Source organism: Synechocystis sp. PCC 6714 (assembly GCF_000478825.2).
In the GTDB taxonomy this organism is placed as follows: Bacteria; Cyanobacteriota; Cyanobacteriia; order Cyanobacteriales; family Microcystaceae; genus Synechocystis.
Map to the genome: position 1 here is coordinate 1783764 of NZ_CP007542.1, position 57671 is coordinate 1841434.

Annotated in this window: 54 protein-coding genes, 4 tRNA genes and 1 pseudogene (2 of these 59 cut by a window edge); 30 read left to right on the forward strand and 29 right to left on the reverse strand. The window is 48.1% G+C overall.

Annotated features, from left to right (window positions below):
• From nusG to rplS, 4 genes are all read right to left on the reverse strand, one after another.
• A protein-coding gene (gene nusG / locus D082_RS08075; RefSeq protein ID WP_028948152.1) for a transcription termination/antitermination protein NusG crosses the window boundary here: on the reverse strand, nucleotides 1-483 show its 5' portion. The gene continues 138 nt to the left of window position 1, outside the view; only the first 483 of its 621 coding nucleotides appear in the window; it begins with the start codon at nucleotides 481-483; its stop codon lies beyond the left edge, outside the window.
• Between the two features lie 280 nt (nucleotides 484-763).
• The gene (gene secE / locus D082_RS08080; RefSeq protein ID WP_028948151.1) at nucleotides 764-1009 is read right to left on the reverse strand and encodes a preprotein translocase subunit SecE; all 246 of its coding nucleotides are present in this window, start codon (nucleotides 1007-1009) and stop codon (nucleotides 764-766) included.
• 111 nt (nucleotides 1010-1120) lie between these two features.
• A tRNA-Trp gene (locus tag D082_RS08085) sits at nucleotides 1121-1193 on the reverse strand.
• Between the two features lie 105 nt (nucleotides 1194-1298).
• Nucleotides 1299-1667, reverse strand: a complete 369-nt coding sequence (gene rplS / locus D082_RS08090; RefSeq protein ID WP_010872052.1) for a 50S ribosomal protein L19 — start codon at nucleotides 1665-1667, stop codon at nucleotides 1299-1301.
• Between the two features lie 104 nt (nucleotides 1668-1771).
• On the opposite strand from rplS, the gene D082_RS08095 reads away from it, so the two are divergent.
• Both D082_RS08095 and D082_RS08100 read left to right on the forward strand, forming a co-directional pair.
• A complete protein-coding gene (locus tag D082_RS08095; protein ID WP_051738771.1) occupies nucleotides 1772-2191 on the forward strand; it encodes a hypothetical protein in 420 nt (139 codons plus the stop codon).
• Between the two features lie 58 nt (nucleotides 2192-2249).
• Complete coding sequence (locus tag D082_RS08100; RefSeq protein ID WP_038530520.1) at nucleotides 2250-3224, forward strand: alpha/beta fold hydrolase; 975 nt, start codon at nucleotides 2250-2252, stop codon at nucleotides 3222-3224.
• 144 nt (nucleotides 3225-3368) lie between these two features.
• On the opposite strand, the gene D082_RS08105 is transcribed toward D082_RS08100, so the two are convergent.
• The 3 genes from D082_RS08105 to D082_RS08115 all read right to left on the reverse strand — a co-directional run bounded on the left by D082_RS08105 (nucleotide 3369) and on the right by D082_RS08115 (nucleotide 5946).
• Complete coding sequence (locus D082_RS08105) at nucleotides 3369-4448, reverse strand: late competence development ComFB family protein (protein ID WP_028948147.1); 1080 nt, start codon at nucleotides 4446-4448, stop codon at nucleotides 3369-3371.
• 234 nt (nucleotides 4449-4682) lie between these two features.
• The gene (locus D082_RS08110; RefSeq protein WP_028948146.1) at nucleotides 4683-5384 is read right to left on the reverse strand and encodes a hypothetical protein; all 702 of its coding nucleotides are present in this window, start codon (nucleotides 5382-5384) and stop codon (nucleotides 4683-4685) included.
• Nucleotides 5385-5463: 79 nt separating this feature from the next.
• Complete coding sequence (locus D082_RS08115; RefSeq protein ID WP_028948145.1) at nucleotides 5464-5946, reverse strand: Tic20 family protein; 483 nt, start codon at nucleotides 5944-5946, stop codon at nucleotides 5464-5466.
• 237 nt (nucleotides 5947-6183) lie between these two features.
• On the opposite strand from D082_RS08115, the gene D082_RS08120 reads away from it, so the two are divergent.
• The 7 genes from D082_RS08120 (at nucleotide 6184) to ccsB (ending at nucleotide 11460) form a co-directional block, all read left to right on the forward strand.
• A complete protein-coding gene (locus D082_RS08120) occupies nucleotides 6184-6504 on the forward strand; it encodes a 2Fe-2S iron-sulfur cluster-binding protein (protein ID WP_028948144.1) in 321 nt (106 codons plus the stop codon).
• 143 nt (nucleotides 6505-6647) lie between these two features.
• Entirely contained in the window at nucleotides 6648-7190 is a 543-nt protein-coding gene (locus D082_RS08125; RefSeq protein ID WP_028948143.1) for a thioredoxin family protein, read from the forward strand.
• Nucleotides 7191-7693: 503 nt separating this feature from the next.
• Nucleotides 7694-8521 (forward strand): diguanylate cyclase, encoded by an 828-nt coding sequence (locus D082_RS08130; protein ID WP_028948142.1) that lies wholly within the window; start codon nucleotides 7694-7696, stop codon nucleotides 8519-8521.
• 36 nt (nucleotides 8522-8557) lie between these two features.
• Nucleotides 8558-9157, forward strand: a complete 600-nt coding sequence (locus D082_RS08135) for a hypothetical protein (protein WP_028948141.1) — start codon at nucleotides 8558-8560, stop codon at nucleotides 9155-9157.
• Nucleotides 9158-9236: 79 nt separating this feature from the next.
• Entirely contained in the window at nucleotides 9237-9578 is a 342-nt protein-coding gene (locus tag D082_RS08140; RefSeq protein ID WP_028948140.1) for a hypothetical protein, read from the forward strand.
• A gap of 82 nt (nucleotides 9579-9660) precedes the next feature.
• Nucleotides 9661-10239, forward strand: coding sequence for a DUF3172 domain-containing protein (locus D082_RS08145; RefSeq protein WP_028948139.1), 579 nt, complete (start codon nucleotides 9661-9663; stop codon nucleotides 10237-10239).
• Nucleotides 10240-10455: 216 nt separating this feature from the next.
• Complete coding sequence (ccsB, locus tag D082_RS08150) at nucleotides 10456-11460, forward strand: c-type cytochrome biogenesis protein CcsB (RefSeq protein ID WP_028948138.1); 1005 nt, start codon at nucleotides 10456-10458, stop codon at nucleotides 11458-11460.
• Nucleotides 11461-11869: 409 nt separating this feature from the next.
• Here the strand turns inward: ccsB and D082_RS08155 are convergent, their stop codons facing one another.
• Nucleotides 11870-12571, reverse strand: a complete 702-nt coding sequence (locus D082_RS08155; protein ID WP_028948137.1) for an SGNH/GDSL hydrolase family protein — start codon at nucleotides 12569-12571, stop codon at nucleotides 11870-11872.
• Between the two features lie 225 nt (nucleotides 12572-12796).
• Here D082_RS08155 and tsaB point away from each other — a divergent pair, with 225 nt between their 5' ends.
• The gene (gene tsaB / locus D082_RS08160) at nucleotides 12797-13456 is read left to right on the forward strand and encodes a tRNA (adenosine(37)-N6)-threonylcarbamoyltransferase complex dimerization subunit type 1 TsaB (RefSeq protein WP_051738774.1); all 660 of its coding nucleotides are present in this window, start codon (nucleotides 12797-12799) and stop codon (nucleotides 13454-13456) included.
• Between the two features lie 48 nt (nucleotides 13457-13504).
• On the opposite strand, the gene D082_RS08165 is transcribed toward tsaB, so the two are convergent.
• On the reverse strand, nucleotides 13505-14260 hold the full coding sequence (locus D082_RS08165) for a WecB/TagA/CpsF family glycosyltransferase (protein WP_028948135.1): 756 nt from the start codon (nucleotides 14258-14260) through the stop codon (nucleotides 13505-13507).
• Between the two features lie 111 nt (nucleotides 14261-14371).
• On the opposite strand from D082_RS08165, the gene D082_RS08170 reads away from it, so the two are divergent.
• A complete protein-coding gene (locus D082_RS08170; protein WP_238546658.1) occupies nucleotides 14372-16027 on the forward strand; it encodes a metallophosphoesterase family protein in 1656 nt (551 codons plus the stop codon).
• A 153-nt stretch (nucleotides 16028-16180) separates the two neighbouring features.
• Nucleotides 16181-17419: a PQQ-dependent sugar dehydrogenase gene (locus tag D082_RS08175; protein ID WP_028948133.1), complete on the forward strand. Its 1239-nt coding sequence runs from the start codon at nucleotides 16181-16183 to the stop codon at nucleotides 17417-17419.
• A 233-nt stretch (nucleotides 17420-17652) separates the two neighbouring features.
• On the opposite strand, the pseudogene D082_RS08180 reads toward D082_RS08175, so the two are convergent.
• Both D082_RS08180 and cobT read right to left on the reverse strand, forming a co-directional pair.
• Nucleotides 17653-19101 (reverse strand): annotated as a pseudogene (locus D082_RS08180) (cobyrinate a,c-diamide synthase).
• Nucleotides 19098-20207 carry a nicotinate mononucleotide-dependent phosphoribosyltransferase CobT gene (cobT, locus tag D082_RS08185; RefSeq protein WP_028948131.1) on the reverse strand — a complete coding sequence of 370 codons (1110 nt, stop codon included), beginning with the start codon at nucleotides 20205-20207 and terminating at the stop codon, nucleotides 19098-19100. Before cobT ends, D082_RS08180 begins: the two are co-directional and overlap by 4 nt.
• A gap of 123 nt (nucleotides 20208-20330) precedes the next feature.
• Here cobT and D082_RS08190 point away from each other — a divergent pair, with 123 nt between their 5' ends.
• The 9 genes from D082_RS08190 to sbcC all read left to right on the forward strand — a co-directional run bounded on the left by D082_RS08190 (nucleotide 20331) and on the right by sbcC (nucleotide 33659).
• Nucleotides 20331-22241 carry a long-chain fatty acid--CoA ligase gene (locus D082_RS08190; protein ID WP_028948130.1) on the forward strand — a complete coding sequence of 637 codons (1911 nt, stop codon included), beginning with the start codon at nucleotides 20331-20333 and terminating at the stop codon, nucleotides 22239-22241.
• A gap of 224 nt (nucleotides 22242-22465) precedes the next feature.
• Nucleotides 22466-23629 (forward strand): response regulator, encoded by a 1164-nt coding sequence (locus tag D082_RS08195; protein WP_028948129.1) that lies wholly within the window; start codon nucleotides 22466-22468, stop codon nucleotides 23627-23629.
• 199 nt (nucleotides 23630-23828) lie between these two features.
• The gene (locus tag D082_RS08200) at nucleotides 23829-24194 is read left to right on the forward strand and encodes a response regulator transcription factor (RefSeq protein ID WP_028948128.1); all 366 of its coding nucleotides are present in this window, start codon (nucleotides 23829-23831) and stop codon (nucleotides 24192-24194) included.
• A gap of 71 nt (nucleotides 24195-24265) precedes the next feature.
• Nucleotides 24266-24817 carry a chemotaxis protein CheW gene (locus tag D082_RS08205; RefSeq protein WP_028948127.1) on the forward strand — a complete coding sequence of 184 codons (552 nt, stop codon included), beginning with the start codon at nucleotides 24266-24268 and terminating at the stop codon, nucleotides 24815-24817.
• A gap of 73 nt (nucleotides 24818-24890) precedes the next feature.
• Nucleotides 24891-27503 carry a methyl-accepting chemotaxis protein gene (locus tag D082_RS08210; RefSeq protein WP_028948126.1) on the forward strand — a complete coding sequence of 871 codons (2613 nt, stop codon included), beginning with the start codon at nucleotides 24891-24893 and terminating at the stop codon, nucleotides 27501-27503.
• Between the two features lie 12 nt (nucleotides 27504-27515).
• Nucleotides 27516-28307: an ABC transporter permease gene (locus D082_RS08215; protein WP_028948125.1), complete on the forward strand. Its 792-nt coding sequence runs from the start codon at nucleotides 27516-27518 to the stop codon at nucleotides 28305-28307.
• A 116-nt stretch (nucleotides 28308-28423) separates the two neighbouring features.
• Entirely contained in the window at nucleotides 28424-28675 is a 252-nt protein-coding gene (locus tag D082_RS08220) for a TatA/E family twin arginine-targeting protein translocase (RefSeq protein WP_028948124.1), read from the forward strand.
• Between the two features lie 340 nt (nucleotides 28676-29015).
• A complete protein-coding gene (locus D082_RS08225; RefSeq protein WP_028948123.1) occupies nucleotides 29016-30413 on the forward strand; it encodes a sensor domain-containing diguanylate cyclase in 1398 nt (465 codons plus the stop codon).
• Nucleotides 30414-30638: 225 nt separating this feature from the next.
• On the forward strand, nucleotides 30639-33659 hold the full coding sequence (gene sbcC, locus D082_RS08230) for an exonuclease subunit SbcC (protein ID WP_028948122.1): 3021 nt from the start codon (nucleotides 30639-30641) through the stop codon (nucleotides 33657-33659).
• A gap of 80 nt (nucleotides 33660-33739) precedes the next feature.
• On the opposite strand, the gene D082_RS08235 is transcribed toward sbcC, so the two are convergent.
• On the reverse strand, nucleotides 33740-34546 hold the full coding sequence (locus tag D082_RS08235; RefSeq protein WP_202963070.1) for a pentapeptide repeat-containing protein: 807 nt from the start codon (nucleotides 34544-34546) through the stop codon (nucleotides 33740-33742).
• Nucleotides 34547-34597: 51 nt separating this feature from the next.
• Here D082_RS08235 and rpmF point away from each other — a divergent pair, with 51 nt between their 5' ends.
• Both rpmF and D082_RS08245 read left to right on the forward strand, forming a co-directional pair.
• Nucleotides 34598-34771 (forward strand): 50S ribosomal protein L32, encoded by a 174-nt coding sequence (rpmF, locus tag D082_RS08240; RefSeq protein WP_010871662.1) that lies wholly within the window; start codon nucleotides 34598-34600, stop codon nucleotides 34769-34771.
• Nucleotides 34772-34870: 99 nt separating this feature from the next.
• Complete coding sequence (locus tag D082_RS08245) at nucleotides 34871-36313, forward strand: phospholipid carrier-dependent glycosyltransferase (RefSeq protein WP_028948120.1); 1443 nt, start codon at nucleotides 34871-34873, stop codon at nucleotides 36311-36313.
• Nucleotides 36314-36388: 75 nt separating this feature from the next.
• Here the strand turns inward: D082_RS08245 and D082_RS08250 are convergent, their stop codons facing one another.
• Both D082_RS08250 and D082_RS08255 read right to left on the reverse strand, forming a co-directional pair.
• Nucleotides 36389-36847 (reverse strand): TM2 domain-containing protein, encoded by a 459-nt coding sequence (locus D082_RS08250; RefSeq protein ID WP_028948119.1) that lies wholly within the window; start codon nucleotides 36845-36847, stop codon nucleotides 36389-36391.
• A 26-nt stretch (nucleotides 36848-36873) separates the two neighbouring features.
• A complete protein-coding gene (locus D082_RS08255; protein ID WP_238546659.1) occupies nucleotides 36874-37695 on the reverse strand; it encodes a DUF3598 family protein in 822 nt (273 codons plus the stop codon).
• 175 nt (nucleotides 37696-37870) lie between these two features.
• Between D082_RS08255 and D082_RS08260 the strand changes: the two genes are divergently transcribed.
• The gene (locus tag D082_RS08260; RefSeq protein ID WP_028948117.1) at nucleotides 37871-38815 is read left to right on the forward strand and encodes an aldo/keto reductase; all 945 of its coding nucleotides are present in this window, start codon (nucleotides 37871-37873) and stop codon (nucleotides 38813-38815) included.
• 130 nt (nucleotides 38816-38945) lie between these two features.
• Here D082_RS08260 and D082_RS08265 read toward each other — a convergent pair whose 3' ends face one another.
• Together D082_RS08265 and asnS are read right to left on the reverse strand one after the other, a co-directional pair.
• Nucleotides 38946-40127 (reverse strand): LptF/LptG family permease, encoded by a 1182-nt coding sequence (locus tag D082_RS08265; protein ID WP_038530532.1) that lies wholly within the window; start codon nucleotides 40125-40127, stop codon nucleotides 38946-38948.
• 44 nt (nucleotides 40128-40171) lie between these two features.
• Complete coding sequence (asnS, locus tag D082_RS08270; RefSeq protein ID WP_028948115.1) at nucleotides 40172-41560, reverse strand: asparagine--tRNA ligase; 1389 nt, start codon at nucleotides 41558-41560, stop codon at nucleotides 40172-40174.
• Between the two features lie 202 nt (nucleotides 41561-41762).
• Between asnS and D082_RS08275 the strand changes: the two genes are divergently transcribed.
• A tRNA-Tyr gene (locus D082_RS08275) sits at nucleotides 41763-41844 on the forward strand.
• An 8-nt stretch (nucleotides 41845-41852) separates the two neighbouring features.
• Nucleotides 41853-41924 (forward strand) — tRNA-Thr (locus D082_RS08280).
• On the opposite strand, the gene D082_RS17360 is transcribed toward D082_RS08280, so the two are convergent.
• From D082_RS17360 to D082_RS08300, 4 genes are all read right to left on the reverse strand, one after another.
• Complete coding sequence (locus D082_RS17360; protein WP_028948114.1) at nucleotides 41916-42299, reverse strand: winged helix-turn-helix transcriptional regulator; 384 nt, start codon at nucleotides 42297-42299, stop codon at nucleotides 41916-41918. The genes D082_RS08280 and D082_RS17360 overlap by 9 nt on opposite strands.
• 144 nt (nucleotides 42300-42443) lie before the next feature.
• On the reverse strand, nucleotides 42444-44357 hold the full coding sequence (locus D082_RS08290; RefSeq protein WP_028948113.1) for a S9 family peptidase: 1914 nt from the start codon (nucleotides 44355-44357) through the stop codon (nucleotides 42444-42446).
• Between the two features lie 24 nt (nucleotides 44358-44381).
• A complete protein-coding gene (locus D082_RS08295; protein ID WP_028948112.1) occupies nucleotides 44382-45314 on the reverse strand; it encodes an NAD-dependent epimerase/dehydratase family protein in 933 nt (310 codons plus the stop codon).
• 213 nt (nucleotides 45315-45527) lie between these two features.
• Entirely contained in the window at nucleotides 45528-47072 is a 1545-nt protein-coding gene (locus D082_RS08300) for a glycosyltransferase family 39 protein (RefSeq protein ID WP_038530541.1), read from the reverse strand.
• A gap of 108 nt (nucleotides 47073-47180) precedes the next feature.
• Here D082_RS08300 and D082_RS08305 point away from each other — a divergent pair, with 108 nt between their 5' ends.
• Nucleotides 47181-48362, forward strand: coding sequence for an aminotransferase class V-fold PLP-dependent enzyme (locus tag D082_RS08305; protein WP_028948110.1), 1182 nt, complete (start codon nucleotides 47181-47183; stop codon nucleotides 48360-48362).
• 42 nt (nucleotides 48363-48404) lie between these two features.
• Here D082_RS08305 and D082_RS08310 read toward each other — a convergent pair whose 3' ends face one another.
• On the reverse strand, nucleotides 48405-49283 hold the full coding sequence (locus tag D082_RS08310) for a Tab2/Atab2 family RNA-binding protein (protein WP_028948109.1): 879 nt from the start codon (nucleotides 49281-49283) through the stop codon (nucleotides 48405-48407).
• Nucleotides 49284-49522: 239 nt separating this feature from the next.
• Between D082_RS08310 and D082_RS08315 the strand changes: the two genes are divergently transcribed.
• Nucleotides 49523-50347 (forward strand): hypothetical protein, encoded by an 825-nt coding sequence (locus D082_RS08315; protein ID WP_238546660.1) that lies wholly within the window; start codon nucleotides 49523-49525, stop codon nucleotides 50345-50347.
• Here the strand turns inward: D082_RS08315 and D082_RS08320 are convergent.
• From D082_RS08320 to D082_RS08330, 3 genes are read right to left on the reverse strand one after another with little or no spacing between them, the layout of a single operon-like run.
• Entirely contained in the window at nucleotides 50344-51090 is a 747-nt protein-coding gene (locus D082_RS08320) for an SDR family NAD(P)-dependent oxidoreductase (RefSeq protein WP_028948108.1), read from the reverse strand. The two genes, D082_RS08315 and D082_RS08320, sit on opposite strands and share 4 nt — an antisense overlap.
• Before the next feature lie 34 nt (nucleotides 51091-51124).
• On the reverse strand, nucleotides 51125-51409 hold the full coding sequence (locus D082_RS08325) for a DUF427 domain-containing protein (protein ID WP_028948107.1): 285 nt from the start codon (nucleotides 51407-51409) through the stop codon (nucleotides 51125-51127).
• A 50-nt stretch (nucleotides 51410-51459) separates the two neighbouring features.
• A complete protein-coding gene (locus D082_RS08330) occupies nucleotides 51460-52092 on the reverse strand; it encodes a response regulator transcription factor (RefSeq protein ID WP_028948106.1) in 633 nt (210 codons plus the stop codon).
• 126 nt (nucleotides 52093-52218) lie between these two features.
• On the opposite strand from D082_RS08330, the gene D082_RS08335 reads away from it, so the two are divergent.
• A complete protein-coding gene (locus D082_RS08335; RefSeq protein ID WP_038530546.1) occupies nucleotides 52219-54435 on the forward strand; it encodes an MASE1 domain-containing protein in 2217 nt (738 codons plus the stop codon).
• A 99-nt stretch (nucleotides 54436-54534) separates the two neighbouring features.
• On the opposite strand, the gene D082_RS08340 is transcribed toward D082_RS08335, so the two are convergent.
• The 3 genes from D082_RS08340 to D082_RS08350 all read right to left on the reverse strand — a co-directional run bounded on the left by D082_RS08340 (nucleotide 54535) and on the right by D082_RS08350 (nucleotide 55680).
• Nucleotides 54535-54747: a hypothetical protein gene (locus D082_RS08340; protein WP_028948104.1), complete on the reverse strand. Its 213-nt coding sequence runs from the start codon at nucleotides 54745-54747 to the stop codon at nucleotides 54535-54537.
• A 96-nt stretch (nucleotides 54748-54843) separates the two neighbouring features.
• Nucleotides 54844-55305: a universal stress protein gene (locus tag D082_RS08345; protein WP_028948103.1), complete on the reverse strand. Its 462-nt coding sequence runs from the start codon at nucleotides 55303-55305 to the stop codon at nucleotides 54844-54846.
• A 301-nt stretch (nucleotides 55306-55606) separates the two neighbouring features.
• Nucleotides 55607-55680: transfer RNA gene (locus D082_RS08350), tRNA-Arg, on the reverse strand.
• A 130-nt stretch (nucleotides 55681-55810) separates the two neighbouring features.
• Between D082_RS08350 and petG the strand changes: the two genes are divergently transcribed.
• Nucleotides 55811-55927 (forward strand): cytochrome b6-f complex subunit V, encoded by a 117-nt coding sequence (petG, locus tag D082_RS08355; RefSeq protein ID WP_010872858.1) that lies wholly within the window; start codon nucleotides 55811-55813, stop codon nucleotides 55925-55927.
• 207 nt (nucleotides 55928-56134) lie between these two features.
• On the opposite strand, the gene D082_RS08360 is transcribed toward petG, so the two are convergent.
• On the reverse strand, nucleotides 56135-56899 hold the full coding sequence (locus D082_RS08360; protein WP_028948102.1) for a metallophosphoesterase family protein: 765 nt from the start codon (nucleotides 56897-56899) through the stop codon (nucleotides 56135-56137).
• Nucleotides 56900-57129: 230 nt separating this feature from the next.
• Nucleotides 57130-57671 carry the end of a serine/threonine-protein kinase gene (locus D082_RS08365; RefSeq protein WP_028948101.1) on the reverse strand. It continues 1177 nt past the right edge of the window, so the window shows 542 of its 1719 coding nt (coding positions 1178-1719); its start codon lies off the right edge, out of view; its stop codon occupies nucleotides 57130-57132.

Sequence of the window (57671 nt, forward strand, 5' to 3'; positions counted from 1 at the left end):
CAGTACCATGATGTGATCACCGATTTCCATATCGATTTTCACCACTGGTTCCTGTTCGTCTACGTGGCGGAAGATTCGTTCCACCTCCCCATGGCTAAGGGGCATGGGCAGAACGTGGCCCCGCCCTCGGCCATAGTGGCGTTTTTGCTCAGAACCGACAAAGTTAATGACATGGGGCGTATTTTTCACCACCTGCCAGGCGTCATCATCCATAATCATGCGAATAAGCACATAGCCGGGGAAAATTTTCTCTTCCCCCTGTACCCGGGCCCCATCCTTACGGATTTTGACAATGGGAGTTTTGGGGATTTCCACCTGGAGAATGCGATCGGCCACATCAAGGGTGTGGATCCTTTGCTCTAGGTTCATTTTCACCCGCTTTTCACAGCCAGAGGCAACCTGCACGGCGAACCAGCTGCCTTCGCTGGGGGTGCCTTTTTTGTTTTGTTCCGCGACCGGAGATTGATCGTCAGTGAAGCTCATGACAACATGTACGAGGAATATTTACTGGGGGTATTGCCGGCAATCTAGGCTCAGGTTTGAGCAAGACTGGGCAAAGTGAATGTTGGGGATTTAGGACTTCTAAAACTTCAACAGGATCGAAAAAATAAAAAATATCGAGGGTGTAACTGAAAAAATAAAAGTTTTATTTTATTGAAATAACGTAACAGGAGGCTTTGATTAGAAGTTTCTAGTCGGCCATTGAAAGAAAACTAGAGTCATTGGGTGGTAATTTACCCACCGTTTTGCTCCATTGAATTCTTTAACCAAAAAGGAAAGGTTGTTTGGTAATCCAGCCAAAGATCTGATCAACAAAGTAGATAACCGTCGAAACCAGGATAACCATCAAAATTACGGCTACGGATTCGCTGATTAGCTGTTGACGGGAGGGCCAAACTACTTTTGCCAACTCATCTTTGGTGGCCGCAACAAAGTTGCTCCGGGCTTGGGCACCATCTACGGAGTTATCTTCGGTGCTGTCGGTTCTAACCGCTTCCTTTTTAACCACAGGTTTTTCTTGCCTCCCAAATCGTTGTAACTAATGAGAAAATCTAGAACTTTACCAAGCGCAAAATTAAACAGTTGCGGGGCAATCGTTAGCTAGGTAATTGGTGGTCAACGCGCCCTGGAGGACTTGAACCCCCGACATCAGGTTTTGGAGACCTGCGTTCTACCAACTGAACTAAGGACGCATAGTCTGGGCTAAGTTGAGCCCTAGAGTGTGCACTCACTCTCGCACCATCATACCCTAATTTGCTACCAATTCCCATCGATGGAGACCGTCATGATTCTGGGAATTAGAGAGCCCGGTCGAACCGTTGCTTGATGCGGGTGGCTTTACCAACCCGATCCCGGAGATAGTAGAGCTTGGCCCGGCGTACCTTACCACGACGCAATACTTTTATGCTAGCCACCCGGGGAGAATGGAGCAGAAAAACCCTCTCAACGCCAACGCCTTGGAAGATTTTACGGACAGTAATGGTTTCGCTAATGCCGCCGTTGCGCTTGGCAATTACGGTACCTTCATAGGGTTGGATCCGTTCTTTGCCACCCTCTACGATTTTGACCCCAACTTTAATGGTGTCACCGACATGGATGGTGGGCAGGTCTTCTTTGAGAAACTCTGCCTCGATGGAATTAATTATGGCTTGGGCGTTCATGGTCACAGTAAAAACTCACAATTTCTCATCATAACTGATTTATTATCTTTTGCAAAAGTTGGTTTTGCCTAGTCTTATCCGTTGTTCGGCCCAGACTTTGAGCCGTTAGAATGCAGTTGACTGTAATTGAAAAGCCCATGACCACCATTACTTCCCAGGCGATCGCCCGCTACCGTGACCAACTTGCCCAATTCCCAGAAGCGATGCTGGCCTTGGACACCATTGAGGATTGTGAAGGTAATTTGGAAGATGCGGCTTTGGCCTTGGGCATCCATGTGGGACAACAGCCTGATCGCAATGATTGGCTAGAGGGCTTGGCAAAAAGATGCCGGGTTGCCATTTGTGAGGGCAATTTTCCGGCGGCCCTAAAGGACAATAACATCAGTGTGGTGGTCAGTCATTTAGGCGATCGCAAAGTCTGCCATCCTCTGTTGGCTCCCCTGGTGGTGGCCTATGTTTTGGAGCAAGGTATTGATAATTTTTGTGCTCCGATCCGTTTCAAACTCCACTACGGAGAGGATAACAGTTGATTAAAACCATTAAAACTTGAATGGGGCTTGGGCCAGTAGCAGAAAATTCTAGGGCGAAATGACGAACAGAGAAAATGGGTGGAATATTCGCATTGGTTGCCAACGGGAATGGATCTGGCGGGGTTGGCAAATTCGCTACAGTTTCTGCCATCCTTCCCAACCCATTGGCTTACCTCCTCTATTACTGATCCACGGTTTTGGAGCGGCGATCGAACATTGGCGTCACAATGTCTCATTTTTTGCCCAACATACCAGCGTTTACGCCATTGATCTGCTAGGCTTTGGCGGTTCCCGCAAGGCAAATACCCTTTACAGCGCCTATGGCTGGGCAGAACAGGTGGAAGATTTTTGTCAGCAGATAATTGGTTGTCCCACAGTGCTGGTGGGTAATTCCATCGGTTCCCTAGTGGCATTAACGGTGGCGGGGCAAAGTCCGGCCCTAGTAGCTGGGTTAATTATGGCTAGTTTGCCCGATGTTTCCCTACGTCAGCAAGGGGCTCCCCGCTTTTTACGTCCTTGGATTGAAAAGCTGGAAAATGCTTTTTCTCCTCCTTGGTTACTGGACAGCCTGTTTAAGTTAGTCCGTCGCCCCGCCATTATTAAACGCTGGGCCAGCCTAGCCTATGGTTCACAGACAGAACAGCTCGACTTGGATAACTTTAATCGGGAGTTAGTGCAGATTATTTGCTTGCCTCCCCAGGATTTAGGGGCAGAAATTGCTTTCCGGCAATTATTTAGCTCCGTACGTCTGCCCCACTTTGCGCCCTCGGTCAAAGAGGTATTGCCTTCATTGAATTTGCCTATTTTATTGCTTTGGGGAGAAGGCGATCGCTTTGTTCCCTATCGCTACGGCCAAAAATTTGCCTCGTTTAACAAAAGAATTGAATTTCAACTTTGGGCTGGAGCCGGTCACTGTTTACATGATGAGTGCCCAAATAAGTTTAATCAAACTTGCTTAACTTGGCTGAAGCAGAATTTTAGTAAATCCTTAGAAATGGTCGAGCCAGTTGTGACAACCGAGAAAAGTCATTGAAAAATCAACACTTATAATCAATCAAAGTAAGATTGAGACGACTAAGGTCTTTACCAAAGACGCTTTTAGCTCTGATCGGTGTCTTACTCTCAACTAAATCAACTATACAAAGCTTTTGAATAGATTTTTAGAATTTTTGACAAACTAAAAAGTGTACCAATCACGAATGGAGTCAGCAAAGGTTTCGTCTCCATTATCTTCATCATTGTCGGCAAACTCCATAATAGAAGTCTGTTGGGCATCAAGGGTTTCTTGTCTTCGTCTTTGGATGTAGGTTGGGTCAGTTTCCATGTGGGTTGTATGCCGACCATCCCGTTGATTTTTTTCAATTTGCCTTAGTACTTTCCGCACTACCGAGGCCAAGTTTTTAGCTGTTATTTTTTCGTATGGAATGCCGTAAACATCAAGCAATTGCTCCAAGTCTAACAGGGCGGCATGGTAATCCCTTACGCCTCGACGGATTTTGCTGGAAAGTTCATCAAGGCTAACTTTATCCTGAGTTGCCCCAATGTTACGGGCAAATTCTTCCAATTCCATCAAAATGGAGTGGGCGACGCTAAAGGAATCTACTTCATCCACATTCAAGGGAGTGGATTTTTTCAGGGGATCCCGCATAATTGCTCCAATACCCCTCAACACAGCGGTGCGTATTTCCCCTTGCATTTGTTCAATTCGTTGCATTTGAAATGCTTTTCCCTCCTCACTGGCCACATACATGGGGGGGAGGCGATTGAGGGTGTAGCTAGCTACTTCGGCGATGCTAACAAATTTGGCTACGTTGACGGGAAGTTTTTGTAGTTCATTATAAATTTCGTCTTTGACCACTGCTTCGAGAATGTTAAGGCAGGTTTTGCGTTGACGTTTTTTTTCTTCTTCTTTTTCATCTAATAGGTTTTCCAAGAGGGATTGACTGATACTGTCAGAGTCAATGCCGTAAATTGGCGCAATAATCTCTAATAAACTTTTGGCGATAGGTACATAAGCTTGCTTTCGGTTTAAACTCTCGATCAAGTTGTACATATCGGACACCAATCGTTTGATATCTGGCTGAACCTTAACCAGACTCATCAGCAGGGTATAGGTTGAGCTACCTCCCACTACTTTAGGGTCATTCTCCCAAACTTTATTAGTCAGACCATAAATGATTTTCTTGAGTCTAATTCTTTCACGGTTACTCTCAATTTTGTTGATAACATCGGGTAAACATTCCGTGTTAAATTTCATGATAGTTAACGCACTTTTGGGAAAACTTTACCGCTAGCCTAGCTTATCGCGGAAGATGGAGGCCATGGCCTCTAAGGGATGATGTGTGCTGATATAGACTATTTCCAACAATTATGCTGACGCTCAACAACATGATAGCAGTATGACAACATTGACATTACCTACAGGTTATTTATCAACATAATTCCCGCATTGAAAGGACAGAACGACGATCACAAAAAAGGTTCGCTTTAACTAAACTGTATGAGGGTTGATGGCGGACTGCTCCAGCCATTGGCTGAGAAGCTGACCACATTCCTCTACCGATCGCCGTTGGGCTAAAGCTTGTTGCAACTGACCGTGGGCCTGGCGGTGTTGTTCCAGCAAATTCTTTGCCTGCAGAAAAGCCCAGCTTTCCTTTTGAGGCAGGTTAATCTCCGCTAGTCCTGCTCGGCGAAAGGCCCAGCGCAATTGTTGGCGATCGCCGTTTCCCCCCTCGGCTTCCCCGTAAATCATTTTTTCGGCGGCAATGCCGGCCATCCAGACCGTAGCCCAACGCTCTAAGGCCTGGGGACGATGCCGCCACTGCTGACACTCAATTTCGAGATTACTCGTATCGAATTGAATGCCTGCCATACCCCCTGTTCCCTGACGCAGAACTTCCCAAGGACTAAGGCTGTAATTAGCGATGGGAATTTGTAGGCAATGGGCGACGAGGAAATGTCCTGCTTCGTGGCACAAAATACGTTCCCGTTCTGCTTTGCTCTGGAACAAACCGACAAAAAAATCCGTACCCTTTCCTTGCCAACTAATTTGATCCGCTGTGATTATGCCCAAAATCACTAAAGTTGTTGCCGCTGGAATGGCCGGGGAAAGGTTGACCACTGGCCCCACCAAGGCGGACATCATCATCAAAAAAATGGCGATCGCCACTAGGTTTAAACGGCTATCGGACATGGCAAAAAGGTAGTGAAAATTTATCGACTTAGTTTTGCTTAAAAGCAAAAGCTGAGCAATTCGGTTCTTAAATCAATTATTAGAAACGCACCTGGGAATAGGCCGCATCGGAAATGGTGGGAATTTCTGCATAACGCCCTAAAACGGATTGAACAATGCCAAAAAATCCGCAGGCTAAGGCACCAAGAAAAGCGAAGTTGTAGAGGGTTTCTGTTACCAATCCTTGGCCAAACACAGGCTGGATTACGTAGGCTACAATTAAACCAAATAGAGATAGTAAAATGCCAATTAAGATGGCTTGCATAGCATTAAAACGGATGAAGTGGGAAATATTGCTATTCCTAACCACCGCCATGAAAAGAACAATAAAAATAATAAAAGGGGCAAAGGGAAATTGGTAATAGAACTGCAATAGGGGCATAATGGGTAGATAGATTATTTGCAAAATCGGAAACTGTTGCAATAAGAAACTACCGAACATGAATGCATCAATGAGGGGAATTACATAGATTAAAGCGCTGAAAAAACGATCTTTTCCGTCCGCCGTACTATTGGATGCCATAGAAAATTCCTTGCCAATGAAAAAAGTTGTGGAGATATGCCCTGATTCTAACCTGGTTCGCAATGGTAAAGATTCGGTCTTCCCCCCAGGCGATCGCCAGAGAAAATTATCTCGTTGTCCATTGCCATTGATCCACCTCTGATCCTTCCTTGGGTTGGTTAACAGCCCTTCCAAAACTTGCTAGAGTGTTGATCGCCTAAAAATCTGATTAATCCTTTCATTAATTACCGCCCCGCCATGGCTAATACCTACACCGCTGAAATCCAACACCAAGGTCAGACCTATACCATCACCGTGCCAGAGGATAAAACGGTGCTCGAGGGGGCGGACGATGCTGGGTTGCAACTACCCACTTCCTGTGGAGCTGGGGTTTGTACTACCTGTGCCGCACTGATCGTAGAGGGAACAGTGGATCAAGCAGATGGCATGGGGGTTTCGGCGGAACTACAAGCAGAAGGATATGCCCTCCTTTGTGTTGCCTATCCCCGCTCGGATTTAAAAATTGTCACCGAAAAAGAGGACGAAGTTTACCAGCGACAGTTTGGCGGACAAGGTTGATTTCGTTGATCAAGATGGGACAGGTTTGCCAAGATCTTCCCTTCCCCCGTTAACGAACCATTATTGGGCGCTAGTTTGCTACTTTGGACAGAATAGCACTTAAAAATCTGTTTCAATCTGTTCACCGTTAATCCCCCAAGCCCATGAGCCCAGCAAAAATTCGTAACGTATTGTTGGCCATAGCGGCCATTGTTCTGAGTACTGCCCTTTATCTCGGTTTTCAGACCCAAACCCAAGACACTTCCCTCAAGGCCCAAGCCCAACAGGCTATTCCCCTAGCGACAGCCTTAGACAATGGCCGTCCTACTTTGGTGGAATTCTATGCCAATTGGTGTACCAGTTGCCAAGCTATGGCCCCCGATTTGGCGCTGTTGAAGAAAAACTATGGCGGGTCGGTCAACTTTGCCATGCTCAATGTGGATAACAATAAATGGTTGCCGGAGGTGCTGCGCTACCGAGTGGATGGCATTCCCCATTTTGTTTATCTTGATGACACCGGCACGGCGATCGCCGAGAGCATCGGAGAACAACCCTTGGCGGTGTTGGAGCAAAATATCACAGCTCTTTTGGCCCATGAGCCCATTCCCCATGCCAATCTGACTGGTCAAACCTCAGTGGTGGAAAACCGTACCATTGAAGCTGACCCCACATCCCCCCGAAGCCATGGCAATCCCCGTCCTAGCTAGGTTATCCCTGGGCAGAAGGTATGCCAATCATTAAACTGCTACAAGTTCGGCTATCCAGCCCTTTGGCGATCGGCTAGTATTTACTTGTGTGTGAGGAGTAAGATTAATAAGGAAGCAGCCGGAGGGTCGAAACATGGCAAGACTCCTTGCGGACTTCCTTATTTTTTTGCCTAATTTTCGTGGTTAATATTGACAACTTTTCTGTTTTACAGCATTAATATCAAAAATCTTTCTTCTACTTTCTGCAAACATTGTGCCTATCCATCCATTCCCAAAGAGAAACTAAAATTGTTGGGTGGGTACTTGCTTGTTTAACAACTAAGTTTGGGTGTGCCGTCGGCTCATCGGTTCGGTTTTATAGTCTTCCGTCCCAATGGAGTGACAGGAAAATGGTCAAGGGTAAGCAGTCATTACCCACCAGGTGAGTTACATTGGGTAACCTAGGTAAGTAACTAAACCCCCTGAATAATTTCCAGACCCCACCTCCGCCCTCACCTCCCCCTATGACTACGACTGAATTAACGGCGGCCACCCTAGCCCAACTTCAGCAAGAAATTGACAGGTTACAACAGGAGAACGATGACCTCCACATCGCCCTGACTACCATTGCTGAACATGGAGATATGATCGAGTCGTTACTGAATGAGACCAATGTCAAGCTCAGAAGTGAAATCTTGGAACGACAACGGGCAGAAGCCAAATTGCAGAATATTCTCAGCTTGATTTCGCGGGAGAAGCAAGACCTAGAAATTATCGTGGAAACCATTATGCAACATGGGGACGTGGTGGACGCCCAATGGCGGCAAAAGCTTGGGGAAACCGCGGAACTACTCAACCTCGATAGCCTTACTCAGGTCTCCAACCGCCGGCACTTTGATCTTCATCTAGGCCAACAATGGGAACGGGTCCTGAATACCCAAGAGGCGATCGCCCTGGTTTTATGCGACATCGATCACTTCAAAGAATTTAACGACTTTTATGGTCACCTCAGTGGTGATGACTGTTTACGGCGCATTGCCAAAACCCTTAGTGCCACCTTGCGGAACCCATTTGACCTCTTTGCCCGTTATGGGGGCGAGGAATTTGGCGTAATTCTGCCCCAGGTTTCCGCTGAAGCTGCCCAACAAATCGCCAAACGTATGCAAGCATCCTTAGCCATGCTAGAAATTCCCCATCACCATTCCCCCACCAACGCATTCGTCACCATGTCCTTCGGCATCGGTCGCCTGTATCCCCAACCAGGGCAATCCCCCCTAGACCTAATTGCCCAAGCCGACGAAAATCTTTACAAGGCAAAACGTCAGGGCCGCAATCGCATTGTTGGCCACTAAATTCTCCATCACTCAGTCAGCCCTATAAACATAACCATGACTACTGACCCAACTAGTGTTAGACATTGGGGAATGTTCCTTGAGCCTATTCCCCCCAGCGATGAATTCCTCACCCTCAACTTTTCCCTAGACCGAGCAAATCGTTTGCAACGTTGGCGCAACTATGGTCTGTCGGCGGATTTTTTGGGGGACTACTTTGCGACCTTTTTCCCTGGCAATGGGACAGATGACGGCCTTAGTCAGAGGGACACCATCAAGGGGTCGGTCAGTTATATCGCTAACGAACTGCTGGAAAACGCGGTTAAATATAGCACCATCGACCATGACTACCCCATCACCATTACTCTGCATCTCTACGACAATAAATTGATTTTTGAGACCAGCAACATTGCTCCCCAGCAAACCATCGTCGAGTACGAAAACTTCATCAAAGCGTTGGAGGAGAGGGACCCCATGGAATTGTATCTAGAACGGTTGGAAAAATCCGCTCTGGAAGATTGCGAGGCGTCACAAATTGGTTTATTGACCATGATCAATGATTACCAAGCCCAGTTTGGTTGGCGCTTTGTCTCGATTCCCGATGGCCAAAATTTAATTCAAGTAACGGTAATGGCCCACTTAAGTGTAGAAATTTGAACGGCGGTAGCAAGAAAAAACATTAATTCATTTTCGGCTACTTCCCTAGATTTGTTGAGATTCACTGAACTTATAAAACATGGAAATAACCACCGAAGACTATCGAATTTATTTTGAAGAAGAAAATAACACCCTTTACTTTCGGGGCTTTTTAAGGCTGGAAGGCATGAAAGAATATCAGCCCTTGATGAACACCATGTTGGCAATTTTAGACAACTGTAATGAACTGACCATTAATTTGGAGGGACTAGAATTCCTCAACAGTTCTGGCATTAGTATGCTTTCAATGTTTGTCATGAAAGTACGAGGTAAAGAAGGCACCACTCTAGCTTTTAAAGGTTCCAAGAACATTCTCTGGCAGACTAAGTCTCTGAGAAATCTGCAACGATTAATGCCCAGCTTAACCTTGGAGTTCGTTTAGACTTGTTTGGATGTGACTGATGGTATTGCCTACAGTCTAATTGAGCTTAGAGTTAATCTTAAATCTTTTTTCCTGTTTCCCTATGGCCCGCAGACCCCCCCCCCGGTACACTCCTCCCCCCCGTCCTAGCTATGACCGTGATTATGGCCCCCCGTCAGGGAAACCCCCCGGCAAATTTAGCCTAGGAACGCTCAACTATGGCACGATCGCCTTATTGGCGGGAATTTTTGTTTTAGGCATCGGTGTGGGCATTGGTTTTAGTTCCACCGCCAGCTTCAGCCCGGAGAATGTTGCTTCTCGGGAAGTCATTGACCGCAGTGCTCCCAATGCCGAGGTGTGTGTACAGTTTGGTTCCAGTGCCATTGTCACCGATATGCGGGTGTTTGTGACCCTTAATCCTTTCAACGTATTTGTCACCCAACCGGTGATGCAGCCAGGCTGTGTGTTACGCCGTAATAACTGGAGCATTTTAGAGCGGGAAAAATTGGTGGATAGCCGTCAGGTAAACGACTGCAAAAACCGCATGAATACCTTTGGTTTTACCGGGCCTTTGGAGGGAACTCCCCGCATTGACTGTATCTATCAAAATGAAGCGGCGGGCAATTTATTTACTAATCAACCGGGGGCGGTGGGGCCAAGACCGGCCACCGATAAGTTTTAGGGTTAGAGGGCAGAGGTACAGTGACAATTTGAACCGTTCCCAAGGAATCCGGAAGCTTTTACGTGGTTTTTAGCTAGCCTCGCATAAGTGAAATAAAGAAAACTGATCTAGGGGCAGGATAAATCCATTGAGATATTCACCCCAACCTGAAAGGCTCAAGGGTCGATAGGATATAAAGAGCTTCTTCGTTTGCTTATCCGTTTAAAGTGGGTCACCATGAATTTAGTCAGCCTCGAAAATTTTTTAGACAATACTGCATTCCTGGTTCTTTTGCTGACCATGTTTTCTTACTGGGTTGCGGTGGTATTCCCTAAACCATGGTTAGTGCAGGGGGCCAGTGGGGCCATGGCGATCGCCAATTTGACCATAGCGGCTCTGTTGGGGGCCCGGTGGCTGGAAGCGGGTTATTTTCCCATTAGTAATCTATACGAATCTCTCTTTTTCCTAGCTTGGGGCATCACAGCGGTGCATTTCATTGCCGAGCGTATGAGCCAAAGCCGTTTTGTCGGAGCAGTCACTAGTCCCATCGCCTTGGGTATTGTGGCCTTTGCCGCTTTAACCTTGCCGGTGGATATGCAACAATCAGCCCCCCTTGTGCCAGCGCTGAAGTCCAACTGGTTGATGATGCACGTTAGCGTCATGATGGTCAGCTATGCCACCCTCATGGTGGGTTCTCTGTTGGCGATCGCCTTTTTGTTTGTTACCAGAGGACAAGCGGTGGAGTTACGGGGCAGTTCCGTGGGTACCGGGGGCTTCCGCCAAGGGATGGTTAAAAGCAATAATCTTAATGGAGCTAATGATCCCAATCCTTCTTTGGAGGGAATTAGTGTTGTTTCCGGTAATGTGGCGCTACTAGAAAAAACTGCTGCTTCTGCTGCCATTAGTCTTTCCCCCCAACGGCTCACCTTGGCAGACACCCTAGACAATATCAGTTATCGCATTATTGGTCTGGGCTTCCCCCTACTCACCATTGGCATTATTGCCGGGGCAGTATGGGCTAACGAAGCTTGGGGATCCTACTGGAGTTGGGATCCAAAGGAAACTTGGGCCCTAATTACCTGGTTGGTGTTTGCCGCCTATCTCCATGCCCGCATTACCAAGGGTTGGCAGGGCCGCAAACCTGCTATTCTCGCTGCTAGTGGTTTTATGGTGGTTTGGGTTTGTTACCTGGGAGTAAATCTGTTGGGGAAAGGTCTCCATTCCTACGGCTGGTTTTTCTAGTTTTTTCCCTTTGTTCCAACACGGCGATCGGCCAGGATCGACCGCTAATTGCTCTCCACCAATGAAAGTCAACCTTTTGACTAATGGCGGAACCCATTGAGCCAGGTGACCCAGAACTGATAGTCATTTCAAATAATTTCGAGGCTGCTTAAGTCTTTATTGACAAGCTTTTCGATAAATTTGAATGCCTCAGTCTTACTAGAAAAGACTATATCCTGGAAAATGGGGCTCTAAAGAACTAGAAATGGAAGTCCAGCATATATAGTCATTTCAAATAGTTTCGAGACTGCCTAAGTCTTTATTAACAAGCTTTTCGGTGAATTTGACTGCCTCAGTCTTACTAGAAACGACTATAGTCCAGATTTTCGTTGAGTTCCTGGAAAAAACTACCGGTTAGCCATTAGCAAATTTACGCTTGGGATACTTTAGCGGTTAATTCTTTGAGGGGTTGCCAATGGTGGATGTCGTCCAATAGCGCTTTGTAGCCCGCCACGTTGGGATGGAGCCCGTCGGCCATCAAATGGTTGTTAATCCATTCCGTACCCCGTTGTTGCCAAATTTCAAAAATGTCTAGGTAGGGAATTTGGCGATCACCACAGGCCCGTTGGGTAATGGTTTTAAAACGGCGTTGATCAGCGTGGTTGAAATAAAAGCAATCAAGGAAAGGCATCCTGGCTTCATTGACCGGCACCATACCGATAAATAATACCGGGCAGAGCTGACGGGCATTATCTAATAACTGCTCCACCTGTTTTTGGAAAAGAATTTCATCGGTGAAACAACGGCCATCGGGACGACCTAGCCGGGGGGAGTCATTAACACCAACGGAGAGAATTAGCAAATCAGGAACTTTGTTGCGGATTTCTCCCCGTAAACGGAATTCTTGCTCCAAGCGCTCACCCACTTGGGATACCCGATCGCCACGGATGCCGAGGTTATACAAAACCGGGCCATCTTCTTCCATCCAAAACCGCCGCAGTCTTTCTGCCCAACCACCACCAACGGGATCTCCGTAACCGTAAACAAGACTGTCCCCCATGGCCAAAACCTTGAGGGGATGGTCAAAACGGGCAGTTTGGGCAAAGCTCGACGCAGGGGAAATCGTTTGCATGGGATGATGTCCTAGGGTCGGGAAATTAAAATCCGGCGAAATGTGATGGATTGTAACGAGATCTTAACTGAGATTTTAGCGGTTGACGTAAGCATTTATACACATTCACCCTCCGGCGATCGCCAGATTGGGGCAAAACATTAGCTAGTGGTGGCCCATTTGCCCCCATCCTATCCCCGATAAACTAAAGGTTGCAGTAAGCAACGATACTTAAACCCATTGGTAATGACCGTACCTCCCTCCATTTCTTCTCCCGACGAAAGCTTGGGCCTAGCTCTCCACAGCGCCACTGGCCAGCTAGGTTTAGCTCTGCAACGGGGTGAAACCCTTCTCCATCAGCAGGCCTGGGAGTTGGATCGGCAATTACTCAATCAATTACATGGTTGTTTAGCGGATTTTTTTCCCTACCAGCAATGGTCACAGTTGAATTATCTTGCCGTTGCCCAAGGCCCCGGTAGTTTTACCAGTGTCCGCATTGGCATGGTTACAGCCCGTACCCTAGCCCAGCAATTACAAATTCCCCTATTCCCCATTTCCACCTTGGCTTGTTTTGCCCAATCCCTAATTAATATCTGCAACAACGGGGAATTATTAGCGGTCACCATGTCCGCAACCAGGGGTTACCTTTATGGTGCATTGTACCGGATTGCTGAGGGTACATTAATTACTCTGGACGGCGATCGCCTTTGGTTACCAGAAGATTGGCAACAATTTATGGAAGATAAACAGGTGGAACAGGTTCATCGTGTTCCAGATCGGCTTGGTATCAATGCCCCCCAACTCCTCACCCTAGCTCGGCAACGGTGGCTCCTTGGCGATCGGCCCCATTGGTCAGCGGCCCAACCTTTCTATGGCATGAGTCCCACCGATCCTGTCGTAAATTAATCGAATTTTTGTTGAAAATTTCTTATAAATAGCTGGGAATAAATTAGATTATAACGTTGATTTTTTAGTTAACCATTGCCAAGTAAATAAAATAAGAAAAGCAGGATTATTGACTAAATATCGTCGCCATAATCGCCCTGGTTCCATTAATAAACGATAAAGCCATTCCAAGCCCATGGCCATCAGCCAGCGGGGAGCTTGGGAGACCAAACCACTGTGAAAATTAAAAGCGGCCCCCACTCCTATCATCACTAGATCTAGTTTTTGATAATGGTTAGCCATCCAAATTTCCTGCTTAGGGCAACCCAAACCGACAAAGAGGATACGAGCGCCGGACTGCTTAATTTTCCTTAGGGCCATTCTTTCTTCCTCCGGTTCCAGGGGGCGAAAAGGTGGAGCATCAGTGCCGACAATATTAAGCTGGGGAAAACGTTTAATTAGGTTTACTTTGAGTTTAATTAAACAATCTTCTGTGCCGCCATAGAGATAAATGCCAAGATTTTCCCCCATGGCTTGTTGGCAAATTGTTAACATCAAATCTGGGCCGTAAACCCTGGTAGCTTCTCCACGGCCAAGCAATTTTAAAGCCCACACTAAGGGCATACCATCGGGGGTGACTAGTAGCGCTTGGTTAATAATTGTTTGATAGCTTTTATTCCCATAGGCACTCATTACCACATGGACATTAGCCGCTACCACATAACTGGCGATCGCCGCTTTGGCTAAATTAATAATGGTGAGGGTGGCCTGGCTGTAGTCGGTGCAGTCAATTCTGGTGCTGATAATGGTGCGGGAAATGGTCACAGCAAAAGTAAAAGTAGATCTTTAACCTGTCTAATTTTGCCATTGCTGGAGAGATAAAATTGAGCCTGGGCAATGATTTTTACTGCTTCATTCTTACTGCATTTCCTGGTTATGTTGAGTGATCCTTTTTTGCAACTTCCCACCCCCGATAGTGTCCAAGTGGTCTGGTTTACTGAGTTTGCTGGGGATAACCATTGGGTGCAGTGGGGCCACGATCTGGAACATCGCACAAAAGCCACCACTCAACAGTTAAGCCGCACAAGGGAAGATGAATGGTCCTACACATTCAAAACCTATGACCAGCTTTCCCCCCGACCGATTTGGCGGCACCAAGCGGTGATTACTGGTTTAACAACTGGGGAGACTCTGCCCTATCAAGTTTTTAGTGAAGAGCACCAGCAAATTCAGCACAGTGAGATTTTTTCCCTCCAACCTAGTCCTCCTGCGGAAAAACCATTGAAAATTTTGCTCACCTCCGATCATCAGCTCATGCCTATGGTGGCGGCCAATATTCAACAGGCGATCGCCGTTTATGGTGACTTTGACGCGGTATTCCACGCGGGAGACATGGTTAATGTGCCGGATCGGGCTTCGGAATGGTTTGACGATCGCCGGGGTAGATCATTTTTTCCAGTGCTCCAAGGTCGAGCTTCCGTACAGTTAGGGAACAGAATTTACCATGGCGGACAAATTTTGCAATCAACGCCGATGTTTCCCTGCCCGGGTAACCATGAAGTAATGGGACGCAATTCCCAAAGTAAAGCATTACATTTGCAGTTTAAAGACGCACGACCCCAGGCGATCGCCGAAGAAGAATATTTTGAACAGCAGGATTTTTCTGACCAGCAATACGATCCCGTTCAAGTTAACCAATGGATTCAGGACCATTCCTTTAACTTCCAAACCTATCGAGAAATTTTTTCCTTACCCCCCACCCCAGCCCCAGAAAAACAATACTATGCAGTCAGTTTTGGCAATATTCGTCTCGTTTCCCTCATGGTCACCAATGTTTGGCGATCCGCCCAACAGAATTTAGCTGTAGCTGGGCGCTATCAAGAAAGCGATCAACAGTTGCACGAACCAGAAAATTGGGGCCATGGACAACATATTTTTGAACCCATTACCCCCGGTAGTAGGCAATATGAATGGTTAAAGGAGGAATTAGGCGGGGAAGCTTTTCGCCAGGCTAAATACAAAATTGTGATGTTTCACCATCCACCCCATAGTTTAGGGGGCAACGTTACCCCACCCTACACCGACCCCCAGCCCTACGAAGAATATTCCCCCAATGGCACCATGGTGCACCGCCGTTACCATTACCCCAAAGGGGATGATCAGATTATTAAATATTTGATTCCTTTGCTGGAAAACGCGGGAGTTCAGCTAGTTTTTTACGGCCATTCCCATCTTTGGAATCGTTTTGTTAGTCCTAGGGGAACCCATTTTTTAGAAACTTCCAATGTGGGCAATAGTTACGGCGCTCATTTAGCAGATAATCCCCGTTCTTTGCCGGATTTTATCGACCCGAGCAACGATTTTCCCGTAGGCAATCCCAATGGTTTATCGCCCGTTATTCCCACCATTGCCCCTCTACTCAATGATGAGGGAGAAGCATTACCTTACATTGCCAGTAATAAAATTACAGTTTTTAGCGTGTTGGAAACCAATGACGATGGCGCAGTGGTGAAAAGCTATTATTTTGACACCATTAAAGATGATAGCGAGGTGGTTTTATTTGACCAATTTATCCTTAGGAGGGACGATTAAAAAAATGACCACTAATGCTGCTAGATAGGATTAAGCCTGCTATCAAAGTGTAACTTGTCTCCAATTAATAAACCTGCAGCGGGAAGAAGAGCAATTTGGCCAAATTAGTTAAGGTGGGTAGTTGATGCAAAAAGATGTAGTTGATCAACTATTATGACTATTCCTTCTCTGCTCAAATTATCTTTGCCACTGGTCAGCAGTATTGCCCTCCTAAACTGTGGGGCACTGCCGGAGGCACAGCGTATGAACGCCGACCAAGGCCAAGCTTCCTCCCAACTCAACAATTCAGCTGAGATTGCCCAGGCAAACCAAAAAGAAATTACAGCGGTTCCCGTTATCAATGGGTTGGAACACCCCTGGGCCATGGCCTGGCTGCCCAATGGCGATATTTTAATCACTGAAAGGCCGGGGCGACTCCGCATTGTCCGTAATGGCGTCTTAGACCCAGAGGCGATCGCCGGAGTGACGGAGGTTTCCACTGTGGCCGCCAACCAATTATTTGCTTCCCAACAGGGGGGTTTACTAGATATTGCCTTGCATCCCCGTTTTGAAGAAAATCGTTTCGTCTATTTCACTTACTCCCACGGCACCCAGCAAGCTAATCGCACCAGGGTGGCCCGGGCGGTTTTTGACGGAGAAACACTGACGGATTGGCAAGTCATTTTTGAAGTGGGACAAGCCAAGCCCGGCGGTCAGCATTTTGGCTCCCGGTTAACTTGGTTGCCGGACGAAACCCTACTAGTTTCCATTGGTGATGGCGGTAATCCCCCGGTTCAACTGGAGGGAGATTTTATTCGGCAACAGGCCCAAAACTTGGCTAGTCACCTTGGTAAAGTAATTCGCATCAATGATGATGGCACCATACCCGCCGATAATCCCTTTCTAGATAATCCCGAGGCCGCACCAGAAATTTGGAGTTATGGCCATCGCAATATCCAAGGCATGGTCCATGATCCCGTTACCCAACAGGTATGGGCCACGGAGCACGGCTCTAGGGGTGGGGATGAACTAAATCTAATTGAGAAGGGAAAAAATTATGGTTGGCCAGTGGTATCCTTCAGCAAAGAATACAGTACAGGTCAGCTCGTTGCCCCCGTCACATCTCGCCCGGATACGGTAGATCCGCTCCAGGTTTGGACTCCCGCCATTGCTCCTTCTGGTTTAGCCATCTATAACGGCGATCGCCATCCCGAGTGGCAGGGCACCATTTTTGCCGGGGGTTTAGTGGATAAAGGCATTCGTCATCTGCGGGTTAATGAAAATAATGAAATTATTAGCGAAACCACCATTCCCATCGGCGACAGGGTGAGGGATATTCGCCAAGGCCCTGATGGCCGTGTTTATGTTTTAACCGATAACAATAACGGGCAGTTACTACGACTGGAATCGTGAATCTACCGATCAAAACTCCCACAATAATCTAATTTCTCACCAAAAAGCTATCCGCCCCCCCAAAGGCTGGTTTTCAGCAATTCGGGAGAGCGGTCTAGGGGGTCAGCTTAGTTGAAACCTGACTGCCGGAAGGAACTTTAAATGTAGCTAATTCGGGTTTTGGGGAATAGTTACTTCAAAGAACGGCCCCGGCCCACAGCCGGCTAACTTCAACCAAACGACCCAGGCACATACTACTTTCTACCATGGGCATCACCTCCTGTATTCCTTAACGGTACTGACTTAAAGGGTGGACGTCTCCCAAGTTAGCTCAAGTTTTTTTGAAAGGCAAGGCAAGCGGCTAAAAATTTTTCCGCGGGGGAAATTTGACTGCCCCAATGGAGGTGGAGATAGGATGCCTGAACGGTGCCTAAACACCAACCATCCGTTGTTATTTGGTCTATGGCCAGTAGTCCCCGTTGGTGGTAGAGAGCTTGGCCGGGGAATTTCGTCATCTGGGAACGGTGAAATTCATGGCCCCGTAGGGATTCTGTTTGCCACAACCAACTGTGGGGATTGATTACCTGGGCTTGGCGGTATCCCAAACTGAGTTTTCCCCCCATGGTAAAGGCGGTGGGAAGAATCCCCAACATGGGAAAAGTTTGTCCGGTAAAGTCCGTAATGGCTTGGCTAAGATACATCAAACCGCCGCATTCTCCATACACCGGTAGCCCTTGATTAATTAGTTGCTTGAACTGATTTTTTAACTGCTGGTTGAGGCTGAGGGGTTCCATAAACAGTTCGGGAAAACCACCGCCGAGGTAAACTCCGTCGATCGCCGGAGGGAGTTCGACATCTTCTAAAGGGCTAAAGGGAATGAGTTCAAAGCCGCAGCGGGTGAGTAGATCTAAGTTATCGGCGTAGTAAAAGTTAAACGCTTGGTCCTGGGCGATGGCCAACCGAGCCTGGGGATATTTGGGGGCAAAATCAAACAGGTTAATGGGAGTAGGCAAATTGTTGGGTGTTGCCAGTAGCGGAAGAAGTTGGGGCCAGTCCAATTGCTGAGCGGCCAAATGGGCTAACTGGTCAAAATATTGCTGAATTTGGGGCAATTCACCACAGGGTACCAACCCCAAATGGCGATCGGGTAAAGTTAAATCCTGTTGACGGAAAAATACCCCCAGAATAGGAATATCCAAAGGTTCCAAAGCAATTTTGAGTAATTCTAAATGGCGATCGCCTCCTACCCGATTGAGAATTACCCCGACTAAATTCACCCCCGGTTGCCAATGGCGATAACCTTCAACAATGGCGGCAACGGAACCGGATAAACGTTGGCAATCCACCACGAAAACGACGGGCAGATTGAGCAAGCGAGCAACGTGGGCAGTGGAACTGTAGTCTGTCAAACCCTGGTGGGGAACCCCGTCGAACAAGCCCATGACCCCTTCAATCAAACTGTAGGGAGTGCTTTGGCTGTGGTAGTGGAAACAATCTTTGACATAACTTTCAGAAGTTAAAAAAGGATCCAAGTTACGGCAGGGTCGCTCGGTAATTTGGCTGTGGAACATGGGGTCAATGTAGTCCGGCCCCACTTTGAAGGACTGCACGGCCAATTTTTGTTGGGCCAAGTAGGCCAACATCGCCAAAGTAATGGTGGTTTTACCAGCACCGCTTCTTTCCCCCGCAATAATTACCGTCATTGTTGTTGCTTGTTCTGTCCCAATTCCCGAGCAATTAAATTTTCAATCAACTCTAGCAACTGTTCCTGACCCCAATTTTTGTAAAGGTGGGCGGCGATCGCCATGGCCCCAGCCCCTACCCCCTCTTTGACAAAGCCCTGTTCATAGACCTGGAGTTGGGGATAGACGGAAGAAACAAAACTCAGTTGGGAAGCCAACAGGGGCACCGGAGAAAGCAAATTAGCTAAACCGACCGTATCACCGCTGGCATCTTCACAAACCCATTTGGTTGTGCCCACCACCAGGCGGGAAAAATCCACTGCTAGATTCCTTTGTCGAGCCAGGGCTTGGATCAGGGCATACACTGCCAACATTTGGGTTCCGCCGGCCAACATCACCCCCGTACTACGGCTAGCGGCGATCGCCATTCCAGCCACCACGATTTGCATCGGATCTCCAACGGCGGCCACCACAGCGATCGGGTCCAGATCTCGACTTGGGGAACGATGGCTCAACCCCTGATGTACCAAAGCTAATTTTTGTTGATGATTGCAATGGGGATGACTACTGTTGACTTTACCCCCGGCGGCGATGCCCAACCCCAACAATATCCCCAGGGCTGTGGTAGTGCCCCCCACCACACATTCGCTCAAAACTAGATAGCCATCGGCGTGGGCCCGGGCTAACTTTTCGCCCCACCGTAAGCTTTGCTGAAAAAGATGCTCCACTGTCTGCAACGGTAAGGCCTGCCCTGTGGAGACACAGCGGGCTGCTTGTCCCCCCAGATCAATGGCGGATACGGACGGAGGGACGGGCAAACCGGAATTAAACAAATACACCGGAGTATTAAGGGCATCCACCAATGCTTTGGTGATGAACACTGGGGAAACCCCAGAAATCAAGGGCGGTAAAGGATATTTAGCCCCTGCCACAGTGCCCCTAACTAAAAATTCCGCATCGGCGATCGCCGTAAATTTTCGATCAGCGGGGGTTTTACCGGCGGCGGAAATGCCCGGAATTAACCCAGTGTCAGTGAAGCCCAACACACAGACAAATGCCGGTGGACAATGACCATGGCGTTCTATCCAGGATAAAGCTTGGTCAGACTGGGTATAAACTGTCAACATATTCCTGTAAAAGTGGGCCCAATGCGGAAAATCAAGGTCAAATACATTGAATAGATTTAAATTGTCCTTCCTTAGACTCTCTAGCCTTAAAAATAAAGATTTCTCCCTTGTTTCTATCTGATCATGGTTGCGCCAATTAACTATCACTCTATCCACTGCCTGGCAGACATCTGGGCCATCACCGGGGAAAATTTTGCTGACATTGTGGCCCTCAACGATCGCCACAGCAATCCCCCCGTAGCTTTAACCTACGCTCAATTGCGGGAAAGAATTGAAGCTTTTGCCTCTGGCCTACAGGAATTGGGAGTTGCTCCCCATCAACACCTAGCCATTTTCGCCGACAATAGCCCCCGTTGGTTCATTGCTGACCAGGGTAGTATGCTCGCCGGGGCGATAAATGCCGTCCGTTCTGCCCAAGCCGATCGCCAGGAATTGCTCTACATCCTGGAGGACAGCAACAGCCGCACCCTGATTGTGGAAAATCGGCAAACCCTGACCAAACTAGCTCTGGACAGCGAGGAGGTTGATCTCAACCTAATTGTGCTCCTCTCCGACGAAGCCGCAGATCAAGACGGCGCCATTCCCCAATATAACTTTGCCCAGATTATGGCGATCGGGGAAGGTAAAACCCCCACTCCCGTTCCTCGCCAAGAGGAGGATTTGGCTACCCTAATCTACACCTCCGGCACCACAGGACAACCCAAAGGGGTAATGCTCAGCCACGGCAACCTATTACACCAAGTGCGGGAACTGGATTCGGTCATTATGCCCCGCCCTGGAGATCAGGTTTTGAGCATTTTGCCCTGTTGGCATTCCCTAGAAAGAAGCGCCGAATATTTTCTTCTCTCCCGGGGTTGTACGTTGAACTACACCAGCATCCGCCATTTCAAAGGGGACGTGAAAGAGATTAAGCCCCACCACATCGTCGGAGTACCCCGTCTGTGGGAATCCCTCTACGAAGGGGTGCAAAAAACCTTCCGAGAAAAATCTTCGGGGCAACAAAAACTAATTAATTTCTTTTTCGGCATTTCCCAAAAATATATTCTGGCTAAACGCATTGCCCATAACCTCAGTTTGAACCATCTCCACGCTTCGGCGATCGCTCGATTGATGGCCCATTGCCAGGCCCTGGTGCTCAGTCCTCTGCATCACCTGGGGGACAAAATTGTCTACCACAAAGTCCGACAGGCCGCCGGGGGCAGACTAGAAACCCTCATTTCGGGGGGAGGAGCCCTGGCAAGACATTTGGACGATTTCTATGAAATCACCAGCATCCCTGTCCTGGTGGGCTATGGGCTAACGGAAACAGCCCCCGTTACCAATGCCAGGGTCCATAAACACAATTTACGTTATTCTTCCGGTCGCCCGGTCCCCCTGACGGAAATCCGCATTGTTGATTTGGAAACAAAACGGGATTTACCGCCCGAAACCCAGGGGTTAGTGTTAATTCGCGGGCCCCAGGTGATGCAAGGCTATTACAACAAACCGGAGGCCACCGCCAAAGTTTTAGACCCAGACGGTTGGTTTGACAGCGGAGATTTGGGCTGGGTCACCCCCCAAAACGATCTAATTCTCACCGGTCGGGCCAAGGACACCATTGTGCTCAGTAACGGGGAAAATGTGGAACCCCAACCCATTGAAGATGCCTGTTTACGCAGTGCCTACATTGACCAAATTATGTTGGTGGGACAGGATCAAAAATATTTAGGGGCTTTGATTGTGCCCAACTTTGATGCGTTGCAAAAATGGGCGGAAGCTAAAAATTTGCATATCACTTTGCCGGAAGCAACAGCTACAACGGAGGATCTCAACGCCAGCGGTTTGTATGACCCCCAAGTGGTGGCCCTATTGCGGGCGGAATTACAACGGGAAGTGCGCGATCGCCCTGGGTACCGGGCCGATGACCAAATTAAAGATTTCCGTTTTGTGCCAGCTCCATTTTCCCTGGAGAATGGCATGATGACCCAAACTCTGAAGTTAAAGCGCCCCGTGGTGACCCAAACTTACCAACATTTGATTGATGAAATGTTTTAGGGCCTATTGACACAGCCTTAGTTTGACTCCTAAATCCGCCGATAATGGAGGGTTGGAACGCCTTCTTAAAACGACCCAAATTGGACCCATGGGGGGGAGAAATTGAGCTTAGCTCAATTTCCGCTTTGAATAGGTCAAGGCAAGGAAGCAAAACCCTAGTCCTGATGGTGGGTAGGCCTACGGTAAGTCCGATAAGATATACACATCAATCTTGGGAAAACGCCATGCAGGGAACCCTGAACGAAATTGATCCCCGGAGTATCCTGCGGCTCATTGAATTGGGTCAACGGACGGGAGAGCTTTTTATCGAGGTTTATCCTCATCAGGGTCGGGGTCAGGTTTTACTGGGTAAGACTGGCTATTGGTTTCTATTTTTCGTCGATGGCAAATTGGTCTATGCCGCGGATCAGAATTGTGTCAAGTTGTCCCGCCTCCAGGACTATTTGCGTCATCACGACATCGCCCTGTCTCTGGGGGAAATGGAGCTGGACAGTTTAGCCCTCAACCACATCCCGGAATATGCCTGTCTATGGCAGTTGCTGTCGAAGAATATTTTGACACCAGCCCAGGCCCACCGCCTTGTTTTAGGCATGGTACAGGAAGTATTGTTCGATGTTTTGAGTTTGCGACAGGGAAATTTTGTCTTTGCGTTGGGCTCCGCCCTGGAGCCGGCCCTGACTTCCTTTGCCATCACTCCCCTATTGGGGCAGATGGGGCAACAAATCCAGGCTTGGAAACAGTTATATTTACACATCCAGTCCCCCGATCAGCAGGTGGCGATCGCCAAGGATCCAGCCTTAGCCAGTAAAATACCGGCCAAATTTGCCCAACATTTCCGTAGTTGGACCGATGGAGCCATCAGCCTCCGCCAAATCTCCCGCTATCTGCAAAAAAGTCTGCCGGCCATTGCCCATGGAATCTATCCCTACATCGAATCAGGGGCGATCAACATCCTTCCGAGCCATGAACCCCATAACTCCAAAGACCCATCCTGGGAAACCTTAACGGACCACACCATCCATAAAATTGTTTGCCTAGATGATGACTACGCCATCGGTAAACAGATTGAACTTTTTTTGACTAACCAAAACCGAGGTTGCGAAGTGGTGGTACTCCAAGACCCCCTCCAAGCCATGACCACTCTGTTGACCCTACAACCAGACCTGATCCTGTGTGACATCACCATGCCCCACCTGGACGGCTACGAAATCTGTCGCATGATCCGCCATTCCCCGCGTTTGCATTCCATTCCAATAATTATGCTGACCGGCAAGGACGCCTATCTTGATCGCCTACTGGCCCGGATGGCCGGAGCCACCGACTACCTCACTAAACCGTTCACCGAACAGGAACTAATTTCGTTAGTTGAATTATATTGTAAAAAATGATGATCCATTGACCATTGCCTCCTCCCCCCAGCCCCATTGCCGACAACTTGTGGGGAAATTAACCACATCGACGGGCTCCCCGACAAAAAATAATACTGACTGAATTGTTAAGGGAGCGACTATGATGGAAAATAAACCAGGCAGGATTCGCCAATTTGCTTCGGATCCAGGTTTGCAGTGCCAAGCAGAAAGGACTTTTATGAACGCAGTTTTGCTGGTTGAAGACAGCTCTAGTCAGCGCGAGATGATATCTGGCATCCTCAAAGACCATGGCTGGCAGGTCACCATCGCCTGTGATGGGGTAGAGGCCCTAGAAAAATTGCAGAACTTTAGTCCGGACCTAGTGGTGCTAGATATTGTCATGCCCCGCATGAATGGCTATGAGGTTTGTCGCCGCATCAAATCCGACCCGAAAACAAAAAATGTGCCGGTGATTATGTGTTCTTCCAAGGGGGAAGAGTTTGATCGTTTTTGGGGCATGCGCCAAGGGGCTGACGCCTACATTGCCAAACCATTTCAACCGATGGAATTGGTGGGCACCATCAAACAACTACTACGGGGCTAATTGGGAACCAAAGATTACAATGCGACTTCGGTTATGGTCATTGAGGGTTTTTAGTGAGGTGAAGGGATTTTATGGTTAGTTCTAATCCGGCTGACATTTTCATCGATAGTAGGCAGGAATTTGATCCGGAGTTTCAGGAACTGCAGGCCCTAGAAGGGGAACTTCATCTCAGGTTTTATTTGCCCTCCCGGGAAGAATTTGCCCTCCCAGCGGTGTCCATTCGGGAAGTGATGCAACAGGAACCCGACCGCATTACCCCTATTCCCAATGCATCCCCCCTATTGTTAGGAACCATTAACCTAAGGGGTCAGGTGATTTGGGTGGCAGACCTCGGGCGTTTCCTGGGTAATAACGTCAATCTCAACACTGACCGGGCGGAAATCCCTGTCATTGCCGTGGAAGATCAAGAGACCCTTTTGGGTTTGGCAATTGACTCTCTCGGTAATATGGAATGGTTGGACACGGATAATCTTCAGCCGGCCAACAATGTGCCAGATCACATTGCCCCCTACGTCCAAGGGGAGTGGCAAATTCCCGCTGGCGATGCCCCATCTTCTCCTCCCCAAATTTTGCGCCTTCTGGACCACGTGGCGCTACTCCGCTCCGCCCGCTGGGCAACTTGATAATCCGGCTGAGGCAATTAATTGATTTTGATCCCCCCTAGCCCACCTAAATCCGACTGAGGAAACCGGCAAAATGGCAACAGAAACCAATTTTTCGCAGCTTTATGGGTTGGCCTACGCTGCCTATGGACAGGGAGATTATCAAGAAGCATCTTCCCACATTGAACAATTGGCCACTGATTTCCCCGATGATCCCAATGTTTTGTTGCTCCGGGGACATATCTATGTTGGCTTGGAACAGTACGCCTTGGCCAACGAGGCTTACCAAGCTGTAATTCGACTTTCCGATCGCCAGGATTTAATTGATTGTGCCCACCAGGCCCTGGGGCAAATCCAGGGGAATGGAACCGGGGACAATGGGGCCGATGACCCCTTTGGTCAGGATCAGGATTGGCAAAACAGCCTAGATAACATCGATCAGGGCATGGATTGGGATACTGGGGTATTTACCGAGGAGGATTTTGGGGAACCAACCCTAGGCCGGGCCCCTACTCCCACCAATCCGGGCATGGATCATCCCTTTGGCCGTAGCTCTGGGTCCTTTGGTACCAGTGGGGCAAGCAGCTATGAAATCGAACATTTAGATTGGAGTCCGGAGGCCTTCACCGACGATCTCGACTCGGACGATGAACAAACCATGATGCCCCAAACAGGGGAATCTACCTTTGTGGTGCCACCGGCCTTTGGCGAAGGAGTGGTGGATTTTGCCGATTTAGCGGCGCAAGTCCCCTCTGCGGGCATGGGAGCAGCGGCGGCTTCTGAATACCCGGATTACCAAAGTTGGGATGGAGGCGATTGGAGCGAAGGCCTGGGCTTGGATGAGCCAGAAGTTGTTCCCAATGTGCAGACCCCCACTTCCGGGAGTTATGGTGGCAAGGAATTACCTAGTTTTGATGCTTTCGAGGAAGGTGTTGGCGACGAGTTATCAGATTTTAACTTGACGGACATTGCTCCGGAGTTGCCAGATTCTTCCCTATTTACCCAGAGCACCGGCCTGGATTTAAGCTCCATGGGCCAGGCCTATGACACCCAGAGTGGTGATGAGCCAGTTTATGGAGGCGCTAATGCAGCACCGCCGGGCATGGCTACTTGGTTAAAACCGGAGGGGGCCACCACTGGAGATCTATCCAGTGCCACTAGTCCCTTTAATGACCGCCCCACCAGCGAAGTGGATGCTGGTTTTCTCGGTTGGTTCACCAATGCTTCTCTCTTCAAGAAGCAAATTTATATGGCGATCGCCTCGGGACTGTTTTCCGGGGTGGTGGTTTTGGTATTGGGCAATGTGGTGGGTCTAGGGGGAAATCCTGGGGATGTGCCTGCGCCTCCGGGGCAAACCACAGAAGCTCCCGCACAAGGGGCGCCGACCCAGGGGGAAGTAACACCTCCATCCCCTGAGAAAGAAGCAAGCAAACCTTCCCTATTGAATCTAGCCCTCCTCACGGCTCTAGCCACGGTGGTCGGTGTCTTTTTAATCAACAGTCTCTTGATGCGACAGATTAAAAGTATTATCGATGATTTGCAAAATCAGTTTGAATCCATTTACGAAGGTAATTTCAACGTCCGGGCCAAGGTGCGATCGGAAGACGAATTGGGAGCGTTGACCCAAAGGTTTAACTACATTTCTCAAGTTATTCTCACTGCCACCAGCGAAGCCCAGGAAAGGGCCGCCACCACCGAAAAAGTAAGGGAAAAATTACAACGACAGGTAATCCGCCTCCTAGATGACGTGGAGGGGGCCTCCCGGGGAGATTTGACTGTCCAGGCAGAGGTGACAGCGGACGAACTAGGGGCTGTGGCCGATGCCTTTAACCTGACTATCCAGAATCTGCGGGAAATTGTCCTCCAGGTAAAAAATGCTGCCAAGCAGGTGAATAATAACTGTAAAGACAGTGAATCCTTTGCCCGCAATAATTCCAGCGACGCCCTAAGGATGGCGGAGGAATTGGCCGTCACCCTCAACTCAGTTCAACTGATGACGGAATCCATTGAACGGGTGGCAGAAAATGCGCGGGAAGCGGAGGAAGTAGCCCATACCTCATCGTTAACCGCATTGAAAGGTGGAGAGGCGGTGGAAAGAACGGTGGGGGGAATTCTGCAAATTCGGGAAACGGTGTCGGAAACGGCCCGGAAAGTGAAACGGTTAGCGGAAGCGTCCCAGGAAATTTCTAAGATTGTGGCGGTTATATCCCAAATTGCCTCCCGGACAAACTTGCTAGCCCTAAACGCTTCCATCCAGGCAGCCCGGGCAGGGGAAGCGGGGCGGGGTTTTGCCATCGTGGCGGACGAAGTGCGGCAGTTGGCGGATCGTTCGGCTAAATCCCTCAAGGAAATTGAACAGATCGTTTTGCAAATTCAAAGTGAGACCGGTTCCGTAATGACTGCCATGGAAGAAGGCATTCAACAGGTAATTGATGTAACGGATAAGTCAGAACAGTCGAAACGAGCCCTGGAGGATATTATTGAGGTGTCTAATCGCATTAACACTTTGGTGCGTTCCATCACTGCGGATACAGTCAAACAACAGGAGAATTCCGGGGCGGTGTCCAACGTTATGCAGTCCATTGAACTGACGGCCCAGGAGACATCCCAGGAGTCCCAACGGGTGGCAGGATCTTTGCAAACCCTGGTGGCCATTTCCCGGGATCTGTTAACTTCGGTAGAACGGTTCCGGGTAGAAAGTAAGTAAATCAGGAAAAACATGGCCGATCAAGGCTCCCGCCACTCCCTTAGTCTTTGGTTCCAGCGTTTGGTCGCGGCCTTTTTCCTCACAGGGCAGGTTTTTTTGCATATTCTCCAGGGGCGCATTAATCGCCGCAACACCTTGGAGCAAATGAATATGGTGGGGCCGGAATCCATGGCGATCGCCTTAATCACAGCGGGTTTTGTGGGCATGGTTTTCACAATTCAAGTAGCTCGGGAATTTATCTACTACGGAGCAACTACTACCATTGGGGGGGTACTTTCCCTATCTTTAACCAGGGAATTGGCCCCAGTGCTGACGGCGGTGGTCATTGCGGGGCGAGTGGGCTCGGCCTTTGCTGCGGAAATTGGCACCATGCGGGTAACGGAACAGTTGGATGCGCTTTATATGCTCAGGACGGATCCCATTGACTATCTGGTGGTACCTAGGGTAATTGCCTGTGCTTTGATGTTGCCCATTTTGACCGGACTGTCCTTGTTTGTCGGCATGGCAGGAGGATTAGTAATTTCTTCCAGTCTTTATGGCATCAATCCGACTATTTTTTTAAATTCTGTGCAAGATTTTACCCAGCTATGGGATGTTTTCGCCTGTTTACTTAAATCCTTGGTATTTGGTGGCATCATCGCCATCATTGGCTGTAGTTGGGGTTTAACCACCACTGGAGGAGCCAAGGGAGTCGGGGAATCCACCACCACCGCTGTGGTCACTTCCCTGTTGGCCATTTTCATCAGCAATTTCTTTTTATCCTGGTTAATGTTCCAGGGCACCGGCGACACCACCCTCGGCTAGTTTCCAGAATTAACTTGGATTTTGCCCTTTGCTCCTCCGGGTTTCTGTGGGGACAAAGCTCTGCTAAAGTCGGTTAAACAAATTCTTTTATCTTTTTCACAGCACACCGCCGCCCTATGAATATTTTTGGCATTGGCTTACCCGAACTAGGTTTAATTTTTGTCATCGCTCTGTTGGTGTTCGGCCCAAAAAAGCTACCGGAAGTGGGTCGGAGCTTGGGTAAAGCCCTGCGGGGTTTCCAAGAAGCTTCCAAAGAATTTGAGACTGAACTGAAACGGGAAGCCCAAAATTTAGAAAAGTCAGTGCAAATTAAGGCAGAACTAGAAGAAAGCAAAACCCCCGAGAATAGCCCAGAAAAAACAAGCTAAATTTTGCCTAGCCTTGTCTGGCGATCGCCGCGGTGGGAATAATTCGTCAACGTAGTGGCCATGGGGGTAACGGCAGTGGCCTCAATCTGAATAAACCAACCGGAGGAGTAAGCTATATTTGATAGTTATAGGGACTATAACCTGGGTTTTTGTCCCACTTCCAAAATCTGTTCAGATCCACTCAAATATTTTAATTTTTTTAGCCAACACTTGGCGAAGAAAAATTATAAATCGACAACAATAATATTGTTTGAGGGTCTGTAAGGGACTTAAATTCAAGCAAAATCCATTACGCATCGGTTACCATCCCCTGGCGGATGACCTTTCCAGCGGAACGTCCATGCAAAACTTTTCCCTCAAAAAAGTATTTAAAAAGCCGGAGATTAAAATCCTACTCCGGCAGTTGGAAGAGTGTTGTGGAGAAAAATTAACTATTATTGACACTGATAGCCATTGTCTGTGGGGCAAAAATATTGCCTGTTCCCAACACAAAGCCGATATTTATTGCCATGAAATTTTGGTGGGTGCCATAACCGGAGAAATTGCCGAGCATTCCGCCCAGGCGATCGCCATAGTACTGGGCTATATTGTACAAACGGAATACGAGAAAAAGCAGTTAGCCAAAGATACTCTGCAAAAATATGAAGAAGTGGTTTTCCTCTCGCAGTTTTCCAATGCCATTGCCACCTGCACCAGCTTAAATGAGGTGATTACTGTTATTAGGGATGAAATTCGTCAAGTAATTAATGTAGATGAAATATTCTTATATCTGTACGATCAAAGTCAAGATAAGTTAACTCCTTTTTTGTATAAAACAGAAGAATCCCTTCGGAATTTAAAAGCTATTGAAAATATCATTCAGCGGATATTAGAAGTTAATGGAGTTGAAGTGATTGATGACGTCCAAGATGATCATGATTATCTCAACCATCCTTCCGATATTCGTTCCCTACTTTGCTCATCCTTGACCGTACAAAACTCGATTATTGGTGTTTTGGGCTTAGCCCATTACCAGACTAAATATTTTGACTCCACCGATTTAAACCTTTTTTCCACCATTACTAGCCAGGTCGCTGCCGCTATCCGCACCGCCCAGTATTACGAAACGATTAAAAATTATTCCCAAACCCTAGAGCTTAGAGTTAGGGAACGGACTCTGGAATTAGAATTTGCTAAGCAACAATTGGAGCAGGTCAATCAACAACTCAAACATTTAGCTATTTATGATGAACTGACCCAAATACCTAACCGACGTTATTTCACTACCTATTTAGAACAGGAATGGCGACAATGTTTGCGACAAAAATCCCCCATTTCTTTGATTTTATGTGACGTGGATTATTTCAAAAACTATAATGATCTTTACGGCCACCAAGTGGGGGACCAATGCCTACAAAGTATAGCTAAAATTGTCCAAAGTGCTTTAAAGCGCCCATCAGATGTGTTGGCTCGTTATGGGGGAGAGGAGTTTATTTTAATTCTTCCCTACACTGACCAACCTGGGGCCTACACTGTGGCCGAGCGTATCCATTGCTATCTAGCGGAAGCACAAATTTCCCATGCAGATTCTCCCACTAGTCGGTACGTCACCGTAAGCCTGGGCATTGGCACTACCGTACCTCTACTCCATTATCAACCCAGTGATTTAATTAAAATCGCGGATCAAGCTTTGTATGCGGCCAAGGCTTCTGGACGGAATCAAACCAGGGGCAAGGTTTTATCTTTTCAATGTGGATAATTAGAATTATGGGAGGAAATTTAAACTAATTACCAATTAATAATCAATAAGCCTATGAGTTTAATCTTTTTAGTCATCTTTTTTCTCTTAACCAATGCCATATTTAGCAAGGTGCTGATTAGTGTCCCTGAATATATTGTCAACCAAGGCACCATGGTGGGAAGGATTGTAATATTGGGAGCAATTATATTTTTAATTAGCTGGGTTATGGGGGATGATTAACCAATGATACCCCAACAATTAATTTTAAAAAATTTCTTAAGTTATCAGGATGTTAGTCTTGATTTTCGGGGATTGCATACTGCCTGTATTTGCGGTGCCAATGGTGCAGGAAAATCTTCTTTGCTGGAGGCTATCACTTGGGCAATTTGGGGTAAATGTCGGGCTGAAAGTGAAGATGATGTGCTCCATAATGGCACTGATCAAGTTAGGGTAGACTTTCAATTTATTAGTAATAATCAGACCTACCGAATTATTCGCAGTCGCCAACGGGGCCGCAGTAGCGTAGCGGAATTTCAAATTAAAAGCGGCGATAATTTTCGCACCCTTTCTGCTAAGGGTCTCAGGGCGACCCAGGAAAAGATTACTGCCACGTTAAAGTTGGATTACGAAACCTTTGTCAACTCTGCCTATCTTCGCCAAGGCCGAGCCGATGAATTTATGTTACGCAAGCCCAGTGAACGGAAACAAATTCTGGCGGATTTATTAAAGCTAGACCAGTATGAATTATTGGCGACCAGGGCTAAGGATATTTCCAAAGAAGCTAAGGGTAAAATCAATATTCTTAATGACCGCTTACAAGTATTAGAACAGGATTTAAATCAACGACCTTATGTGGTGGCTAATCAAGCTAAATTAACTGAGGAAATTACGGCAATACAAACAGAGCAAAAACAAACTGAATGGCAATTACAACAACTACAAACTAGTCAAAATCAACGGCAACAATGGCAAAAACAAGCAACTTGGCAACAACGGCAATGCCAGGAATTAGCGATTGAAATTGAACGATTAGATAATCAACAGGAAGAAATAAAACAGCAATGTCAAAATTTAGATAAATTACTGGAACAAGAAACAGTAATTAAAGCCAATTTCCAGAATTACCAGAGGTTACAAACTGAGGAAGTAGCGTTAGCAGAATCTTTCCAACAATATCAAACTTTACAGCAACAACGCCAGAATTTAGAGCAACAGTTACAGCGCACAGAAAATGAATTAGCTCGGCAAATAGAACAAGAGCTCTTACGCTTAGAGCATTTAGATAAACAGGTGGCAGAATTAGAACCTATATTAGCCCAACAACAGGATATCGAGGCAGAATTAAATAAATTAAAAATTGCCAAACAAAACCTCATTCAGCTTGATAACCTACAAAATCAAGTTGCTCCCCTTTTGCAACGTCGTTATGCTCTACAAGCTGATTTAGAAAAAGCAAAGGCCCAATGTCAGGCTCAATTAGAACAACGCCAGGCGATCGCCAAACAATTAAAAATAGCGATTGCTGCTATTCCCGAGCAAAGAAAAGCTTTTCAGGCTTTAGACGAGGAAATTTGCCAATTAAAAAATAAACAAGTTTATCTTAAACGGGTAGAAGAAAAGGGCCAGGAACGGGGCCATTTCAAAGAACGACTGCAGGAAAATCAAAGGTTATTTGAAAAGCAGTTGCGGGAACTAGAGCAAAAGTTAGATTTGCTGGATAGTCCTGGTGCCACTTGTCCTTTGTGTGAACAGGGTTTAGATGGCCATTATCATCAACAGGTAATGGAGAAAACTGAACAAGAATGCCAAGAATTACGTAATCAAATTTGGATTCTCAAGGAACAAATTACCCTTGCTGATCAAGAATTAGATATTTTACGGAATGAATATAAAGAAATTGCTGATGGTTTAAGTAATTTAGAACAATTACTGCAACACTATGGACAAATGGAAGCGGAGTTGGAAAGAAGTGGAGAAAACCATGAAAAATTGGTGGAATTAAATGGGCAAATTGCTGACTTAGAGCTGAGCTTAACCCAAGGAACTTTTGCTGAATCTCTCCAACTTGAATTGACGGCTCTAGAGCGAGAATTAACTAACTTAGCCTACGACGAACAAACCCATGCCCTAGCCCGTTCCACCGTAGATCAGCTAAGGAAAGGAGAAATTCGCCAAGCTAAGTTGAAAGAAGCCCAAATTAAGTATCGGCAATTAACAGGCGATCGCCCAGGGTTGGAGCAAAAATTACTGGCATTGCGTTCCCAATTACAAAGTTTGGGCACCAGTTCTCCCCTGCGTCAACAATGGCAACAGGTGGAAGCATCCATCGCTCAATTAAACTATGACAGTGAAAGTCACCAACAATTATTGGCAGAATTACGGCGTCAACAGCCCTGGCAGTTACGACATCAGGAACTAGAGCAAGCTCGGCAACAATTACCAATCCTGATGCAACGAGGACAGGAATACCAAGCTCTCATTGGCGATCGCCAGCAGGCTTTGCAGGAAAGGCAAGAAGAGTTGGTGCATTTGGAAAAACAGATTAGCCAATACGCTGATCATGGGGAGCAGATTCGACTTTTAGAAAATGAATTGACGCAACGAAGACAACACTTAGATCACCTACTGGCAAAAAAAGGTGGCTTGGAACAATTATTGATTCAAATTGACACGTTGCAGGGAGAATATGAAGAAACTAAACAGCAATTTGAGCAAGCTAAAAAACAATTTCGTATCCACGAAGAACTGGGTAAAGCCTTCGGCAAAAATGGTATTCAAGCAATGATGATTGAAAACATTCTACCCCAGCTAGAAGCAGAAACTAATTATATTTTGGCTCGGTTAACGGGCAACCAACACCATATCCAATTTGTCACCCAAAAAGAAGGTAAAAGTAGCACTAAAAATAAACCCAAAATGATTGATACTTTGGACATTCTCATTGCCGACGCCCAGGGTACCCGCCCCTATGAAACCTACTCCGGAGGAGAGGCTTTTCGGATTAATTTTTCTATCCGTTTAGCCCTGGCAAAATTATTGGCCCAAAGGTCTGGTACCGCTTTGCAATTACTAATTATTGACGAAGGCTTCGGTACCCAGGATGCAGACGGTTGCGATCGCCTGGTGGCCGCCATCACCGCCATTGCCTCAGATTTTGCCTGTATTCTCACTGTCACCCATATGCCCCAATTTAAGGAAGCCTTTCAACAACGCATTGAAGTGTGTAAAACGGAATTTGGTTCCCAGTTAGCCATTGTTAGTTAGTTTAAACTCACGCTTTTTGCTTCCACCTAATTTTGCCAGGAAATTTTTCCAGAGTCGCAAACGACAAAAAGTATGAAAATTTAACTATGTTTACTGCCATCGGGAAGAATAGCCCCGGTTAACTTAGCTGCCGTTAGTTTGACCATAATCCGATTGCCTGCACCAATTTTAGCCCCCTGTAAATTAGCTCCACTGAGATCTGCCCCGCTCAGATCCGCACCGACTAAATTGGCCTCCTGCAAATTAGCCCCCCGTAGGTTCGCTTCTAATAAATTAGCCCGGAAAAGATTAGCCCGAAAAAGATTGGCATTTTCCAAATTAACTTGGTGTAAAAAACTATCGCTCAAATCCGCATTACTTAGGTTAGCCGAGACCATTTTCCGTCCGGATAAATCCTTTTCTTTTAAGTTAGCCCAACGCAAATCCGCCCCGGTTAAATCTCGATAGTAGGGTCGATTGTGGTTTTCTTGATGATGGGGGGAGTTAGGACTATGGTTATGGTTGCTCTGCTGATTATGATGGGGCCGAGGTTGACGATCGCCGGGGGGTGGGTAAGGTGGAGGAGATTTGGCCTTTGGCTTGGATTTAGGTTTAGTTTTGGGCGTATTACCGGGTTGATCGGTTTGAGATGCTTGGGAAGCTTTAGTGGTTATCTCCAACTCCAACATTTCCTTGAGGCGATCACGGGCTTGGTTAATTTCTTTCAGTTTCCCCGCTGCCTTGGCCAACAGCCGGGGATTATCCCTGGGCAGGCGATCGGGGTGCCACACAAAGGCCAAATCCCGGTAGGCTTCATTGATTTCCTCCAGGCTAGCCCCCACCTCTAGCCCCAGGATTTCGTAGTAGTGGGAAAACTCTTGCATAATCACCGCTGTGCAATGGCCCACCTAAAAGCGTAATATAGAAAGGTTGTCAATTTTTAAGATCCCAGAGAAGTCATGGCAGTTCCCAAGAAGAAAACCTCCAAAGCAAAACGTGATCAACGCCGGGCCCACTGGCGCAGACAAGCTTCTTCCCAAGCACAAAAGGCTTTATCCCTCGGCAAATCTATTTTATCTGGCCGTTCTACTTTCCTCTATCCCCCCGCTGAGGAAGAAGGGGAAGAAGAGTAAGAATAAATTGTCAGTTAGCTGAATTTAGTATTTAAGGTGAGGGGCGATCGCCAAGGGCAAATCAGTTTTGGGACAAATAATTAAATTGATTTATGGTCAATGGTTAACCAGTTCCCAAAGCTCCGCCCAACTCCCTACCAAGCAAGCATCGTTGGCATTTTTATCTTTTCCCTGGTCATACGTTTCTGGAACCTGGGACAGTTCAACGAGTTAGTTTTCGACGAAGTTTACTACGCCAAATTTGCCGGTGACTATTGGCTTGGCAATAATTTTTTCCCATCCCATCCCCCCCTGAGCCATTACCTGATTGCTTTAGCCATGGGGTTGGGGGATTTTTTTCCTGTCAATCCAGACCAGGTTAACGATCTGACGGGGGCAGTGCGTTCCACCTGGAGTTACCGTTGGCTCAATGCCCTCACTGGGGCCACCATTCCCCTACTCCTGGGGGCGATCGCCTATCTGTTGACCCAACGGCGCCTGGTGACATTGTTAACCATGGGGCTATTGGCCTTAGATGGGCTATTTTTGGTGGAATCTCGCTATGCGTTGAATAATATTTACCTAGTTTTTTTCGGGCTGCTGGGGCAAGCTTTAGTTTTGTGGTATCTACGCCAAGGGAAACTTTGGCAGTTAATTCTGGGGGGCATTAGTTTAGCCTGTGCCGGAAGCGTCAAATGGAATGGTTTTGCTTTTTTGTTGGGTGTTTATCTCCTTTGGGCAATCGCCTGGGTCAAACCTTTCTTCAACCAGGGTTGGATAACGAGGGAGAGGCAAGCAAATTCGCTGAAACCATTGGATGGGGATGGACAAAATAATCAAGACTTTCTCTCCCGTTGGTTGATTATTTCCCCGCTGAAATTTGTGCTCTGGTTGGTGCTGGCACCGATCATTACCTATAGCGTCATTTGGATTCCCCATTTGTTAATGAATGGAGAATATGCTTCCCTGGCTGGTTTTTGGCGCATTCAACGGGAAACTTGGCAATATCACCGTCGGGTGGGCAATAGCCCTGATATTCATCCCTATTGTTCTCCCTGGTATAGCTGGCTGGTGATGGCTCGACCGATCGCCTATTTTTATCAAAAGTCCAGTCGGTTTGGCTTAGTTAATGATGTCCACGCCATGGCCAATCCGATTTTGCTCTGGTTTTCCACCGGGGCGATGGGGTTGTTATTCGGCACCGTTATCTGGCAAAAAATACGCCAATTTTTCTTTAGGGGAATTAATCCCATCAATGTACCGTTGCGAGGCGTTACCCTCTACATTGCAGTCAATTACGCCGCTAATCTTTTGCCCTGGCTAGGGGTTAGTCGCTGTACTTTTTTTTACCATTACCTGCCTGCCTATGGCTTTAGTATTTTGGCCTTGGCATTAATTTTGAGCACCTTGCTAGACAGTCCCCAAAGGAGCCATGGCATCATTGCTTGGACAGTTTTAACCCTAGTGGCGATCGCCTTTTGGTATTGGTCGCCGATTTTTTTAGGATTACTGTTGACCCCCAGGGGATTTTCCCTCCGTATGCTTTTTCCCAGTTGGATTTGAGCCGGAGACAAAGGTGGAAGTGGTCTCCCTAGTTACCACAGAGTCGAGACAACCTGGGCTTTCTCCTCGCACCTGTTAAATGGGGCGGTACACCACCGCATAGTCCCCTTCCCGGTTATCCGGCAGTAAAAAACCTTTACGGCAGAGGGAATCAATGGTTTCCTTCACCTTTTGGGGATCTTCTCCGGTGGCCACAATGCACTCGCTCACCGTAGCGCCGATCGCCTTGGTGGCACAGGTTTTAATAATCAACACATCCAGCCGTTCTATGGGGGTGACCGATGGGGGAGCGGTGACAATGGGAGAGGTATAGGCAGGGGGGAAATAATGTTTATGGTTATAAATGGCATTGAACTTTCTCTCATCCATGGTGCCGAGGATGATCGCATCAACAAACCCCAGAATAGAAGGGATGAACGTCCAAGAAAAAAGGAAATAAACTATGCCAGCAAAAATATTGCCGAGGTAAAACTTATGTAAGCCGAAGCCGCCGAAGAAAACGGCAAAAATTAGGGCAACAAAGCGATTTTTCATAGCGGGTCTGCAAAGAAAACCGTCACCTACTGACGATGCTCAACAACAAAAGCGGAATGGGTCCAAGCCCCCCTATTGTCATAGTAACGGATCAGCCTTTGGCGTTCGTTGGGGCGCACCAACCAGCCCATTTCCCCAAAGAAAGGTTGTCCCAATTGCAGGCGATCGGGGGTGCAAGAAGAAGCACCATCCGGCAGTAATAGCACTTTGCTGGGGTTGGGGCCGAGAAAATTAATCTGATGACCGCTAACTTTCCCTTGGATCACCGCAGTTTGTCCCCCCATGGTTACCCTTTGTTCCACCAAATCCCCGGTTTGGTTTAGGGTAATTTCCCCCTCGCTAACTTCCGGTTCCCGCCAGTCGGGGTAGGCAGTATAAACTTCGCAATGCCAAGTACCCAACAGTTGCTCCACCGTTAATGCTGGTCTTTCCTGGGCGTTACTCCCCCGGCGAAATTCCCGAATAAAAGTCAAACTGGCCAGGGTTAATTCCTTGTCATACAGTTGCACGAATCTCATGCGGCGATCGCCGTCCACAAAGCCAAATTCCGCCCCAAATTCACTGAAGGGAGCCAACTGCCATGGCCCCTTGGAAAAAGCACCGGTGCCAAAAAAGATAATTTGTCGCCCCAGGGAACGGTAATCCTGGCTATAGTCCTGGGTAGGGGGGTCTTGATAATCGGGGTTATCGTAGCGGCGCAGACGAAACTTGACCAACTTGTTATCTTCTAAGCCTTCCAGGGTGAGGATGGAAGGGGTGTTACTCAACACTTCCCCCTGGGGAGATAGGCGGGTAAAACTGCCCTGCCATTCCCCCAAGTTTTTGAGAAAATTTTCCCAGTTAGCCATGGTTATTTGTCCCTATTTATAGTTTTGATGTTTTTAAAGAATCAATCAAGACCATTCTCCCATTTCCCCATCCTCCCTCCCAGACGGGCAAGCTTTTCCAGAAATACTGGTTTATCATCGGGGAAAATATGACTCAGTTTTGCCAGCTAATTCTGGATTTCCTTCAACCTAACCCATGGAAACTATTCGCCTTGGCCCCAACGGCCCCTCCATTGCTCCCCTTGGCTTGGGTACTTGGTCCTGGGGAGACACCCTGTTTTGGGCCTACGGTAAAGACTTTGGCCTAGAAGATATAGAGGGGGCTTTCCATGCTTCCCTGGGGGCGGGAGTTACCCTAATTGACACCGCTGAAATTTATGGTTTTGGTGAATCTGAGCGTCTGATTGGTCGCTTTTGCCGGCAAGCAGAAGAAAAAGTAGAAATTGCGACCAAATACTTTCCTTTGCCCTGGCGTTGGCAGCGTTCTGACATTTCCCAAGCTTTGACCGCCAGTCTGGAACGTTTGCAGATGAATACCATTTGTCTGTATCAAATCCATTGGCCTTTGGAATTTTGGCTCAAAACACCGGATTTTATGGCTGTGTTGGCCGCCGAAGTTAAAAAAGGCCGCATTCAAGCTGTGGGAGTTAGCAACTATTCCGCCCAGCAAATGGCGATCGCCCATGAATGTTTAGCCGCCCAAGGTATTCCCCTCGCCAGCAATCAGGTGCCCTATTCCCTACTGAACCGGGAGATTGAAAGTAACGGTATTTTGGCCCAGGCTCGCCAGCTCAACGTCACTATTTTGGCCTACAGTCCCCTTGCCCAAGGCTTACTGACCGGCAAATATCGTCCGGAAAACTCCCCTACTCTCCAGGGGGCCCGCCGCTTCAATCCTCGTTTTAGTGCTAAGGGATTGCAAAAATTAGTTCCCTTACTTACCCTCTTGGATACCCTGGCAGATAAGCATGACAAAACGCCGGCCCAAATTGCTCTGAATTGGCTTATTGCCCAAGGGAACATCATTCCCATTCCGGGGGCAAAAAACGCTTCCCAAGCTAAACAGAATGCCGGAGCATTGGGATGGCAGTTAAACCCAGAAGAAATAGAAGAACTGCGTACCGTCACCCAGGGGATTTAAAAACCTGCTTTGTGAAGAAAATTTGATTGTGCTTTGCTTTCATCAACAATTTTCCAATGCCCTAGGAGAACTAAAGAATTTAAAAAATTTGATTAGGCTTAACGGCTCAAAAAGAATTTTCTGAAGGGGTCTAACCCTGGTTAAATTCGTATAACAACCAAATTCCCACCCCCAAACCGACAAAATTAGGCAGCCAGGCCGCCAAGGTGGGGGAAATTAACCCAACAATGCCTAAGCTACCACTGAAAAATCCCAGTATGTAGTAGGCAAAAATAATCACAATGGTTAAACCAAAGCCCGTTGCCCGACTAATCCGTTGGGGCCTAGCGCCGATCGCCGAACCCACCACGGCAAAAACAATACAAACAAAAGGAAAGGCTAATTTTTGTTCCGTTCTAACTTGAAAAAACTGAATTTTCTTTTCATCGCCAATTAACTTTAGAATTTTGATATAGTCCTGGGCTTCCGCAATGGTCATTTCATAGGGATCCCGACCCTGCCGGGCAAAATCAAACGCCGATTTGGGTAGAGCAATCTGTTTATTGGTGAAAGGAACCGCCTCTTGGTAATCTTCCGTTTCCGTCAAACGATAAAGAGTGCCATTAAAAAAATCCCAGCGTTTATTGTTATTATTCCAGGTGGCATTATCAGAAAGGACAATATGTTTAAGGTGGTTTTCTGTCCATTGCAACACCGTCAAGTTTTGCATTTCTTTGCCGTCAAATTTTTCAGCATAAACCAAACTTTTTAAGCGCCGGGCAGTTTGGCCATTCTCAAGCTTAATCTCTTCAAACTCAGGGTAAAAAACATCCCGATTTTGCCAAAAGGGATGCTCCTCATCAATGGATTCAATCAAAATACTGGTGGCTCGATAGTTGGCCACCGGCACCACCCATTCACTCAGCACAAAAGCCCAGCCCGTCACCAACAAACTCAGCACCACCGCCGGTAAAATAAGGCGATACAAACTCACCCCACAACTGCGAATGGCGACAATTTCACTGTCCCCACTAAGGCGACCAAAGGTCATCATGGTGGCTAGCATCACCGCCACAGGTAGGGAATAGGCCAGGAATTCCGGTACTTTGAGCAGTAATACTTCTGCGGCCTTAGCCACCGGGAGATTTTTTTCAACAATTTTGTTACCTAGATCGGACAAGTTACCGATCGCCAGCCCTAAACTGGCTACTACTCCCACACTGAATAAAAAAGGGGGAATCAATTGCCTAGCCACATAGCGGTCCATGAGGGAAATTCCAGGCAAAGAATGGGGCCACTGCCCCAGGTTAGTAAAGGTTTTAGGCAAGAACATCACAGATTTTCAAGCTTTTTCAATGGCTAAAATTCCTCAAGTCTTTAAAATTCCGCATTCATGGGGGTGCGGGGAAAAGGAATCACATCCCGAATATTGGCCATACCGGTCATGAACTGGACAATGCGTTCAAAGCCCAGGCCAAAGCCCGCATGGGGCACAGAACCGTAACGGCGCAGGTCAAGATACCACCATAGATCGCTTTCCGGTATCCCTTGTTCCTGCAGGCGTTGAGTTAATACATCTAATCGTTCTTCCCGTTGGGAACCGCCAATAATTTCGCCAATTTTGGGGGCTAAAATATCCATGGCGGCGACGGTTTTCCCATCATCATTTAAGCGCATATAGAATGCCTTAATATCCTTGGGATAATCGGTCACAATGGTGGGTCTTTTGAACACAGTTTCCGCTAAATATCGCTCATGTTCTGACTGTAAATCCACCCCCCAGGTGACGGGATATTCAAACTTCTGATCCGCTTTTTCTAGCAGTTGAATTGCTTCGGTGTAGGTCAGCCAAGCAAATTCGTTGTTAATGATATTGTCCGCTGTGGCCAGCACTGTGTTATCAATGCGCTGGTCAAAAAATTCCATGTCCTCAGGGCATTTTTCCAGCACAAATTTAAAAATATATTTTAAAAATTCCTCCGCCCATTGGCGATCGCCTTCTAGGTCACAAAAGGCCATCTCCGGCTCCACCATCCAAAATTCCGCCAGGTGGCGGGAGGTGTTCGAATTTTCCGCCCGAAAGGTGGGGCCAAAGGTGTAAACATTCTGGAATGCTAGGGCCATCACCTCCGCTTCCAATTGTCCACTCACCGTCAAATAAGCCTGTTTACCAAAAAAGTCCTGGCTGTAATCAATGCCCTCGCCATTTTTGGGCACCTTCTGCAAATCCAACGTGGTGACATTGAATAAATCCCCTGCCCCCTCACAGTCGCTGGCGGTAATGATCGGGGTATGAACCCAAAGAAAACCCCTTTCCTGGAAAAATTGGTGAATGGCCGTGGCACAGGCATTCCGCACCCGCATCACTGCTCCAATGGTATTGGTACGGGGTCTGAGATGCCCAATGGTCCGCAAAAATTCAAAGCTATGGCGTTTTTTCTGTAGGGGATAACTACTGGGATCTGCTCCCCCCAGCAGTTCCAGCTTGCATGCATTTAACTCCACCCGTTGACCTTTCCCCGGCGAAGGGGTCAATTTCCCCTCAATGGCCACCGCCGCCCCGGTTTGCAGTTGGGTCAATAGGCGATCGTAATCCGGCAAACTTCTCGCCAGCACCACTTGGAGGTTCGCCAAACTGGAGCCGTCATTAACTTCCACAAAACTAAAATCCTTGAGGGTGCGTTTAGTCCGTAACCAACCCTGGACCATAACCTGGTCATCGGCTTGACCGTGGCGGAGAATTTCAATAATGCGGCGTTTGTTCATAAACCCCAAAGGATTAACGGATAACAGATAGAAGAGGTACAGTGGGTGCCATTATTAAACCATGGCACTGAGTCAATCCTAGGGTAACCAATTCCGACCCAGCAGGCGATCGCCCCCAAACCAGACAATAATCTGACCGGCGGAGAAAAAAATATTTTGACCATCCACAAAAGGTGTTATGATTGCTAATCGTGAAAGCAATGGGTCGATGCCCGAGTGGTTAATGGGGGCGGACTGTAAATCCGCTGGCTATGCCTACGCTGGTTCAAATCCAGCTCGGCCCATCCCTTTTGCCCTTGTAGCTCAGTGGTAGAGCACACCCTTGGTAAGGGTGAGGTCACGAGTTCAATCCTCGTCAAGGGCTTTCTCTGGAAACAGTAACGATACTGCAGTTGCAGACTTCTTGCTCCAGCCATTGGGAGCCCAGTTGGTGCATAGCGGCCAGCACTGGCTGGATTTCTCTACCCTTATCGGTCAGGGAATATTCCACCCTGGGGGGAATCTCCGGATACACATCCCGGTTGATGATGCCATGGGCTTCCAGTTGCCGTAGCCTTAGGGTGAGAGTTTTCGTACTGCAACCGGGCAAGGCGTCCAATAGTTGTCCCGTGCGCCGTTGTCCCTGGAATAACTCCCGCAAGACCAAAATTGACCATTTATTGTCGAGTAAATCCACCACGTGCTGAATGGGACAAATGTGTCCGGCTGTGAAACAAGGGTCAGCATTGGTTGGGGCCATGGTGGTGTGGGAAAAACATTTTCGGTCCACTATTCTAGCTAATGGGGAGTTCGGGCAGCCATTGGCTCCATCTAAGCTGAGGCTTGGAGTCCATTGATTGCCAGCGCTGTGAACCTGGGGGCCGATCCAGGGGAATATTCCCCATCAATCTTTGGCGGGGTTGAAACCAAACACTTCACCATAAAAAGCCAATTCCGACTCTAGAGCTTTTTTGATGTTAGCGGCAATGCGGAAACCGTGTTGTTCTTCGGCAAAGGCGACATATTCCACTTTGATGCCCTTAGTCTTAAGGGCTTCCACCATCATTTCCGTTTGGTTGGGCGGCACAACTTTATCTTCTAAGCCCTGGAAGAAAATCACTGGGCAGGTTAGCTGATCCGCATGGTTCACTGGCGATCGCCGTTCGTATAAATCTTTTCTTTCAGGATAGGGGCCAATCAAACCGTCGAAGTAACGGGATTCAAATTTATGGGTATCGGTGGTCAGGGCTGTTAAATCACTAACACCGTAATAGCTAGCCCCGGCTTGAAAAATATCATGGAAGGTTAGGGCCGCTAGGGTGGTGTAGCCCCCGGCACTGCCGCCGGAAATAGCCAACTTATTGAGATCTGCTAAACCCTGAGCCGCTAGGTATTTGGCCGCATTGATACAGTCCGCCACATCGACGATGCCCCATTGACCATGTAAACGCTGACGATAATTGCGACCATAACCCGTACTACCACCGTAATTCACATCCACATAGGCGAAGCCCCGACTAGTCCAATACTGAATTTTTAAACTAAGGGAGTTACTGGCCGCCGCTGTGGGGCCCCCATGGCTTTTGACCAATAACGGCGGTAACGTACCAGGAATTCCTTGAAAATCAGTGTTGGTGGGGGGATAGTACCAGGCGTAGGCAGTTTGGCCCTCTTCGCTGGGAAAACTAATGGCCTGGGGTTGGGCTAGATAGGCCGGGTCTAAAGAGAAATCGCTGGCAACTTTGAGAATTTCCGTTTGCTGGGCGGCAACATCAAGGGCCACTACTGCGGTGGGTATGGTGGGAGCACCGCCTAAAAACCAGAGGGTTTTGCCGTCACTACAAAGGGAAGAATAATCACTGTAGGGTAATCCCAAAATGCTTAGTTGTTTGTGGGACGGTTTGAGTTTGCCCAACTGCCAAGCACCATCCTGGGTAAAAGCGCAAAGAATGGTATCCGTATCCACAAAGGCATAACTCCGTAGACCAAACACCCAATGGGGATAGGCAAATTCCGCATCGAGGGGAAAAACGTTATCCACTTCCCCTTTGTGATAGCGGTACAAATTCCACCAATCGGTTCGATCGCCGACAAAATATAAACTGCCATCGGGACACCATCGGGGTTCATGGATGGATTCATTCCCAGCATGGCCAGCAATACAACGAATATTTTCCAGGGCTCCTTGGCCATTGAAATCCGCAAGCCATAATTTGGTGACATCCCAGGGCATATGGGGGTGATCCCAGGTAATCCAAGCTAGTTTGTTGCCATCAGGACTAAGGCGGGGAGATGAATAAAAATCATGGCCCAGGGCGATCGCCGTTACTTCCCCAGTTTCTAAGCTGATGGCGGCCAGGAAATTTTCTGGTTCCTTTGCTTCTGCACTGTGGCGTTCACCAACGGCAATTAATCTTTGTCTGGGTTGATCCAAAACAAAATCTGCAAAACGGCAGTCCGGTGTGTTAGTTAACTGTTGCGGTTCCTGCCCAATACCTTGAACGTAAATCTGTTGATCCCTGAAATTACTGAAATAAACTCTCCCCGCCGCCACCAAAAAGGCTCCTCCACCGTATTCATGAACTTTGGTTCGCACATTGAAGGGGGCGGGAGTCACATCCCGCACAGTGCCATCGGGTTGCCTGTGAACTAGGACATTCCGTCCTTTCTCCATTGCCCTGGCCTCTAGCCAAAAGACCTCTTGGCCATCATTCTGCACTGCTCCCAAACCAATACTGCCCGCCAGCAAAGCATCAGCCGTAATTGGCGATCGCCAAGAACCGTAGGGGGCGGTCTGTTTAGTGGTCATGGAAGTCACAGAGAAGGGGAACTAGTTACCCTTTCAGGATACAGAAGCTGGCACCAACTTTTCCTGTTCACTCCAGAACCATTTAATGGTTTTGGCTAAGCCCTGATCCAAACTGGTTAATTGTAAACCCGGCATTAGGCTCTGGAGTTTTTTCACTCCCAAACATTTAGACTTAGCCCCTACGTAACGGCTGGTATCAAATTCAATCAGGTGGAAATCGTAGCCCACTTCCTGGCAAATTAATTCCGCAAAGCGACGAATGGTAAATTCTTCCCCCGCTCCAATATTGACCAAATTGTTATCCACTGTGGCAGCTAATTCCAAGGCAATGTGGGCAAAATCCTCCACAAAAACTAATTCCCGTTGTTGATAACCATCTCCCCAGAGGGTGACCGTTTCGCCGTAAAGTTTGCCCCGAATAATCTTGCGGATCAGGTCAAAAATGAAATGCATCTGCCGTCCGTCCGTGTGGTAGCCGGGGCCATAGAGGGTGGAAGGAACTAGACAGAGATATTTCAGCCCATACTGTTTGTGCAATGCCAACGCCCCCGCATAGAGCATTCTTTTAGTCATGGCGTAGGTGAACAAACTATCAATGGGTAAACCAGTAAGATAGTATTCTTCTTCTAGGGGTAAATGGGGATCATAGGCGCAACTGGTACCCATAAAAATTAACTTTGCTTGGGGTTGTTGACCGTGCCACCAATCAAGCACATTAGTATTTAGCTTTTGGTTGATCAGCCACTGTTCCCCCGGATGGGATAGACAAAAATCCCCCGCTTGGGTCCAGGCAGCCAGGTGATAAATTTGGTCGAAACTGCCTTTAGCAAATTGATGCAGAGAACCGGCTTGGGTCAGGTCACAGTTGCGGGAATTGATTTTGGTTAGTTCGTGGCCCTGGGCCTCGAGTTGATTGCAAAGGGTTGTGCCCAAAAATCCCGTACCACCGGTGACCAAAATTTTCATCCGCTTACCTTGAAAAATTCTAAAAATTATTCCGTCCCACCATCATACAAGGGCAGGTGAAGCCTGTTAGAACTGAGGGCTTTACTCTAGCTTCCATAGCGGCTGGAGAAATCGACAATCAATAAAGCGCCACTATTGTCATTATTCCTTAGCAATCTCAACGGCGATCGCCCCCGAATAGGTAGACGGGCCAGCATTAAGCTTTTGCCTCAACTATTGCGGCGAACCAAAAAACAGGGTAAATTCTCCTGCTTGTCCCCGCTTTTGTAAATTGGCTAAAGCTAGTCTGCTTTGGGCATCTTGGTCGAGCAATAAATAATTTCCTTCCTTAGCCTTGGTATGCAACTGATTATCGTCCACCGCAATCACCTGGCGATCGCCGTAGAAATCTAAACTGGGACGACTATAGGCAAAGGAAGTATAAACCAGGGTATTGACAGGAATGCTTTTTTTGATTAACTCCCCCACGGGTTTGACTGCAAAAGCTTCGTTCACTTCCCAGTTCCAGAGGGGACTGGAGAAAAGAAATAGAAGGGCTACATAGAGCCCCACCACTAGGGTTTTGGCAAATTTAGGGGAAGATTGCAAATATTGCTTGGCACTCCAACCTATGCCAATAAATAGCACCACCCCCATGATGATAATCACCGGTTTTTGCTCGATGAAACCAGCGTATAATCCTCCCACCAGACCCACCACAGCAGTGAGGGCAAGTAGATAACCAATTAGCCTAGGATAACGTTGGCGACCTTCTAAATCTGCTAAATAATATCCCCCCATCAGAGCGAAAAAAGGGTAACAAGGGAGTACATACCAGGGCAATTTAGTGCCCATGACGGAAATAATCAGCAAAAAGCCGAAGCCAAAGGTGATGGCAACCTTAGCCCAGTCCTGTCGCCATTGTTTTATGGTCATTACCATGGCGGGAATTAGGAAAAATAGCCAAGGCGCAGTGTATTTGGTAATTTCTAGCAGGTAATACCAAGGGGGCCCCGTATTGCCTTCTAATTCCTTGGTAACTCGCTCAAAACTGTGAAACTCAAAATGAATCTGCCAAAAAGTTTCCCCATACTGGGCAAATTGGAGTTGGTACCACCACAACACCGGACCAAAACCGATCAACAGCCCGAACCAGAATTGCCAGCGCTGAAAAATTCGTCCTTCCCCAAGCCAGAAAATCAAAATTCCCAACAATAATCCCAGAGCTAGCACCAGTAAACCCTTGGCTAGAGCAATTAACCCCAAACCAATACCTATACCCCCTAACCAATGGGGATTTTTCCGCCCTTTGAGTAAGCAAAGTATCGACCAAAGCAAACAGGTATTAATCACCCCATCCAACATGGTTAAACGGCCCAGACGGGCGGTGGGAAGCAGGGTTAGCAATATCGAACTGCTCCATAGTGCCGCTTTAGGGGCAGAAAAAATTTCCTTCCCCACCAGATATAACAAGGGCACCGCCAGGGCTGACCCCAGAGCCAGGGGCAAACGGGAACTAAATTCATTGATGCCCAGCAGATGGTAACTGCCCATTACCAGCCAAGTAATCAGGGGCGGTTTGGATAAAAAGGGTTGTCCTAAATAGGTGGGAAAACGCCAATCTCCCCGCAGATAAGTATCCTGGGCTGTGGTGGCATAATAACCCTCGTCAAAATCTCGCAGGGGCACATTGCCCAAACCGGCGATCGCCAGGATTAGGGCCACTCCGGTGAGTAGCAATAAATATTTCCGGTCTGAATTCAGGGAAAAAAAGTTCAAGGGCTGAGTATGGACAGATTCTGACTATTGGACTTGGCTCGCATTTTCCCACGTTCTTGGGGGAAGTTTAGGTTTTTGTTAAGGTATTTTGTTGATGTTTCCCCACCAATGGCTGACCCTGTGAACCTAATACCCGATCGCCACCAATTTCCTGGCCTAGCCAATAAGACCTATTTTAATTTTGGCGGCCAGGGTATTTTGCCCACCGTTGCCCTGGAAGCTATTACGGCTATGTATGGCTATCTACAGGAAAATGGCCCTTTTTCCATTGCCGCTAATCAACATATTCAGCAGTTAATTGCCCAACTACGGCAGGCTTTGGCGGAAACTTTTAACGTTGATCCCAACACAATTACAATCACCGATAACGTCACCACCGGCTGTGACATTGTGCTTTGGGGTTTGGATTGGCACCAGGGCGATGAAATTTTGCTCACCGACTGCGAACATCCCGGCATCATTGCCATTGTCCAGGCGATCGCCGCCCGGTTTGGCATTACCTACCGTTTTTTCCCGGTGGCGGCCACGTTAAACCAGGGAGATGCGGCCGCAGTGTTGGCTAATCATCTGGGGCCAAAAACCCGCTTGGTTATTCTCAGTCATTTACTCTGGAACACTGGCCAAGTATTGCCCCTAGCAGAAATTATGGCCGTTTGTCGCCGTCACCAAGGAAATTATCCAGTGCGGGTTTTAGTGGATGGGGCCCAATCTGCCGGTTCCTTACCCCTAGATTTTTCCCGGTTAGAAGTGGATTATTATGCTTTCACCGGCCATAAATGGTTTGCTGGCCCCGCTGGGGTGGGGGGATTGTATATCCATGGCGATTGCCTGGGGGAAATTAATCCGACCTATGTGGGTTGGCGCAGTATCACCTATGGCGCTAAAGGGGAACCCACCGGCTGGGCTGAAGGGGGCAAACGGTTTGAAGTGGCCACCTCCGCCTATCCCCAATATGCCGGTCTGTTGGCCGCTCTCCAGTTGCACCAACGGCAAGGCACCGCTGAGGAACGTTACCAAGCCATTTGTCAACGTAGTGAATTCCTGTGGCGGGGCTTGAACCAGTTACCCCATGTCCATTGTTTAGCTACATCGGCTCCCCAAGCAGGTTTGGTCTCCTTCACCGTGGATTCTCCCTTGGGCCACCGGGCGATCGTGCAGAAACTGGAGGAGCAACGCATCTATCTCCGTACCATCGCTGACCCTGACTGTATCCGGGCCTGTTGCCATTACATAACCGATGAGGAGGAAATTAATCATTTATTGGCTAGACTAGCTGACTTTGGCCCCTAAAAAGTTCCCCCTTGTAAAGGGGGCGAGGGAGGACGTTAAACCCTAGATTTGTTCCGTTTCCTGTAATAACCAAAAACCGGCAAAAGCCTCACTGTCGGGACTGGCTTGAATGGCTAAAAAGTGAATGCCGTGGGCCAATTTTTTGGCCTGTTCAAAGCCCTTCGCTTCCTGTTCACTGGTTTTGTCGATAACGTTGGCCACAATCCAACTATCACTGGCGCCGGTTTCCAGGCGCATAATGGGACGGGGGTCGGTGTTGTATTGCAAATAGCCCAATTCCAACCCGGATAACCAAGCGGCAAAGGGTAAGGCCCGGGGGGAAAAGAGGATTAAACCCGGAATGCGGCAATCGGGGCCCAAATTGTAGGGGGAGAGGGGAAAACTTTCCCCAAAGCTAATCTCCCAATCCGGTAAATCATTGAAATCAGCAGCAGCCAAACTCACCAAGGCCCACTGGTCTCCCCGATCGCCCCGCACTGCATCGGGCAAGGCAATGGCATTAAGTTCTGGATACTGCACCGATGTGGAGGAAGCCAACTTAGGGTCGTAGCCCGGTTGTTGGGGATAAAAATTCTCTAGGCGATCGCTTAACCATTGCTCCAGGGCATAGGTACGCCGACTGGGGGATGGGGGAATGCCAGCTTCTTCACAGGCTTTGCCGATCATGTTATTCATCTGACGCCGGAAAAAACGGATCTTTTGGGGCATCTGACCCGCTTCGGCGATCGCCGTTTCGATGGCCTGCCGGAGCCAAACGGAATTGACAGTGGCACTGGGGCAATACTGGCTGTAGCGGAACAAATCCCCTGGTGACTGTTGCACGGATTGGGGAGATTCACAAATTAGTACTTCCCACACTTTTTTTCCCTCATCATCCAATAACGGCCGCGAATAAAAATCCAATTCCCAAGTAACGCCCATATATCAATCAAATATGTGTCAAAGCTAGCCCCAACGGACCAACCGCTATCCTATCAAGCAATTGCCCCCGGGTTGCCATCGTTCCATGGCCACGGCAAATAACTGCCACCCCCATCATTGTCGGCCAAACACCACTGAGCTTAAGGTATTCTGGGAGCAAGGTGCTTTATCCATCGACCTTGATATTGTTTTGAGCACCCGCTCCTCAGTCTTCCATCGCCATAGAGTTTGACCAAAATATGATCTCCCAGCCCCAAGGATTTACCCGCCTTCACCGCTCTCCTTTCCGTTTTTTCCCAGCCCGTCGGTTGATGGCTTTGGGGTGGGGCATGGGTTTGATGGCATTGGGAGCAGTACCTCTGAATGCCGCCACCATTGCCCAAGGGAATGTTACCGATCGCCAGGTGCGGGCTTTGATTGAACAATTTGATGCGGTGGCCAACCAACATGACACCGATCGCCTGAAGGAGTTTTTTAGTGCTGAATTTAGCAACAGCGATGGTCTAACCTTTGCCCAGATGGAAACCAGCTTGCAAAAGCTCTGGGAAACCTATGACAACTTAACCTACAGCACAGAGTTGAAAAACTGGAAACAGGAAGGACAAGCGGTGGTAGTGGAAACTTTAACCACTATCAGTGGGGAACGACCTTGGTTGGGTCGCACTGCCCAGCTGAATGGGGAAATTAGCTCCCGCCAAACTTTTATTGATGATAAGCTGGTACGCCAAGAGGTACTTTCAGAGAAAATGGTGCTGACCGCTGGGGAAGATCCGCCGCAAGTGGATGTTAATGTGCCCCAAAAGGTGCAAGTAGGCCAAGAGTTTGATTTTGACGTAATTCTGCGGCAACCCATTGGTGAAGATCTCCTGGCAGGCACCGCTTTTGCCCAGAATATAGACCCCAGCAACTATATGGACCCATCCCAAGTGAGGTTGGAGTTGTTGCAGGCTGGCGGCCTATTCAAACGGGCGATCGCCAGTGAAGATCCCCAATGGTTATCGGCTCTGTTGGTAACTCCTGGGGGCATGGTGATGGTTACTCAAAGGTTAGCGGTGGTGCCCTAAAATTTCAAGTACTCTGCTCCATCCAAACGAATGGTGGTGCCACTCAAAAAGTCCTGTTGCAGTAAATACAAAGCCGCATCGGTAACCACTTTTGGGTTACCAGTTTTCTTAAGGGGAATACGCCGCTCGGCATAATCCCGCATAAACTGTTCCGGATCCGGTGCTTCCGGCGCTTCTAAAATCTGCCCCAGGGCTAAGCCGTTAACGGTGATATTGGGGGCCAATTCCAACGCTAAAATTTCTGTCATATCCCACAAGCCCCGCTTGGTCAGACGATAAACAAAATGATCTGGCCGGGGCCGGGGAATGCGGGCATCGTTAATGTTAATAATTTTCCCCTGGCGATCGCCGGAAATCTGTTGGGCAAAGGCCTGGGAGAGCTGAAAAGGGGCCCGGAGGTTAACAGCGAAAATCCATTCCCATAGTTCTAGATCCACCTGGAAAAATTTGTCCTCGAGGGGAAAAACCGAAGCACTGTTGATCAGAATGTCTACCCCACCAAAAACTTCCTGGGCTTTGGGTATAACTGTTTCTGTTGCTTGGGCATCACTCAGATCAGCGGAGTAGATGAAGGCTTTTCTTCCCAATGCTTCCACTTCCTGCTGAACCTCTAGGGCCCCTGCCTGGGAATTGCCATAGTGGATAAAGACATTACACCCTGCTTCGGCTAGGGCCACCACCAACGCCCGGCCCACCCGTATGCCTCCCCCGGTGACCAGGGCTGTTTTTCCAATTAATTCCATTGTAGTTAGCTAAATTTCTGAATCCTTGGGCAATTTAGGCTTCCACCTTTACGCCCCGCCAAAAAGCAATGTAGCCCTTAATGTTTTCTGCCTTGGACTTCGGATCGGGATAGTACCAAGCTGCGTCGGCATTTTCCTGACCATCCACCACTAGGGTGTAGTAACTGGCGGTACCTTTCCAGCCACAAACGGTGTGGGTGTTGCTGGGCTCAAAATACTGGGGATGGATGCTGTCAGGGGGAAAATAGTAATTGCCCTCCACCATTTCACACTGGTCACTCTCGGCGAGGACAACCCCATTCCAGATTGCTTTAGCCATGGTTGTAGGACAGATAAAGTAAACGCCTTGGATTATAGCCCCTTCTGCAGTCAAACTAAACCAGAACGGAGGGCAATGACGGCGGCCTGCACCCGGTCATCAACGGACAGCTTATTCATGATGCCTCGTACATGGGTTTTAATAGTATTGGTGCTGAGATATAGGGTCTGGGCGATTTCTTGGTTACTTTTTCCTTCCACAATTAATTTCAGCACGTCGACCTCCCGCTCCGAAAGGCTCGATACATTGGTTTGTCCTTCCGGCACCGGCGGTTTGAGATTTTCCACCACTACCCGGGCAATCTGGGGATCAAGATAGGTGGCCCCATCCTGGGCGGCGGCGATCGCTAAAATTAAACGTTCCAGCGTGGCTCCTTTAACGCAATAGGCATCGGCCCCGCTGGCCAAGGCAGCAATGATTTCATTGGGGAGAGTGTGAGACGTTAACACCACCACATGGATTTGAGGAGAGGTTTTTTTGATCTGTTTGGTGGCTTCAATGCCGTCTAGCCCTGGCAAACCAATGTCCATGACAATCAGGTCTGGGTTGAGGGCCGCCGCTTGCTGCACTGCCCCATAGCCATTGTCCACCCGACCAATAATTTCAAAGCGATCATGGGCACCCAAGGCTTGCTCCAAACCTAATTGCATCAATGGATCATCTTCAACGATCAAAATTTTCATAAACAGGCAAAGTTCGATTTTCACCCTATGGGGGGAAGTAAAATCCCCTCCAGTTTAGGCAAAGTTGAGATAGTAATCCCCAGTGCTTAGCAATTCTTTGTACTTGCTTAGTGATTGCCATCACCAATGCTAATTTATCTACCCAAGTCCCTACGCCAGAGGATGGCCACCACTATTCCCTCTGGGGTATCGGTGATCGTCTTGGGGTTATGCACAGCCTTGACCTATGGGATTCTGGGTGTTGGCCAACAATGGCTTAGTTTGGGAATTAGCCAGGGCATTGCCCTCACCCTATGGTGGCAGGGAAGCAACCCTGTGGCCCTTGCGGTAGGTTTAACCATTGGTCCCATGGTAGTGCAAGACAATCTGCCCTTGGCATTGGCCCTAGGGATGATTAGCACCGGCACCATGTTATTGGCCGGCCGAGGTTTACAGATGTTGGAATTTTCCCCCCAAGGTCAGCGGCTCCAAGACGGTATGGTTTTTTTGGTGGCCGGAGTGGGTTTTGGCGCCATTTTAACGGCGATCGCCGGGTTGTTATTATCTCTTTGGCAGGGGGATGGTCGCCTATGGTGGACGGGATCTTTGGCTTGGCTAGGTAGTGCCACAGGAATTTTACTGACCGCTCCATTGATCTTCAAGCTGAGATATGGCCGCTGGACCTGGCCTTGGCTTAACCCGATTAACGGAATTAAATTGACGGAAGCCCTAGTCTGTGGTGGTCTTTTATTGACGGTGGCCGGACTAGTTTTTGCGGGGGACGCATTAATTCCCTTGGCAGACCGGGGAGCCATTTATACCCAGTGGTTAGAATATTTACCCTTTCCCATTGTGGTCTGGGCCAGTATCCGTTTTCCAGCCTGGGGAGGAATCCTCTCGACTTCCCTATTAGCCATTTGGGCGATCGCCGCCACAATGCAAGGCCATGGCTCATTTAACGTCCAAAGCGCCGATCAAACTGGGGCGATGATTTTGCTGCAAATGTTCTTTTTGGTGCTGGGCACCACCAGTTTACTTTTATCGGGGGCAGTGAGGGAAAGACAACGTACGGAAGAACAGTTACGGGGCAGTTGGGAGCGGGAAAGATTATTAGCGGAGGTGGCCCTACGGGTGCGGCAATCGTTACATTTGGGCACAATTTTTCAAACCACGGTCACCGAAGTACGGCATTTGTTGCAGACTGATCGGGTTTACATTGCCCTTTTGCAGGGGGAAGGGGAATTGGCAGTGGTGGCGGAATCCTGCAGTTCTGACTATGTTCCCCTGATCAACCCCCATGCTTTACCCGCTGATAAACCCCGGGAGATGATGATTAGGGCCATTCCTGGCCAAGCGATGATAATTCACCACCCTGACCAATTGCCCAAAGGAGATCAACTCCGCCGCAGTTTTTTACGCTATCAGGTGAAAAGTTTACTGGCCATTCCCCTGGCCACAGTGGATGGGGACTTGGGTCTGATTGTGGCGCACCGTTGTCAACAGCCCCGCCATTGGCAAAAAGCAGAAGTACGCTTACTAGAACAATTAGCCACCCAGGTGGCGATCGCCATTCAGCAAGCCCAGCTTTATCAACGGGTACAAAGCTTGAATGCCAGTCTGGAAAAGCAAGTGGGGGAACGGACCGCCCAGTTAGAGGACAAAATGCTGGAGCTACGGGATTTGCAGCAAATGAAGGCTCTGTTTGTGCAAGCTATTTCCCATGATTTACGCACTTCGGTGATGGCCCTACTGATGGTGCTGAAAAACTTATTGACCACCGAAGGGGAAGTTCTGACCATCCCCCGCCATCTTTTGGATAGTCTGATCCGCAGTGGCGATCGCCAGTTGACCCTCCTCAATGCCCTCTGCGAAGAACAAACATCCGAATGTCGTCCCCTACACCTCAACCCCCAATCCTTGCCACTCCAGCCTTTTTTGCAACAAATTTGCCAACAATGGCGATCGGCCTGTGAACAGCACCAAGTAACTTTAAACTTAAAATGCGACGATAATTTGCCTCCTCTCCAGGGAGACCCCCACTACATCAAACAAGTATTCGACAATCTTTTAGCCAATGCTCTGAACCATAATCCCCCTGGCATCGCCCTCACCCTAACTGCTCAACCGGAGGGAAATATGGTGCGTTTTATCCTAAGTGACAATGGCAAAGGCATGGCCAAAGATCAATGTGAACATCTTTTTCGTCTGTATTTACGCAATCGTCACAATCAAAGGCTTACAGGGATTGGTCTTGGTTGCTATCAGTCTCGGCAAATTGTCGAAGCCCACGGTGGTCATATTGGCGTCACTAGCAGTCCGGGCCAAGGTTCCCATTTTTGGTTTACCCTTCCCCTGACAGTCTAACTCTGAAGCATACCGGTGGAATGTTCAGGCTTTTCCCCAACTTTCCCGGTTCAAACCCCTAGAGCCCCAGTTTTCTTGCTTCACTCCTAAAATTTCACCTTAAAAACTCAGCTTCAAAGCATTGACCGGTACATCATCCCAAGAGCTCACTGTGCGGATTTGGGCAACCCATCCCTGGGCTTTCTGATCCGGAGTCAGATTTTCCTGCCAGGAACGATGACAATCCTGGGCGGCGACTTCATCCAAACAAGCAATGCAAGCATAGACAATGCCGGTGGGATCTAGTTGTTCATTAACCCAAATCTTTTCCATGGAGTGTTTTTCCTCGCTAATGGGGACCGCAAATGGAAGCCCTGAATTCAAGACTATCAGAACTTTCTGTCCACCAACAGCAATGGGGGTAGGTTGTTACTGAACAACTAGAACTGAGCAATGCACGTGGTGAATAACATAGCTGCTGACACTGCCCAAAAACACCTCCGCCAAGCCCTTCAGTCCTCTCCGACCAAGCACCACCAAATCCGCCTCCCAATTTTTAGCCATATCGCGGATCCAGCGTCCCGGCTCTCCGACCTTCCAATCCCATTCACACTCCACTCCATGCTCTTTGACCTGTTGAGCAAAGGATTCCAGCCACTGACGAGCCTCCCTTTGTTGTTGCTCCAAGTGTTCTTGAATCACCCGGGAAAACCCAATGGAAGCCTCTCCATAGAAACTGGGGTAAATGCTCAAATCCTTGCTGTCCACAGGAATACAGTAAAAAAGCATCAACTGCGACGATTCTTTCTGGGCAAGGGCCACTGCTTGCTTTAAGACTTCCCCTGACAATTCAGAACGATCTAAGGCCACAAGGATTTTTGGGTAGCCCATGGTGGAAACTCCTGCCCCATTATTTATGGTCCGGCAAAATATGGTTGAGTTGAACTCTCGCACACACCTTTAATTCTAACTTGCCCAGTTTAACCAACAGAGAACTTGATATCCTCTGCCTGGCATTTATATTCATTTCAAATAATTTCGAGACTGCTTAAGTCTTTATTGACAAGCTTTTCGGTGAATTTGACTGCCTCAGTCTTACTGGAAACTACTATACGACGAAAAAACGAGCCCAGTTTACTGAACTCGCTTTTTGACCACACCTGATTGAAGTCGACCGGTATGATGTTTGTAACGGGCTTGGAGGGACTCGAACCCCCGACCTCGTGGTCCGTAGCCACGCGCTCTAATCCACTAAGCTACAAGCCCTAGTCGTTTACCTGACGACTTACAACACTATCATAGGGCGTCGAACTTCCGCAAGCTTTTTTATTGGGGAGTACTGGGAAGATTTTTGGTACGATAGCAAGGATATTAAATAACCCTTTGGAGAAAATCTGTGATTGAACCCCTATTGCTCGGCATTGTTCTTGGACTGATCCCTGTGACCCTAGCGGGACTATTCGTGGCGGCCTATCTCCAATATAAACGGGGTAACCAATTTAATTTGGATTAACGAATTTTCGTTATCGCCTTGCCCCCATCGGTCAATTTTTGGCTTTGCCCCAAATAACAAGTAGGGAAACCCCAATTTCAGCAATGGCGAGTTGGGGCCAAATTTTCCCCGTACTCCGGGCCTCTGGGAACTTGATATAGTTTGACCTGGACTAATAATCAGAAGAGTTGTTTTTTGAGTCTAAAACAACCATTTCTCCTGGCTGGTTTATCCAAAAAATCCTTTTTTCCTGTTTTTCTGTCGAGAACGATGGAAGTTCTGGGGTGGGAGAGCTACCACTGCCTCTTCCAACGGTAGGCGGCGGACTTCATTAGTGAAGATATGAGCTTGGTATACTTCTTGGTTATTAACTTCCAGGGCGGTAAGCCAACCGCTTCTGGGATGGTAGGCTCCGGTGTCGATGTCCAACCAGCCTGGTCCCGCCACTAATTTGCCAGGCTCCACATCGGCAAAGGTGAAAGTAATGGTGTGGCCGGTGATGATTAGCTTATTAGCAAAATAGGGGTAGGGATAACGGTGGAATTCGTCCCTGATCCAACAGAATTGAGTTTCCCCCTGTTCTTCGATGGGCAAATGGGGGTCTACCCCTGCATGCACTAACCAAACATCCCCCAGGTCCAAGTAGAGGGGTAGGCTTCGCATCCAATCCACATGGCTTTGGGGAATCTGGTGCTGATAACTTTCTAGGGTAGATTGGCCACCGCTGTAGATCCAGGCATGGAGAAGTTGGGGAGAAAAGTTAACGCCCCCCACTGCGTCCAACATCATTTGTTCGTGATTTCCCAGCAGGCAATGGTATTTGTTGCCCATGACAAAGTCTACTACTTTGGCGCTTTCGGGACCCCGGTCAATCAAGTCCCCCACAAAGTAAACCCCGTCTCTTTCACTGGGGGCGATCGCCTCAAAGAGGGCATTGAGGGCATTGAAGTGGCCGTGGACATCACCAAAGATAATGCGTCGGGGGTTGGGCATGGATAAATCGGGCAGGGGCAGAAGAAAATTTGAAAAACGGTTTAGGATAATTCTGACATCCTATCTTGCCAATCGCTAAGGCGTATGGGGATGGACTCCTTGGGATGACCAAAAATTTCCCTGTTCACAGTCACCTAGACTAACTAACCTTAGACTATCGCCGGGTTTAGGCCATAGATTTAAACGGGCAGAGACTTTGCCAATTACCAATGATGGAGTTACCCTTGGTTTTATCTCCTGCGCCCAGAACCAGGCATTACTGTGCGCCAATTTGTTTTGGCTAACTTTAACTGCTCAGGAGATACCTTAGCGGAGCCCAAATCTGCCCCCGAAAAATTTGCTCCCTGGAGGTTGGCGTATTTAAAATTGACGCCGCTGAGATTGGCTCCCCGCAGGTCTGCTCCTCGCAAATCGGCGTAACCAAAGTAAGCATCGCTCAGATTAGCATCCTTTAAAATTGCATTTTTCAGCCGTGCCTTACCAAAATCAGCTCTAGTAAGTTCTGCCTGTTCAAAGTTGGCGTTGGTCAAATTAGCTTGGTAACAATTAATGCCCGGCACAAATGCCTTGGCTAGGATGATACCCACTAAGTTTTGATCAGCAAAATCCCGTTTACCCTGGGCATACTCCGCTAAAAAATTCTTGCTGTTCCAGCGTTTGATTTCCTGTTGATTGGCGATCGCCGGCTTGTCCTCTTCCCGTCGAGAAAGCCGTCTTTGGCTGGCCATGTTGTAATCAATGCTACCGGGGGCCCCAGCCGCTCCCCCTGGAT

Bases quoted from the DNA above. Each gene is read 5' to 3' on its own strand.
- D082_RS08330 (WP_028948106.1), bottom strand. From the start codon at position 52,092: ATGAAAATTTTGATCGTTGAAGATGATCCATTGATGCAATTAGGTTTG.
- D082_RS08135 (WP_028948141.1), top strand. From the start codon at position 8,558: ATGACTACTGACCCAACTAGTGTTAGACATTGGGGAATGTTCCTTGAG.
- D082_RS08200 (WP_028948128.1), top strand. From the start codon at position 23,829: ATGAACGCAGTTTTGCTGGTTGAAGACAGCTCTAGTCAGCGCGAGATG.
- D082_RS08195 (WP_028948129.1), top strand. From the start codon at position 22,466: ATGCAGGGAACCCTGAACGAAATTGATCCCCGGAGTATCCTGCGGCTC.
- D082_RS08260 (WP_028948117.1), top strand. From the start codon at position 37,871: ATGGAAACTATTCGCCTTGGCCCCAACGGCCCCTCCATTGCTCCCCTT.
- D082_RS08250 (WP_028948119.1), bottom strand. From the start codon at position 36,847: ATGAAAAATCGCTTTGTTGCCCTAATTTTTGCCGTTTTCTTCGGCGGC.
- D082_RS08210 (WP_028948126.1), top strand. From the start codon at position 24,891: ATGGCAACAGAAACCAATTTTTCGCAGCTTTATGGGTTGGCCTACGCT.
- D082_RS08155 (WP_028948137.1), bottom strand. From the start codon at position 12,571: ATGCAAACGATTTCCCCTGCGTCGAGCTTTGCCCAAACTGCCCGTTTT.
- tsaB (WP_051738774.1), top strand. From the start codon at position 12,797: ATGACCGTACCTCCCTCCATTTCTTCTCCCGACGAAAGCTTGGGCCTA.
- D082_RS08120 (WP_028948144.1), top strand. From the start codon at position 6,184: ATGGCTAATACCTACACCGCTGAAATCCAACACCAAGGTCAGACCTAT.
- D082_RS08140 (WP_028948140.1), top strand. From the start codon at position 9,237: ATGGAAATAACCACCGAAGACTATCGAATTTATTTTGAAGAAGAAAAT.
- asnS (WP_028948115.1), bottom strand. From the start codon at position 41,560: ATGAACAAACGCCGCATTATTGAAATTCTCCGCCACGGTCAAGCCGAT.
- D082_RS08205 (WP_028948127.1), top strand. From the start codon at position 24,266: ATGGTTAGTTCTAATCCGGCTGACATTTTCATCGATAGTAGGCAGGAA.
- D082_RS08315 (WP_238546660.1), top strand. From the start codon at position 49,523: ATGATCTCCCAGCCCCAAGGATTTACCCGCCTTCACCGCTCTCCTTTC.
- D082_RS08245 (WP_028948120.1), top strand. From the start codon at position 34,871: ATGGTTAACCAGTTCCCAAAGCTCCGCCCAACTCCCTACCAAGCAAGC.
- cobT (WP_028948131.1), bottom strand. From the start codon at position 20,207: ATGTTGACAGTTTATACCCAGTCTGACCAAGCTTTATCCTGGATAGAA.
- sbcC (WP_028948122.1), top strand. From the start codon at position 30,639: ATGATACCCCAACAATTAATTTTAAAAAATTTCTTAAGTTATCAGGAT.
- D082_RS08325 (WP_028948107.1), bottom strand. From the start codon at position 51,409: ATGGCTAAAGCAATCTGGAATGGGGTTGTCCTCGCCGAGAGTGACCAG.
- D082_RS08265 (WP_038530532.1), bottom strand. From the start codon at position 40,127: ATGTTCTTGCCTAAAACCTTTACTAACCTGGGGCAGTGGCCCCATTCT.
- D082_RS08345 (WP_028948103.1), bottom strand. From the start codon at position 55,305: ATGGGCTACCCAAAAATCCTTGTGGCCTTAGATCGTTCTGAATTGTCA.
- D082_RS08215 (WP_028948125.1), top strand. From the start codon at position 27,516: ATGGCCGATCAAGGCTCCCGCCACTCCCTTAGTCTTTGGTTCCAGCGT.
- D082_RS08220 (WP_028948124.1), top strand. From the start codon at position 28,424: ATGAATATTTTTGGCATTGGCTTACCCGAACTAGGTTTAATTTTTGTC.
- D082_RS08295 (WP_028948112.1), bottom strand. From the start codon at position 45,314: ATGAAAATTTTGGTCACCGGTGGTACGGGATTTTTGGGCACAACCCTT.
- D082_RS08110 (WP_028948146.1), bottom strand. From the start codon at position 5,384: ATGTCCGATAGCCGTTTAAACCTAGTGGCGATCGCCATTTTTTTGATG.
- D082_RS08145 (WP_028948139.1), top strand. From the start codon at position 9,661: ATGGCCCGCAGACCCCCCCCCCGGTACACTCCTCCCCCCCGTCCTAGC.
- D082_RS08130 (WP_028948142.1), top strand. From the start codon at position 7,694: ATGACTACGACTGAATTAACGGCGGCCACCCTAGCCCAACTTCAGCAA.
- ccsB (WP_028948138.1), top strand. From the start codon at position 10,456: ATGAATTTAGTCAGCCTCGAAAATTTTTTAGACAATACTGCATTCCTG.
- D082_RS08360 (WP_028948102.1), bottom strand. From the start codon at position 56,899: ATGCCCAACCCCCGACGCATTATCTTTGGTGATGTCCACGGCCACTTC.
- rpmF (WP_010871662.1), top strand. From the start codon at position 34,598: ATGGCAGTTCCCAAGAAGAAAACCTCCAAAGCAAAACGTGATCAACGC.
- D082_RS08125 (WP_028948143.1), top strand. From the start codon at position 6,648: ATGAGCCCAGCAAAAATTCGTAACGTATTGTTGGCCATAGCGGCCATT.
- D082_RS08225 (WP_028948123.1), top strand. From the start codon at position 29,016: ATGCAAAACTTTTCCCTCAAAAAAGTATTTAAAAAGCCGGAGATTAAA.
- D082_RS08115 (WP_028948145.1), bottom strand. From the start codon at position 5,946: ATGGCATCCAATAGTACGGCGGACGGAAAAGATCGTTTTTTCAGCGCT.
- D082_RS08095 (WP_051738771.1), top strand. From the start codon at position 1,772: ATGCAGTTGACTGTAATTGAAAAGCCCATGACCACCATTACTTCCCAG.
- D082_RS08320 (WP_028948108.1), bottom strand. From the start codon at position 51,090: ATGGAATTAATTGGAAAAACAGCCCTGGTCACCGGGGGAGGCATACGG.
- D082_RS08100 (WP_038530520.1), top strand. From the start codon at position 2,250: ATGACGAACAGAGAAAATGGGTGGAATATTCGCATTGGTTGCCAACGG.
- D082_RS08340 (WP_028948104.1), bottom strand. From the start codon at position 54,747: ATGGAAAAGATTTGGGTTAATGAACAACTAGATCCCACCGGCATTGTC.
- D082_RS08305 (WP_028948110.1), top strand. From the start codon at position 47,181: ATGGCTGACCCTGTGAACCTAATACCCGATCGCCACCAATTTCCTGGC.
- D082_RS08335 (WP_038530546.1), top strand. From the start codon at position 52,219: ATGCTAATTTATCTACCCAAGTCCCTACGCCAGAGGATGGCCACCACT.
- D082_RS08310 (WP_028948109.1), bottom strand. From the start codon at position 49,283: ATGGGCGTTACTTGGGAATTGGATTTTTATTCGCGGCCGTTATTGGAT.
- D082_RS08175 (WP_028948133.1), top strand. From the start codon at position 16,181: ATGACTATTCCTTCTCTGCTCAAATTATCTTTGCCACTGGTCAGCAGT.
- D082_RS08105 (WP_028948147.1), bottom strand. From the start codon at position 4,448: ATGAAATTTAACACGGAATGTTTACCCGATGTTATCAACAAAATTGAG.
- D082_RS08255 (WP_238546659.1), bottom strand. From the start codon at position 37,695: ATGGCTAACTGGGAAAATTTTCTCAAAAACTTGGGGGAATGGCAGGGC.
- D082_RS17360 (WP_028948114.1), bottom strand. From the start codon at position 42,299: ATGGCCCCAACCAATGCTGACCCTTGTTTCACAGCCGGACACATTTGT.
- D082_RS08190 (WP_028948130.1), top strand. From the start codon at position 20,331: ATGGTTGCGCCAATTAACTATCACTCTATCCACTGCCTGGCAGACATC.
- D082_RS08170 (WP_238546658.1), top strand. From the start codon at position 14,372: ATGTTGAGTGATCCTTTTTTGCAACTTCCCACCCCCGATAGTGTCCAA.